Genomic DNA, 56,615 nt, shown 5'->3' with positions numbered 1-56,615 from the left:
CTGCCACGGGTCCTCCTGGGTCGCCTTCAGCGACAGGGAGACGCGCTCGCGGTCCATGTCAACGTCGAGAACCTCGACGGTGACCTCCTGGCCGACCTCGACGACCTCGGACGGGTGGTCGATGTGCTTCCAGGACAGCTCGGAGACGTGCACCAGGCCGTCGACGCCACCCAGGTCCACGAAGGCACCGAAGTTGACGATCGAGGAGACGACGCCGGAGCGCACCTGGCCCTTCTGCAGGGTGGTGAGGAAGGTCTGGCGGACCTCGCTCTGGGTCTGCTCCAGCCAGGCACGGCGGGACAGGACCACGTTGTTGCGGTTCTTGTCCAGCTCGATGATCTTGGCCTCGAGCTCCTTGCCCACGTAGGGCTGGAGGTCGCGGACGCGACGCATCTCGACCAGCGAGGCGGGGAGGAAGCCGCGGAGGCCGATGTCGAGGATGAGACCACCCTTGACGACCTCGATGACGGTACCGGTGACGATGCCGTCCTCTTCCTTGATCTTCTCGATCGTGCCCCAGGCACGCTCGTACTGAGCGCGCTTCTTGGACAGGATGAGACGACCCTCCTTGTCCTCCTTCTGGAGAACCAGGGCCTCGATGTTGTCACCGACGGCGACGACCTCGTGCGGGTCAACGTCGTGCTTGATCGAGAGCTCGCGGGACGGGATGACGCCCTCGGTCTTGTAACCGATGTCGAGGAGGACCTCGTCACGGTCGACCTTCACGATGACGCCCTCGACGATGTCGCCATCGTTGAAGTACTTGATGGTCTCGTCGATGGCGGCGAGGAAGGCCTCCGCGTCGCCGATGTCGTTGACCGCGACCTGCGGGGTGGTGCTGAGGGAGGAGTCGGTGGGGCTCGTCATTAGGAAAAGGGCTCCGGTACGGACATGAAAGTCGTAGGTAATGCCACGCGGAGGGCCCGTATCGCTCCCACCGAAAGCCGGACAGCCAAGAACACGGCGCACCGGGGGATCTCGTTCAACGAGAACCGGCGTCCGTCTTGCGACCGTGGGGTCTTCGACAGATGCGAGCGCGACCTGCTCCGTCCGAGGCGCGCAGGCCCGCAGCGCAACTTGTAGCATACGGGGACGGCCAGGCACGGTCAACGCCAAGAGAGGCAAGACGGTGGAGCCCGGTACGGATCAGGCCATATCCTCCGATTGCGCACCTCGCGGCGGCGCTCGAAGGGGCCCTTCCCCGGATGCCACCGCCAGGATCCGGTCCAGAATCGGGCCGGTTCGCGGCAGCGGCGCTTCCGCACTCCATACCCTACGCGATGGGCATTGTCACCGTGGCCACCACCCCCCAGTCAGACCTGCACGATCTTGACCCATCCGTGGAGGAGGGCGACGACGCGGTCCGGCGCGCGGCCGGCGTGGGGGAGAGCAGCCGGGCCAGTCGGCACTGGTGGGACCGCAACGCCGACGAGTACCAGGACGAGCACGGCGAGTTCCTCGGCGACGACCGCTTCACCTGGTGCCCCGAGGGCCTCGACGAGGCCGACGCCCACCTGCTCGGCGAGGTCGCGGGCAAGGACGTGCTGGAGATCGGCGCCGGCGCCGCCCAGTGCTCCCGCTGGCTGACCGCCCAGGGGGCCCGCCCGGTCGCACTGGACATCTCCTACCGGCAGCTCCAGCACTCCCGCCGGATCGACCTCGGCCGGGGCGTCGAGCCGGTCGCGGTGGTCCAGGCCGACGCCGCCGTGCTGCCCTTCGCCGACGCCTCCTTCGACCTCGCCTGCTCCGCCTACGGCGCCGTCCCGTTCAGCGCCGACACCGCCGAGCTGATGCGCGAGGTGCACCGGGTGCTGCGGCCCGGCGGGCGCTGGGTGTTCTCGGTGACCCACCCGATCCGCTGGGCCTTCCCCGACGAGCCCGGCGTCGAGGGCCTCACCGCGATGTCCTCCTACTTCGACCGCACCCCGTACGTCGAGCAGGACGAGAACGGCCGCGCCACCTACGTCGAGCACCACCGAACCCTGGGCGACCGGGTGCGCGAACTCGTCGGCGCCGGCTTCCGGTTGATCGACCTGGTCGAGCCGGAGTGGCCGGCCGGGCTGGAGCAGGAGTGGGGCGGCTGGTCCCCGCTGCGCGGGCGGCTGATCCCGGGCACCGCGATCTTCGTCTCCGAGCGGGGCTGAGCCTGTTGCACCCGGCCTGGCGCGACCTGCCCGTCCGCACCGCCCTGCCCGCCCTGCACGACGCGCTGGAGGAGCACGGCACCGCCGTCCTCGCCGCCCCGCCCGGCACCGGCAAGACCACGCTGGTGCCGCTCGCCCTGGCCGGGCTGCTCTCCGACGGCCCGGTGCGCCGGGTGCTGGTCGCCGAACCGCGCCGGCTCGCGGTCCGGGCGGCCGCCCGGCGGATGGCCTGGCTGCTCGGTGAAGCCGTCGGCGACCGGGTCGGCTACACCGTACGCGGCGAACGCAAGGCCGGGCCGACGACCGTGGTCGAGGTGGTGACCACCGGCGTGCTGCTGCAACGACTCCAGCGCGACCAGGAGCTGTCCGGCGTGGATGTCGTAGTCCTGGACGAGTGCCACGAACGGCACCTGGACGCCGACACCGCGCTCGCCTTCCTGCTGGACGTCCGGGCCGCGCTGCGGCCCGAACTGCGCCTGGTCTGCGCCTCGGCCACCTCCGACACCGCCGCCTGGGCCGAACTCCTCGGCGGCGCCCCGGTGGTGGAGGCGCACGGGGTCTCCCATCCGGTGGACGTGGTCTGGGCGCCGCCGTCGCGCGCCGTCCGGCCCGCCCACGGCACCCGGGTCGACCCGGCGCTGCTCGACCACGTCGCCGCGACGGTCCGCCGGGCGCTCGCCGAACGGGACGGGGACGTGCTCTGCTTCCTGCCCGGCGTCGGCGAGATCGCCCGGGTCGCCGGGCTGCTCGGCGGCGTGGCCACCGAGGTGCTCCAACTGCACGGCCGCGCCCCGCAGTCCGTCCAGGACGCCGCGCTCACCCCGTCCGAGCGGCGGCGGGTGGTACTGGCCACCGCCGTCGCCGAGTCCTCGCTCACCGTGCCCGGCGTCCGGGTCGTGGTGGACGCCGGGCTCGCCCGCGAACCCCGCACGGACCACGCCCGAGGCCTGGCCGGGCTCGTCACCGTCCGAGCCTCACTCGCCGCCGCCCGCCAGCGCGCCGGACGAGCGGGGCGTGAGGCCCCCGGCACCGTCTACCGGTGCTGGCACGAGGCTGAGGACGCCCGGGCCGCGCGCTTCCCCACCCCCGAGATCGCCCTCGCCGACCTCACCAGCTTTGCTCTCCAGGCCGCCTGCTGGGGCGACCCGGACGCCACTGGCCTCGCCCTGCCCGACCGTCCCCCGGCGGGGGCGATGGCCGCCGCCCGGCAGACCCTGCACGCCCTCGGCGCGGTCGACGCGGACGGGCGGGCGACGCCGCGCGGGGTCCGCCTCGCCCGCACCGGGCTCCACCCCCGGCTCGGCCGCGCACTGGTCGACGGCGCGGCGGCGGTCGGCGCCCGGCGAGCGGCCGAGGTGGTCGCCTTGCTCTCCGAGGAGCCGCCGCGTGCCCTCGGCGACGACCTCGGCGCGGTCTGGCGGGCGGTCCGAACCGGCAACGATCCCTACGCCGGGCGCTGGCGCGAGGAAGTCCGCCGCCTGCTTCGCGCCGCCCACGACGAACCAGCCACCCTGCTGCCCGACACGACCGCCGCCGGCCTCGTCGTCGCCCTCGCCTTCCCCGAACGAATCGCCCGCGCCCGGGTCGACCGCCCCGCCCCCGGCGAGCGCAGCCCCTACCTGATGGCCTCCGGGACGGCCGCCGAACTCGCCCCGGACACCCGGCTCGGCACCCTGTCCTGGCTCGCCGTCGCGGTCGCCGACCGCCCGGCCGGCTCGCACTCCGCCCGCATCCTGCACGCCGCAGCGCTGGATGAGGCCACCGCCCTACTCGCCGGCGGACCGCTGCTCGAAGCCCGCGAGGAGGTGCACTGGGACACCCGGCGAGGCGAGGTCGTCTCCCGCCAGGTCGAATCCCTCGGCGCGATCGAACTCGCCGAGAAGCCGCTCGACCGCCCCGACCCGACCCTGGTCCGCGCCGCCCTCCTCGAAGGCCTCGCCCGCGAAGGCGTGAGCACCCTGCTCGCCTGGCCCTCCCCCGGCCTACGCGAACGCCTGGCCTTCCTGCACACCGCCATCGGCGACCCCTGGCCCGACGTCTCCGATGCCTCACTCCTCGAACGCGCCGACGAGTGGCTGGAGCCCGAACTCTCCCGCGCCCGCCGCCGCACCGACCTCGCCCGCATCGACACCACGGCGGCCCTCCAGCGCCTACTGCCCTGGGCCGCCGGTGAAGCCGGGCGACTGGACGAACTCGCGCCCGAGCGCATCACCGTCCCGTCGGGCTCCAAGATCCGCGTCGACTACACCACCGAACGCCCAGTGCTGGCCGTCAAGTTGCAGGAACTCTTCGGCTGGGCCGCCGCCCCCGCCCTGGCCGGAGGCCGGGTCCCGCTCACCATCCACCTGCTCTCCCCCGCAGGCCGCCCCGCCGCCGTCACCGGAGACCTGGCGTCCTTCTGGCGCGACGGCTACCGCGCTGTCCGCGCCGACCTGCGAGGCCGCTACCCCCGCCACCCCTGGCCCGAGGACCCGACCACGGCAGAGCCGACCCGCCGCACCAACGCCCGCAAGTGACGCCCTAGTCGACGCAGTCGGCCAGGCGCCGCCGACACTCGTCGAGTGCCTGCGCCACGTCCACCTGATCGAGGAGCTCACCGGCCGCGATCAGGCGTGTCCAGAACTCCGCGGGCCGGCCGCGACCGGCCCGCGGACCGAACCGTGTCAGCGAGCGGAAGACGGACGCCAACTCGCCCTTGACGAAACCGCGATGAAGGCCGACAGCGTGGCCGCTCCCGAGGCTCCCCTGGGCGCGCCACGCGGCCCGCAGGTGCTCCGCGATCACCCGCTCCCGCTCGTCGAGCTGCTTCGTGACGTCGAACACCCCGAATATCTCCAGGACTTCGCCGTAGAGGTCTTCCTCGCCCGGTCGGAACTCGGCCTGCAGGCCCGGCTCGCTGCTCAACCGTCGCCGCAGCTCCGCCTCCTCGATCCCCAACGCCAGCCCAACGGCCAACGCGGCACCCTCCCACCGCTGCGGCACCCGCACGGCCAGCTCCCCGCAGACCACTGCGGGCGCCACCCCCGCCCGCAACCGCTCCCGGGCCTCCGCCACCAACGCCGACCCGTTGTCCACCGCAAACCCCTTCGCCGCCTGGTATCCGATCAGCCTTCCATCCCGAACCAGGCGAGTGTCGCGGGGGTGCTGCACCCCGGCCTCGCGCTGCCGGCGAGAGAGCCGGTCAACGCCGGGACCGACCTCTACGCTCGCGCCTACGCGGTCCGGGCCGTCCCGCTCGGGCTGGCCACCGCACTGCTCCTGCTGACCGGCGCGTCCCACGGTGCCGCCTGGCCGATGCTGGTGGTCGCGGGGCTGGCCCAGGTCGGCGACTCCGCGATCGGCGCCCGGTACCGCAACCGCGGCATGACCTTCGGCGCCGGCGCCTTCGCCGTCCTCCACCTCGCCACGGCCGTCTGGATCGCCCGATGAGGGGACTGTTCGGCGCACCGACCGCGACATACCCGCTGCACGGCACGGCTGGCGCAAGGCCGTCGCGAAGATCACCGATGCGGGAGGAGCTGCTGGCCTTCTACGAGTTCCCGGCCGAGCACTGGATCCACCTGCAGACCACGAACCCCATCGAGTCCACGTTCTCCACCGTCAAGCTCCGCACCAAGGTCACCCGCGGCGCCGGCAGCCCGGCGGCCGCGCTCGCGATGGTGTTCAAGCTCGTCGAGTCCGCCCAGGCCCGCCGGCGCGCGATCACCGGCACCCGCCTCGTCGCCCTCGTCCGCTCCGGCGCCAGGTTCGAGAACGGCGTCCTGGTCGAGCGCACGGAGACCGCCGCTGCCTGATCACGCTGCCCAGTTGTGTGGCCAACTGCGGCGGAGTCAGCCCAGCACGCCGGTCAGGGCGCGGACGAGTACGGCATCGAACCGGTCGCGGGGGTCGTCGGGCGGGGAGGTGGCGAGCAAGGCGGTGATGCGGGGGTGGCTTCCCCCGGCGGCAACGTGGCGGAGGTAAGCGGCGGATTGGCGCGTGGCACTGGTGTCCGCGGCAGCCATTTCGTTCTGGACGAACAGCGCGGTCAGGCCGCTGAGGAGGGCGAATGCCTCGAGTTTGCGCGCGGGGCCAGCCGGGTGGTCGGCGAGCACGTCGAGCACGTGCTCCAGGAGGTCGATCCCGTGGGGGCCGAGAGTGGGGCGGCTCATGACCATGGTCGGCAGCCACGGGTGGCGGCGCATGATCTGCCGGGCCTGGCAGGCAATGGCGAGCAGGTCGGCCTGCCAGTCGCCGGTGGGGGCGGGCAGGTTGTAGTCGCGCGCGGTGCTGTCGGTCATCAGGTCGAGCAGGTCGTCACGAGTGGCCACGTAGCGGTAGAGCGAGGCGGCGCCGGTGCCCAGGATGGATGCGAGGCGGCGCATCGAGACGGCCTCCAGGCCCTCGCGGTCGGCCAGTTCTACCGCGGCAGCGGTGATCTCGGCGCGGCTGCGCTCGGGCGGGCGTCCGACCGGTGCCTGCTCCGGCCGCATCCAGATCACCGGCTCCTGCTGTCCTGCCACTGCCACCTCCCGTGTTGCCACCAGCCTACCTATCGCATACGGTGTTCGCGAACGGTGTATGCGAATGGGAGGGATGCGATGACACGCTTCGCGCACAACGGCGAGATCCAGATCGCCTTCGAGGACCTGGGCGGCTCGGGCGGCGACCCGCTGCTGCTCATCATGGGACTGGGAACCACACGGTTCTGGTGGCCGGACGGCCTGGTGGCCGAACTGGTCGGCCGCGGCTTCCACGTCGTGGCCTACGACCAGCGTGACGCGGGCGAATCCACCCACCTGCCCAACCGGCGCGTCGGCCCGCCGATCAAGGCCCTGCTGCAGCGAGAAGCTCCCGCCTACAGCGTCGAGGACTTCACCGACGACGCGATCGCCGTCCTCAACGCCCTCGGCTGGAAAGGCGCCCACCTCTTCGGCCACTCGATGGGTGGGCTCATCGCGCAGCGCATCGCGATCCGCCACCCGCAGCGCGTGCTGAGCCTGACCACCTCCTCGGCCGTCCCCAGCGACGCGAAAGGCCTGAGCATCCTGCGCTACCTACGCCTGGCATGCCTGCCCCGATTCGCCCGGCTTCACCACCCCGAGACCCCTCAGGGCAACCTGGACCTGGCGGTGGCCATCGCCCGCATCCTGGCCATGCCCGGCCAGCACATCGACGAGCACGATGTGCGCGAGTTCGTAGACAAGGAGGCAGCGCACCAGGTCGCCAGCTTCCGCGACTCGAAGGCGCAGAGCCGCCAGATCGGCGCGAAGTGGCACGGCGGGCCGCTCGCCCAGATCACCGCACCGACCCTGGTGCTGCACGGCGAGCGCGACCCGCTTCTGCGAGCAGCGTCCGCGCGCGACATCGCCGCCGCGATCCCCGGCGCACGCCTGCACCTTGTGCCCGGCGTCGGTCACTTCCTCGCCCGCGATGTCTGGGCCACCTACGCCGACGAACTGCGCGCGCTCGCCAACCATGCCGACGAGCAACCGCAGATCAACGGGGTCACGCACAGGTAGCCGGAGACCGCTGCCCGACACACTCCGTCGCGACCAACTGGAACCGAACTACCCCGCCCCGTCGAGGAGATCCGAGGACGCCCGACCCACAACTCTTGACAATTGCTCAACATCGCTCTCGCGCAGTCCCTGCATTGCAGTAGCCCATGCATGTAGTTGGTCTGAAACGCCTGGAGCCCAACCGCCTCGGCCTCAGTGTCCGCATGAGTCTGAAACCAGTCCGGATGCTCGACCTGCGCCTTCCAGTCCACCTTCCCCCAGAGCCGCCTCAGTACACCGCTCGTGTTGAGCAGTTCGTCGGCTCTCTCCACCAGGTCCGGCGGCATACGGCGCTGACCGGTCTCATACCGAGTGATTCGTCCGACTGCAGTGCAGATGCCTGCATAGCGTGATTGCGCACTACCCTCGCGCTCCCTCATCCGCCCCCCGAGGAACTCCGCCATGCTCAAAACCCACCACCCCCGCACGTTCGCCGCCCTGCCCTCCAACCCGCGCCCGGATTCCGAGGCCGATACCGGCGCACGGCGCGATGTCGTGCGGGTCCCTCAGGTCGGCAGGGGTGCTCTCCAGGCCCTCGAAGATGTTCTCGAAGGTCCTGTTCTCGATCAGGTAGCTGCCCCACTCGCTGTCCTTGAAGGACAGCGTGATGCCCTCTCCCTCGACCGGTAGGGGGCGGAGGGCGGAGACGACGCTCCGGCATGCGGCCGGGAAGGCCGCAGCGGTCGGCAGGGGCTTCTCGTTGACCGCGCTCACGAGTCGGCCGATCGTCTCACGGGCGTGGTGGATGTTGAGGAATCGCATGGACGCACGCTCCTTCGCCGGAATGCTGGGGAACCACGCGCCCGGCCCCAATTGAGGTGGGGCCGGGCGCGCGACTACTTCAGGCGCTCAGGCCGGCCGTCAGTGGGTCCAGCCGCCCATCATCGAAGTGTTGTCCTCGCCCAGGAACGCCCGGACGTTGGCTGGGCCGCCGCCCCCGCCCTGGCCGGAGGCCGGGTCCCGCTCACCATCCACCTGCTCTCCCCCGCAGGCCGCCCCGCCGCCGTCACCGGAGACCTGGCGTCCTTCTGGCGCGACGGCTACCGCGCCGTCCGCGCCGACCTGCGAGGCCGCTACCCCCGCCACCCCTGGCCCGAGGACCCGACCACAGCGGAACCCACCCGCCGCACCAACGCCCGGAAGTAATGGACACCTTCCGTCCGGCGGATCACTACGCCGGGAAGTCGCCGGCCTGCACGCTGGAGAGGAAGGAGGCCCAGGCCGAGGCCGGGAAGACGAGCACCGGGCCGTGAGGGTCCTTGGAGTCACGTACGGGGACGAGGCCGGGGAATCCGGGGGCCACCTCGATGCAGTCGCCGCCGTCCGGGCCACTGTGGCTGCTCTTGCGCCAGCTGGCCGCGTCGAGCTCGTTCCTCATCATCTCTGAACCCTTCCAGCGCCTCGGCGATCAGCGCGAGCGATTCGGCCGCCGTGAGTGCATCGCCACGCAGCCGATCATAGCGCCGCCGGTGCCCTGAAACGATGGCTGGATCGTCGCTCGAACTACCCCGGTCAAGACTCTCCGAGTACACCAGGTGCTGCCCATCCGGCATCTCCAGAAGGACCATTGAGGTCTTGACGATCGTCGCCCGAGCCGCGAACGGCACCACCTGAATGACGATGTTCCCGCGCTGAGCAACGCGCAGCAGGTGCTGCATCTGCCGCACCATCACCCTCGGCCCGCCGACCACCGACCGGATGGCACTTTCGTCCAGGAGAACGACCAACTGCGGCCCACCATTGGCGAGGAACCGCTCCTGCCTCGCAAGCCTTGCCGCGACTCGCTCCTCGATCACTTCAGGGCGTTCATCAGTACCGCCCGCCTCGAACATCGCTCTCGCGTAGTCCCTGCATTGCAGCAGCCCATGCATGTAGTTGGTCTGAAACGCCTGGAGCCCAACCGCCTCGGCCTCCGTGTCCGCATGGGTCTGAAACCAATCCGGGTGCTCGACCTGCGCCTTCCAGTCCACCTTCCCCCAGAGCCGCTTCAGCGCACCGCCCGTGCTGAGCAGTTCATCGGCTCTCTCCACCAGGTCCGGCGGCATGCGGCGCTGACCGCTCTCGTACCGAGTGATGTTCGTCCGACTGCAGTGCAGAAGCTTGCCCAGCTCCTCCTGGGTGTAGTTGGCCAGCTCCCGGTAGAACCGCAGCTCCTCGCCGAACAACTCGGCCGAACTCGCCGTCAACCCCCGCTTGTGTCGCCGATGTGCCACAGTCGGCCCCCTCACGCACCACGCGCCCCCGGCAGCTGATTTCGGCCATCACCGTACCTCCGCAGCCTCAGTGATTGACACCAGAACGCAATCATTTGCCTGCACAGGGTGATTGCGCACTACTCTCGCGCTCCCCCTTCCGCCCCCTGAGGAACTCCCCCATGCTCAAAACCCACCGACCCCCAAACGTTCGCCGCGTACCTCCCACTCGCGCGCCCGACCCGCGCGGCGCCTGCTCATTCAGGTGAAGTTGCGAGCGCAGCGACCCAGGCCCTCCGACGCCCCGGGAAACCTCCTGCGTGACAGCCGCCCATTTGGAGCGGCCGCGCCCCACCACGGAGAACCCCATGCGCCTCGCCCCGCGCTCCGCCGCGCTCGCAGCCGCCGCCCTGTCCATCACCGCACTGGCCGGCCCGGCCCCTGCCGCCGCCACCCCCACCGTCCACGGCGCGCCGCAGGCCCTGGCCGGCCGGTACCTCAACCTGCACCAGTGCGTCTACAACAGCCCGCTCGGGGCGCCCACCTTCGACCTCATGACCACCCTGGTCCCGAGCCAGGACGGGCGGTTCAGCGCAGCGACGGACGTCTCCGACACCCCCGCTCCCGCCGCTGTGTGCGGCCCCGGGGACGGGAGGTACGAGCATGTCTACACGGCCGCCCAACCCTACGACCTGACGTCCGGCCGCTACCTGAACCTGCACCAGTGCATCTTCTGGAGCGACTTCGACCTCGACCACCTCACCACGGCGGTGGGGACCACCGATGTCAAGTTCGTCGCCGGCACCAACGTCTCCAACACCCGTGACACCACAGTCAGCTGCGGCGGCGGAGGCACCGACCACCCCATCCCCCTGCTGTCGAGCGTCACGCCCCTGGACCTGACCGCCGGGCGGTACCTGAACCTGCACCGGTGCATGTACTACTTCGACGGTTTCCGGGACCATCTCACGACCTTCGGCACGAGCGGGGACGGACGGTTCCAGGCCGGGACGAACATCTCCAACACCCCTGACACCAAGCCCTCCTGCGGCCCCGGCGACGGGCGGTACCAGCTCGTCCCGGTCCTCTCGGGCGTCAAGGCCCTCCTCATCAACTGAGGCCCGCCGCCCAACCGGCCCCGCACACCCCTGCGGTGCGGGGCCGGTCCCGTAGCCGGGGAGATCTACGGCGTGGCTTGCACCATCGAGGGGCCCGGACGCGAACCGCGTCCGGGCCCCTCGAAGCCTCCGCCGTCAGTGCGAGGAGCCCGGCGTGAACGTCGGGTCCGGACTACTCGGCGGGTGAGGGATGCCGACCTGGGTGGGGCTGCAGGTGATGAGCCTTCCCGCCGCGTCGTGAATGCAGGTGTGCTGCGGGTCGGGCTCCTGCGGCTCGGTCCGGCAGTTGGTGCACGGCACCGGCGCCATGTCGTGCGGATCCTGCCCGGCCGGGGCCGCCGGGGCCTTCGGCTTCGCGGCCGGCGCGGCGCCCTGCGACTTGGCGGCAGGGGCGTCCGAGGCCTTCGCCGCAGGCTTTCGGGGCGCGGCCGGGGCGCTGCTCTCCGGTTCGTCCGCCGCGGGCTCGACGGACGCCGGAGCCGGTTCCGCCGCCATGGACGGGCTCGGCGACGGAGACGCCTCGGTGGGCGTCGCAGTCGCAGTCGTGGTCGGCGTCGGCGCCGCGGTCGGCGAGGGCTCCGCCGTGGGACTCACCGTCGCGCTCGGCGTGGCCGTACCGACCGCGACCGGAGCCGTCGGCCCGTCCCCGCCGCCGGACAGCGCCCAGACCGACCCGCCCGCCAGCAGCAGCGCCGCCAGCGCGGCCGGGACCACCAACCGGGGCCGCGGGAACCTCCGCTGCTTCCCGCCCTCGTCCGTCTCCGTCATCGCCGCCCCCCCGCTCCTCGCCGCGCCCATTGCGCGACGGACCGGCAGATCGTAGCGACGGGCCCGGACACTCGCGTGTCCGGGCCCGTCGGTGGCAGTGCGGCGGTGCGTCAGTGCGCGGCGGCCTCCCAGTTGGCGCCGACGCCGACCGAGACGTCCAGCGGGGCGCGCAGCGGGTAGGCGCCGGCCATCTGCTCGCGGACGATGGCCTCGACCTGCTCGCGCTCGCCGGGGGCCAGCTCCAGGACGATTTCGTCGTGGACCTGGAGCAGCATCCGGCTGGTGAGGCGGGCGGCGCGCAGGGCCTCGTCCACCCGGAGCATGGCGATCTTGACGATGTCGGCGGCCGAGCCCTGGATCGGGGCGTTGAGGGCCATCCGCTCGGCCATCTCGCGGCGCTGGCGGTTGTCGCTGTTGAGGTCCGGCAGGTAGCGGCGGCGGCCGAGCAGGGTCTCGGTGTAGCCGGTCGCGCGGGCCTCGTCGACGACGCGGCGCAGGTAGTCGCGCACGCCGCCGAAGCGCTCGAAGTAGGTGTCCATCAGGCCCTGGGCCTCGGCGGGCTTGATGCCGAGCTGCTGCGAGAGCCCGTACGCGGACAGCCCGTACGCCAGGCCGTAGGACATCGCCTTGATCTTGCGGCGCATCTCGGCGTCGACCGCGCCGCCGGGGACCTCGAAGACCTGGGAGGCGACGGTGGTGTGGAGGTCCTCGCCGGAGGCGAAGGCCTCGATCAGCGCCTCGTCCTCGGACAGGTGCGCCATGATCCGCAGTTCGATCTGCGAGTAGTCGGCGGTGAGCAGCGACTCGTAGCCCTCGCCGACGATGAAGGCGCGGCGGATCGCGCGGCCCTCCTCGGTGCGGACCGGGATGTTCTGCAGGTTCGGGTCCTGCGAGGAGAGCCGGCCGGTGGCGGCGACCATCTGGTTGAAGGTGGTGTGGATCCGGCCCTTGGGCGAGACCGTCTTGAGCAGGCCCTCGACGGTGGTGCGCAGCTTGGCCTGGTCGCGGTGGCGCAGCAGGATGACCGGCAGCTCGTTGTCGGTCTGGGTGGCCAGCCAGGTGAGCGCGTCGGCGTCGGTGGTGTAGCCGGTCTTGATCTTCTTGGTCTTCGGGAGGGCGAGTTCGCCGAAGAGGATCTCCTGGAGCTGCTTGGGCGAGCCGAGGTTGAACTCGTGCCCGGCGGCGGCGTGCGCCTCCTCGACGCAGCGCTGGATCTCGGCGGCGAACTGCGACTCGAGCCGGGTGAGCCACTCGCGGTCGGCGGCGATGCCGTAGCGCTCCATGCGGGCGAGCAGGGCGGCGATGGGCAGTTCCATGTCGTGCATCAGCCCGGCGGCGCCGACCTCGGCGAGGCGGGTGTCGAAGAGCGCGGCGAGGTCGAGCACGGCGCGGGCCTGGAGCATGAGCGCCTGGGCGTGCGCGGTTTCGTCCTCCTCCGGTGCGTCGAAGGCGAGTTGGCCGCTCTCGGCGGCGGGGGCCGGGGTGAGCGAGCGGGCCAGGTACTCCTCGGCGAGCACCTCCAGGGTGAAGGTGCGGCGGCCGGGCTTCTCCAGGTAGGCGGCGAGGGCGGTGTCGGCGACGACGCCCTCGACGGTCCAGCCGCGCTCGGCGAAGGCGCGCATGACCTGCTTGGCGATGTGCAGGGCCTTGGGGGCGGCCGGGTCGGCGAGCCAGCCGGCGAAGGCCTGCTCGTCCTCCTCGGCGAGCAGCGCCGGGTCGAACCAGGCGGCCGTCTCCCCTGCGGCGAGGGCGACTTCGGTGACCTCGCCGGTGCCGAGCGCCCACTGGTAGACGGCGGCCAGGGCGACGGTGGTCTTGCCGTCACCGGCGTGCTCGCGCAGCCAGGCGGCCAGCGTGCCCGGGTCGGTGAGCAGTTCGCCGTCGACCTCGACGCCGGGGGCGAGTTCGGCGGCCGCCTCCTCGCCGGTGGTCGGGTCGATGCCGAAGACGCGGTCGCGGAAGTTGGCGTTGCGGAACTCCAGCGACTCCATCAGGGTGCCGACGGCGGTCTTGTCGAAGGCCTGGCGGGCCAGGTCGGCGACGCCCAGCGGGAGTTCGACGTCGCGGACCAGCTCCGTCAGCCCCCGGTTGCGCTTGACCGAGTCGAGGTTGTCGCGCAGCTTCTCGCCGATCTTGCCCTTCACCTCGTCGGCGCGGGAGACGAGTTCGTCGAAGGAGCCGAACTGGTTGACCCACTTGGCGGCGGTCTTCTCGCCGACGCCGGGGATGCCGGGCAGGTTGTCGGACGGGTCGCCGCGCAGGGCCGCGAGGTCGGGGTACTGGCGGGGGGTGACGCCGTACTTCTCGGTCACCTTCTCCGGGGTGAAGCGGGTGAGCTCGGAGACGCCCTTGGTCGGGTAGAGCACGGTGACGTGGTCGGTGACCAACTGGAGCGAGTCGCGGTCGCCGGTGACGATGTCGACGTCGTAGCCGGCCGCCTCGGCGGCGGTGGCCAGGGTGGCGATGATGTCGTCGGCCTCGAAGCCCTCGACCGTGAGCCGGGGGATGTTCATGGCGTCGAGCAGTTCGCCGATCAGGCCGATCTGGCTGCGGAACTCGTCCGGCGTCTTGGCGCGGTTGGCCTTGTAGTCGGGGAACTCGACGGAGCGGAAGGTCTGCCGGGAGAGGTCGAAGGCGACGGCGAGGTGGGTGGGGGCCTCGTCCCGGACGGTGTTGGCGAGCATCGAGGCGAAGCCGTAGACCGCGTTGGTGGGTTGTCCGGTGGAGGTGTTGAAGTTCTCCACGGGCAGGGCGTAGAAGGCCCGGTAAGCCATCGAGTGCCCGTCGAGCAGCATCAGCCGGGGTCGCGGGCCGGCCCCGCCGCCACCCGTCGCGCCCTTGTCCGTACTCTGCGTAGCCACGTCAACGTCCGTTCCTGCCGATTCCACTACCGGCCACCGATCCTATGGCCCGGCACCGACAAAAGGGGCACCGGCGAAACCCGCACCCAGGCGGCGGCGCGGGCACTACCAGCGAGTAGGACGGTCGTACCATCACAGGCAGCACGACCCGTGACCCCCGAGCGGCAGGAGTTCCCCCCATGACCGACGCGGCCCCCGACACCACCCCCGTCCTGAAGGTCCCGCAGGACGTACTGGACCACTTCGCCAAGCTCGGGGTGGACTCGGAGACCTTCTCCGGCGGCCGCCTCGGCGAGAAGCTCGGCATCCGGATCGTCGAGGCCTCCGGCGACCGCGTGGTCGGCACCATGCCGGTGGAGGGCAACCAGCAGCCGTACGGGCTGCTGCACGGCGGCGCGTCGGCGGCGCTGGCCGAGACGCTGGGCTCGATCGGCGCGATGCTGCACGCGGGCCCCGGCCGGTACGCGGTGGGCGTGGACCTCAACGCCACCCACCACCGTTCGGCCACCTCCGGTCTGGTCACCGGGGTGGCGACGGCGGTGTTCAAGGGCCGCACCGCCGCCACCTACGAGATCGCGATCACCGACGACACCGGCAAGCGGATCACCAGCTGCCGACTGACCTGCATGCTGCGCGACTTGTAATCCCTGAGCAGCAAGAACCTTACGGCCACGAATAGTTGCGGCCGGACAGCATCAAGTCCCTTTCCCGCCCCCTTGTTTGACTTTCCGCCGCCCTGGGCAGGCGTTGGGTCTGGACAAGGGGGCGGTGGCATGCCCGGGGGCGGTCGGCACGGCTCCGGAATCTGTGACGCTGCGTAACAATCAGGAAATCCAAGCAAACGGCGGTTCCGCGGCCTCCGGGCGCCCCTGACCCCCTTCGCCGCGCCCTCCTTGTCCGAAATCCGGACGCGTGCGACTGAAAGAAGCGCACCGAACATCGGCGTCCGATTATCGACGATGCCAGCCGCAACCCCCATTTCTGGCCCTTACATGCCTCTACCAGCGAGTAAGCGCCCGGAAGTTCCGGGTCGGTCGAGCCAAAACGACCACATGCTGAGACAATTACTCCGTGTGCTCATAACAAGAGAATCACAGCCTGCTCGCACCACTGCCCGAGCCGCCCAACGAGGCCTAGAGTCACGGCCAGTCACCGCGCCATCCGGAATGGACCGGCCCTCCGCGCACCCCGGCTCCCGCCACTCAGGCGCGGGCGCCTCCTGAACCGAAGGGGACCCTCGTGCGTCATCGTTCTGCAGTTGTCGTGAGCATTGCCGTGATCGGCGCCCTCAGCCTCAGCGCCTGTGGCTCCCGCGGGTCCAAGTCCGGCGACGGCGCCGGCAGCAAGGACAACAGCGCCTCCACCACCGTCGTCATCGGCGTCGACGCGCCGCTCACCGGCGACCTCTCCGCCCTCGGCCTCGGCATCCGCAACTCCGTGGACCTCGCCGTCAAGAAGGCCAACGAGACCAACGAGGTCCCCGGCGTCAAGTTCGAGATCAAGGCCCTCGACGACACCGGCAAGCCCGCCCCCGGCCAGCAGAACGCCACCCAGCTGGTCGCCGACGACAAGGTCCTCGGCGTCGTCGGCCCGCTCAACTCCAGCGTCGCGCAGTCCATGCAGCAGATCTTCGACGACAAGAACCTCGTCGAGATCTCCCCCGCCAACACCGGCGTCGCCCTCAGCCAGGGCGAGAAGTGGGCCAGCGGCGACAAGAAGCGCCCCTTCAAGTCCTACTTCCGCACCGCCACCACCGACGCCGTCCAGGGCCCCTTCGCCGCCCAGTTCCTCTACAACGACGCGAAGAAGACCAGCGTCTTCCTCATCGACGACCAGAAGACCTACGGCGCCGGCCTCGCCGCCACCTTCAAGGGCGAGTTCACCAAGCTCGGCGGAAAGCTCGCCGGCGAGGAGCACGTCAACCCCGACGACCGCGACTTCGCCGCCATCGTCACCAAGGTCAAGAGCTCCGGCGCCGACGCCGTCTACTACGGCGGCGAGTACCCCGCGGCCGGCCCGCTCTCCCTCCAGCTCAAGGAGGCCGGCGTCAACATCCCGCTGATGGGCGGCGACGGCATCCAGAGCGGCGACTTCATCAAGCTCAACCCCAAGAGCCAGGGCGACTTCGCCACCGCCGTCGGCCTGCCCGTCGAGTCCCTCGACACCGCCAAGAAGTACATCGCCGACTACAAGGCGGCCAACTACAAGGACGCCTACGAGACCTACGGCGGCTACTCCTACGACAGCGCCTGGGCCATCATCCAGGCCGTCAAGAACGTCGTGAAGGACAAGGGCAAGCTCCCCACCGGCGCCGACGCCCGCACCGCCGTCCGCGACGCCGTCCAGAACGTCTCCTTCGACGGCGTCACCGGCAAGGTCTCCTTCGACGAGTTCGGCGACACCACCAACAAGCAGCTCACCGTCTACACCGTCAAGGACGGCAAGTGGGCCGTGGAGAAGTCCGGCACCTTCAGCGGCTGACGGGCCCCTCAGGAACAGCTCCACCAGCGCGCGGGGGCGCCACGAGTGCCCCCGCGCGCCCCCACATCCACCACACCCACGCGGACACCCCCGAACGCACTACGGAGGCCCAGCGGTGCACGACCTACCGCAGCAGCTGGCCAACGGCCTGATCCTCGGCGCCCTCTACGGACTCGTCGCGATCGGCTACACGATGGTCTACGGCATCGTCCAGCTCATCAACTTCGCCCACGGCGAGATCGTCATGGTCGGCGGCTTCGGCGCCCTGACCGCCTACCTCGCCCTCCCCGGCGGCACCACCCTGTGGCTGGCCCTACCGCTGATGCTGATCGCCGGCATCCTGGTCTCCACCCTCACCGCCGTCGCCGCCGAGCGCTTCGCCTACCGGCCGCTGCGCAACGCCCCCCGGCTCGCCCCGCTCATCACCGCCATCGGGCTGTCCATCTTCCTGCAGCAGCTCGTCTTCTCCTTCTACCCCGACGCCAAGAAGGCCCGGGTCTTCCCCAAGATCCCCGGCGACCCCTTCAGCCTCGGCTCCGTCACCATCCAGCGCAGCGACCTCTTCCTGATCATCGCCGCCCCGCTGTGCATGCTCGCCCTCGGCTGGTTCGTCACCCGCACCCGCTCCGGCCGCGCCATGCAGGCCACCAGCCAGGACCCTGACACCGCCAAACTGATGGGCATCGACACCGACCGCATCATCGTGCTGGCCTTCGCCATCGGCGCCGCCTTCGCCGCCGTCGCGGCCGTCGCCTACGGACTGCGCAGCGGCCAGGTCGACTTCCGCATGGGCTTCATCCTCGGCCTCAAGGCCTTCACCGCCGCCGTCCTCGGCGGCATCGGCAACATCTACGGCGCCATGCTCGGCGGCATCGCCCTCGGCCTCGCCGAGGCCCTCGCCACCGGCTACATCCAGCACCTGCCCGGCATGGACCTCTTCGGAGGCGGCGCCTGGAAGGACGTCTGGGCCTTCGTACTCCTCATCCTCGTGCTCCTCGTCCGGCCCCAAGGCCTGCTCGGCGAGCGCGTCGCGGACAGGGCGTGACCACCATGACCACCACCAGCACCGAGACCACCCCGGTCATCCCCCTGCCGACCCGCGCCGCCGTCGCCCTCACCGGCCTCGGCGCCCTCGCCACCGCCGTCTCCGCCGCCATGTCCTGGACCTGGACCAGCGACTTCCCCGGCGACCTCACCTACTTCGGCTCCCCCGCCGGCCTGCAGTGGCTCGCGATCGTCGCCGGCGTCCTCACCCTGCTGCTGCTCCTCGCCGTCCAGGGCACCCCCGGCCTGCGCTGGGCCGCCCCCGCCCGCAGCAACAACGCCGTCCTCTACGCCGCCACCGGCGCCCTGGCCGTCGCCGCCTACTCCGTCGCCGCCATCTCGGTCGAACTCGGCGGCCTGGCCAACCTCGAACCCGGCGGCTGGGTCCTCGCCGCCGGCGGCCTGACCACCGTCCTCGGCGCCCTCGGCCTCCCGCTCGACCGCCGCACCCACGTCCCGCTGCGAATCCTCGACAAGCGGCTCTTCCTGCTCGTCCCCGCCGCCCCGATCGGCTGGTTCGCCGCCCACGCCATCCCCGACGACCAGCCGGTCGCCCCGGTGATGACCGCCCTGTCCGGCGCCCTCGCCATCGCCACCGGCGCCGTCCTGCTGCTCCAGCTCGGCCACCTCGCCAACAGCCGGCTGCGCCTGGGCAAGATCGACCGCCCGCTGGACACGCCGCGCCAACTCCCCTCCTGGGTCGAGGTCCTGATCATCGTGCTGGCCTTCGGACTCGGCCTGTACGCGATCACCTTCGGCATCGACACCGAGTACGGCGAACTCTTCACCGGCTACCTGCTGCTGGCCGGCTTCGTGGTCGCCGCGCTCGGCAGGTCCGGCCTGCTCGCCCGACTGCGCGCCCTGACCGTCAAGCACCGCCCGGTCACCACCGGCGCCGCCTTCGCCGCCGCGGCCAGCTTCCCCTTCACCCAGAGCAGTGACCAGTACACCTCAGTCGCCACCAACATCCTGATCTTCGCCACCGTCGCCCTCGGCCTCAACATCGTCGTCGGCCTGGCCGGCCTGCTCGACCTCGGGTACGTCGCCTTCCTCGGCGTCGGCGCCTACGCCGCCGCCCTGGTCTCCGGCTCCCCCGCCTCACCCATCCACGTCCAGTTCCCGTTCTGGGCCGCGATGCTCACCGGCGCCGTCGTCTCGATGATCTTCGGCGTGCTGATCGGCGCCCCCACCCTGCGGCTGCGCGGCGACTACCTCGCCATCGTCACCCTCGGCTTCGGCGAGATCTTCCGCATCACCATGCTCAACCTCAACGGCACCACCGGCCCCAAGATCACCAACGGCTCCAACGGCATCCCGCGCATCCCCGACCTGGAGATCCTCGGCTTCGACCTCGGCAAGACCCACACCGTCGCCGGCATCGAACTCGGCCGATTCTCCAACTACTACCTGCTGATGCTGCTCGTCACCGCCCTCGTCGTCCTGGTCTTCGCCCGGGTCGGCAACTCCCGCATCGGCCGCGCCTGGGTCGCCATCCGCGAGGACGAGACCGCCGCCGAGGCCATGGGCATCAACGGCTTCCGCCTCAAGCTGCTCGCCTTCGCCATGGGCGCCTGCCTGGCCGGCCTGGCCGGCACCGTCCAGGCCCACGTCAGCTACACCGTCACCCCCGACCAGTACACCTTCGCCGAAGCCCTGCCACCCAACTCCGCCTTCCTGCTCGCCGCCGTCATCCTCGGCGGCATGGGCACCATCAGCGGCCCGCTGGCCGGCGCCACCCTCCTCTTCCTCATCCCCAAGAAGCTCGAATTCCTCTCCGACTACCAGCTCCTCGCCTTCGGCGCCGCCCTCATCGTCCTGATGCGCGTGCGCCCCGAAGGCCTCATCCCCAACCGGCGCCAGCAGCTGGAATTCCACGAGGCCGCCATCCCGGCCCAGCCCACCGGCGAGCCGACCGCACTCACCAAGGCAGGGGCGTGACCCACGCGATGACCACTGCTGCTGCTCCCCTGGACGCGGCGCCCCAAGGCGTCAAGCCCCTGCTCGAAGTCACCGGCGTCACCATGCGCTTCGGCGGCCTCACCGCTGTCAACGACGTCTCCCTGACCGTCGGCGAGGGCGAGATCATCGGCCTGATCGGCCCCAACGGCGCTGGCAAGACCACCTTCTTCAACTGCCTCACCGGCCTGTACGTCCCCACCGAGGGCACCGTCCGCTACCGCGACACCCTGCTGCCGCCCAAGCCCCATCTGGTCACCCAGGCCGGCATCGCCCGCACCTTCCAGAACATCCGGCTCTTCGCCAACATGACCGTCCTGGAGAACGTCCTCGTCGGCCGCCACACCCGGACCAAGGAAGGCATCTTCTCCGCCATCCTGCGCGGCCCCGGCTACCACCGCGCCGAAGCCGAGAGCCGCGCCAAGGCCATGGAACTCCTCGCTTTCACCGGCCTCGCCGACAAGGCCGACCACCTCGCCCGCAACCTCCCCTACGGCGAGCAGCGCAAGCTGGAGATCGCCCGCGCCCTCGCCTCCGACCCCGGGCTGCTCCTGCTCGACGAGCCCACCGCGGGCATGAACCCGCAGGAGACCCGGGCCGCCGAGGAACTCGTCTTCGCCATCCGCGACAAGGGCATCTCGATCCTCGTCATCGAGCACGACATGCGCTTCATCTTCAACCTCTGCGACCGGACCGCCGTCCTGGTCCAGGGCCAGAAGATCGTCGAAGGCGACCGCGAGACCGTCCAGAACGACGAACGCGTCATCACCGCCTACCTCGGCGCCCCGCTCGAAGGCACCACCCCGGCCGCGCCGGAGACCGTTACGGAGACCGACCAGTGACCGCACTCCTCGAGGTCGAGGACCTCCGCGTCGCCTACGGCAAGATCGAGGCCGTCAAGGGCATCAGCTTCACCGTCAACCAGGGCGAGGTCACCACCCTGATCGGCACCAACGGCGCCGGCAAGACCACCACCCTGCGCACCCTCTCCGGCCTGCTCAAGCCCACCGCCGGCCGGATCACCTTCGACGGCCAGGACCTGAGTGCGGTGCCCGCGCACAAGATCGTCGCCCTGGGCCTGGCCCACTCCCCCGAGGGCCGGCACATCTTCCCCCGGATGACGATCGAGGAGAACCTCCTCCTCGGTGCCTTCCTGCGCACCGACACGGCCGGCATCACCGCCGACGTGGAACGGGCCTACGGGCTCTTCCCCATCCTCGGCGAGCGCCGCAAGCAGGCGGCCGGCACGCTGTCGGGCGGTGAGCAGCAGATGCTCGCCATGGGCCGGGCGCTGATGTCCCAGCCCAAGCTGCTGATGCTGGACGAGCCCTCGATGGGGCTGTCGCCGCTGATGATGCAGAAGATCATGTCCACCATCGTCGAGCTCAAGGCGAGCGGCACGACCATCCTGCTGGTCGAGCAGAACGCCCAGGCCGCCCTGTCGCTGTCCGACCGCGGCTACGTCATGGAGACCGGCCGCATCGTCCTCTCCGGCACCGGCACCGACCTGTTGCACGACGAGTCGGTCCGCAAGGCCTACCTCGGCGAGGACTGACCCTCTCAACGCCAGAAGGGCCCGGCAGACGCAGTCCGCCGGGCCCTTCCGCCATCCGTCCTACTCGGACTTGCCCTCTTCCGCCTTCTTGCGGTCCTGGGCCTCGCCCTCCTCGATGACCGCCTCGGCCACCGCCGCCATCGTCATCCGCCGGTCCATCGAGGTCTTCTGGATCCACCGGAACGCGGCCGGCTCGGTCAGCCCGAACTTCGTCTGCAGCACGCCCTTCGCCTGGTCCACCAGCTTCCGGGTCTCCAGCCGCTGGGTGAGATCCCCGATCTCCTTCTCCAGCGCCCGCATCTCGGTGTACCGCGACACCGCCATCTCAATGGCCGGAACGAGGTCCGACTTCGAGAACGGCTTCACGATGTACGCCATCGCACCCGCGTCCCGGGCCCGGTCCACCAGCTCCCGCTGCGAGAACGCGGTCAGCATCAGAACAGGAGCCAGGTGCTTCTCGTGGATCTGTTCAGCCGCGGAGAGCCCGTCCAGGACCGGCATCTTCACATCGAAGATCGCCAGATCCGGCTTCAGTTCCTCCACGAGCCGCACCGCCGTCGCCCCGTCCCCCGCTTCGCCGACGACGGTGTACCCCTCCTCTTCGAGCATCTCCTTCAGATCGAGGCGGATCAGCGCCTCGTCCTCGGCAATCACAATCCGGGTGATCTGGGGCGTATCGGTCTCAAGCGGCTGTGCCTGCTCGTCGGCGGTGCTCACGGGGCTCCTAGTTCCGGCGGGGTACTGCAGTAATTGAGGGTACCTAGCAGCGGCCGACCACACACAGCCGGTATGCTCTGTCAGGACTGGCCCCGCCGGGTTGGTGGAACGGCATACACGGATGTCTCAAACACATCTGCCCGAAAGGGCTTGCGGGTTCGAATCCCGCACCCGGCACCAGAATCTTCCTTGTATTCCCAGGTTGCAGGGAATTCACCTCATCTAGTGGACCACACCCAAAGCGTCCACCATCCGACTTGACTCGCCTCACTCTGGCGCACATGACGACTCTCTCCGTGCGCGAACAGGCTGTCCGTCTCCTCCGTCGAGGCATCAGCAATGCCGAGGTCGCCCGCCGCCTCCGCGTCCCGCAGGGCACGGTCTCCTGGTGGAAGCACCAGGACCTCGCCAAACGCAACGAGCTCCCCGGCCGTAAGCGCTCCGCGTGTATGCACTGCTACGACGACGAGCTGAACCGCCCCGCCTACGCCTACCTACTTGGCCTGTACCTCGGTGACGGCCACATCCTGCTGCCCAACGAGTACCGCAGGACCCAGAGCCTCCAGATCACCTGCGATGACAAGTGGCCGGGCATCATGGATTCCGTCGAACAGGCCATGCGCCAGGTCCTCCCCAACAACAAGCCTTGCCGGGTGCGGCGCACCGGATGCCACGACGTCAAGGTCTATTCGAACCATCTGACCTGCCACTTCCCCCAGCACGGCCCCGGCAAGAAGCACGAGCGCGCCATAGCCCTGGAGCCCTGGCAGCAGGAGATCGTCGATGCGCACCCGTGGGAGTTCCTGCGTGGCCTCATCCACTCCGACGGCTGCCGCATCACCAACTGGGCCACGAAGACCGTCGATGGTGTTGTCCGACGCTACGAGTACCCGCGTTACTTCTTTACCAACACGTCCACCGACATCACGCGCCTCTTCACCGCCGCCCTCGACGCCGTCGGCGTCCAGTGGAAGGCGTCGATCCCCCGTCCCACCGGCCAGGTCAATATCTCCATCGCCCGCAGGGACTCCGTGGCCCTCATGGACGCCCACATCGGCCCGAAGTACTAACGGCAGCACAGCGGTTCAGGTGTTCTCGGACTTCTCTTCCTCGTAGGCCGCGCCTGCGCCGGGGCGGTTCATGACCTGCTCGCGGAGGTCGCGCCAGAGTGCGGGCCTGTGGTCGCTCATCTCGGCAATTCCCTCCCGGGCAAGCAGTTGGGCGGCATCCCTCACACGAGGGATGCCGCCCGAGGCCCGGTCAGACGTCCAGCGTCCCCACGTGGTGGACGCGGACGAGGTTGGTGGAGCCTGCGAGGCCGGGCGGGGAGCCTGCCGTGATGACGACGATGTCGCCCTTCTGGCAGCGGCCCAGCGACAGCAGCGCCGCGTCGACCTGTTCGACCATCTGGTCCGTCGTCGGGGCGAACGGGCCGAGGAAGGTCTCGACGCCCCAGGTGAGGGCGAGTTGGCTCCGCACGGCCGGTTCGTAGGTGAAGGCGAGCACCGGGATCGGCGAGCGGTAGCGGGTCAGCCGACGGGCGGTGTCGCCGGACTGGGTGAACGCGATCAGGTACCTCGCGTGCAGGAAGTCGCCGATCTCGGCGGCCGCGCGGGCGACGGCGCCGCCCTGGGTCCGCGGCTTGCTGCCGGTGGTCAGCGGGGGGAGCCCTGCGGCCAGGATGTCGTTCTCGGCGGCCTCGATGATCCGGCTCATGGTCTTGACCGTCTCGACCGGGTACTTGCCGACCGAGGTCTCCCCGGAGAGCATCACGGCGTCCGTCCCGTCCAGGACGGCGTTGGCGACGTCGGAGGCCTCGGCGCGGGTGGGCCGGGAGGCGTTGATCATCGAGTCGAGCATCTGGGTCGCGACGATGACCGGCTTGGCGTTGCGTCTGGCGAGCTTGATGGCGCGCTTCTGGACGAGCGGGACCTGTTCGAGGGGCATCTCCACGCCCAGGTCCCCGCGGGCCACCATGATGCCGTCGAAGGCGTCCACGATGGAGTCCAGGTTCTCGACCGCCTGCGGCTTCTCGATCTTGGCGATGACCGGGACGTGCCGTCCCTCCTCGGCCATCACCCGGTGCACGTCCTCGATGTCGCGTCCGCTCCGCACGAAGGAGAGCGCGATCAGGTCGGCCCCGGTGCGCAGCGCCCATCGCAGGTCGGCGACGTCCTTGTCGCTGAGTGCGGGGACGGAGACGGCGACGCCGGGGAGGTTGAGGCCCTTGTGGTCGGAGACGAGCCCGCCCTCGATGACGAGGCATCGCACCCGGGGTCCGTCGACGGCGACGACCTCCAGGGTGACGCGTCCGTCGTCGACGAGGATGCGTTCGCCCCGGCTGACGTCGCCGGCGAGGCCGGCGTAGGTGGTGCCGCAGCTGTCCTTGTCCCCCACGACGCCCTTGTCGGTGGAGATGGTGAACTCGTCGCCGCGTTCGAGGAGTACCGGCCCTTGGGCGAAGGTGTCGAGCCGGATCTTCGGGCCTTGAAGGTCGACGAGGACGCCGACGCTCCGGCCGGTCTCGTCGGCGGCCTTGCGGACGCGGCGGTAGCGTTCCTCGTGTTCGGCGTGGGTGCCGTGGCTGAGGTTGAATCGGGCGACGTCCATCCCGGCGTCGACCAGGGACTTGATCCGGTCGTACGAGTCGGCGGCGGGCCCGAGGGTGCAGACGATTTTTGCTCGGCGCATACAGCTGAGGGTAGGCATTACCGGCGCGTAACCACGACGCGGGTCCGGACTGCTGGATGACCTTTGGGGTAAGGCGAGTTGAACAAACTGACACGTCCTCGGACCGGTGTGCGACGGCCGTACTGACACCCCCTCCGGGTCCTCCGCCGATGCGATTCCGTGAAACGGTGTTCACCCCTGGTTCACCGTCCCTTCCGTCCGCGCTCCCCGCCCGGCGGGACGCTCGTCACCCCCGGGTGACCACCCGGACGACGGAGCGGACGAGGGGGAGGCGCTCGGCATGAGACGCGCTCTGGGGGTGCTCGCGGCCTTGGTGCTGCTGGGCGGGGTGACGTACGCACTGATCCCGGACGACGGGACGGACCCGAAGAAGCTGGTCACGGTGACCGGGCTGATCGGTTCGGAGAAGCGCGCCTTCTTCGAAAGCCCGGAGGTGAAGGCCGAGTTGGCCAAGCAGGGCCTGGAAGTGCACACCGACTCGACCGGCTCCTGGACGATGAGCGAGCAGGCGAGGAACAGCTCCGGGCTGGACTTCGCGTTCCCGGCGAGCACCGCGCCGGCCCGCGAGATCCAGCGCAACTGGGGGCAGCAGGACTCCCCGCTGGTGCCGTTCTACTCGCCGCTGGTGGTGGTGGCGCACGCGCCGGTGGCGCAGATCCTCCAGGAGAACAAGCTGGCCGCCCAGGACGATCTGGGCGTCTGGACGTTCAAGATGGACGAGTACGTCAACGACCTGAAGGCGAACCGCAAGTGGCAGGACCTGGCGAAGACCGAGGGCCACGGCGAGCTCTCCGGCCCGATCTTCGTCACCACCACCGACCCGGAGAGCTCCTCCTCGGGTGCGCTGTACGTCGCGCTGCTGTCGTTCGTCCTGAACAACAACCTGGTGGTCTCCGACGACGCGGGCGTCGACGCCGCCCGGCCCGTCCTGCACCAGGCGACCGCGCTGCAGGGCGGCCAGAAGAGCAGCAGCGACGAGCCGTTCCGGGACTTCCTCGCGGGTGTCGGCAATCCGCTGATCTTCGGCTACGAGTCCCAGGTCGCCGCGATGGCGCTCCAGGGCCAGCCGACCGGGGACATGGTGGTGATGTACCCGGACACCACGGCCTACTCCGACCACACCGTCATCGCCCGCACCGAGAGCGGGCGGAAGCTGGCCGGCCTGCTCCAGAACGACGAGGTGCTGCGCGCCCTGGAGGTGAGGTTCGGCTTCCGCCCGCAGGCCAGTAGCGGCGCCTTCGCGGATCGGGTGAAGGACATCAGGCAGCCGGTCTTCGCCCAGGACCTGAACGCGGCGAAGGTGAAGCAGTCGCCCGTGCCGTCCCTGGACAACCTGCTCAAGCTGACCGCCGCGGCGAAGGGGAGTGCGAAGTGAACGTCCGGATGAAGCACCGCGGTTGGGCCGCGGCGGCGCTGGCGGCCGTGCTCGCGGCGGCCTCCGCCTGCACCTCCTCCAGCCCCGAGCCCGACCCGAACCCCAGCCCCACGCCCAACGGGACCGCCCGCCCCGGGGTGCTGCGCATCCTGGCGGGCAGTGAACTGCAGGACCTGACCCCGGTCCTGGACGAGGCCAGGAAGGCCACCGGGGTGACGGTGCAGTTCGCCTGGACCGGCACCCTGGACGGCGCGGACGCGGTCTCCTCGGGCCGGGCGGACGGCAAGTACGACGCCGTCTGGTTCCCGTCCAACCAGTACCTGCGCCTGGACCCGACCGGGAAGTCCAAGGTGCTCTCGGAGACCCCGGTGATGGTCTCCCCGGTGGCCGTCGGCGTGCGCTCCTCGGTGCTGAACGACCTCGGCTGGGGCGACGGTTCGAAGGTCACCTGGGCACAGATCGGCGACGCGGCCGCGGCCGGGAAGCTGTCGTACGGGATGTCCGACCCCTCGCGTTCCAACTCCGGCTTCTCCACCCTGGTCGCGGTGGCGGCCGCCTTCTCCGGCGCGGGGGCGGCGCTCACCGAGGAGGACGTGCAGAAGGCGACCCCGCAGCTTAAGCAGTTCTTCACCGGCCAGAAACTGACCTCCGGCTCCTCCGGCTGGCTGGCGCAGGCGTACACCAAGGCCGAGCCCGGCAAGGTCGGCGCGCTGGTCAACTACGAGTCGGTGCTGCTGTCGCTGAACAAGACGCTGCCGCCCGAGCAGCGGCTCACCGTGGTGCGCCCGCAGGACGGCGTGGTCTCGGCGGACTACCCGCTGTCGCTGCTGTCCTCGGCCGCGCAGAGCGAGCGCGATTCCTTCCAGAAGCTGACCTCCTACCTGCTGAAGCCGGAGGTGCAGCAGCGCATCTCCGAGGTGACGCTGCGCCGCCCGGTGACGGCGGGCACCGCCCCGGCGGCCGGGCTGCCCGCAGACCGCCGTCGCGAGCTGCCGTTCCCCGGCACCCGGGCGGTCGCGGACGGCCTGCTGGCCTCGTACCAGAACGAGCTGCGCCGCCCGTCGCGGACGGTGTACGTGCTGGACACCTCGGGTTCGATGGAGGGACCCCGGCTGACCTCGCTGAAGGCGGCGCTGAGCCGGCTGACCGGCACGGACGACACCCGCGGGGTGCGCCGCTTCCGGGACCGCGAGGAGGTGACACTGATCTCCTTCGCCTCCAGCGTGAAGTGGGCCAAGACGCACGCCGTCCCGGCCTCGGGCGGCCAGCCGGGCCCGCAGGCGGAGCTGGCGTCGATCAACGCGGACGTGCAGTCGCTGTCGGCGTCGGGCGGTACCGCGCTGTACGACTCGCTGGAGGAGGCGTACCGGGTGATCGAGCGTCAGCAGAAAGCGGCGAACGACGACCGGTTCACCTCGATCGTGCTGATGACCGACGGGGAGAGCAACGAGGGCGCCACGGACGGCGACTTCAGTCGCTTCCACGACGGGCTGCCGGCCGCGGAGAAGTCGATCCCGGTGTTCCCGATCAAGTTCGGCGAGGCGGCGGTCGGCCAGCTGCAGGGGGTCGCGGACATCAGCGGCGGCAAGCTGTTCGACGGCGGCGGCTCGCTGGACGGGGTGTTCGAGGAGATCCGTGGCTACCAGTGACGGGTTCGGCCGGCAGGCGCTGCGCTACCTGGAGTCGACCCGGAACCTGGTCGGCTGCGCGGGCGGGGCCGTCGGCCTGGGACTGCACTTCGCCGGGCTGGGCGGGGCGTGGTGGCCGGGCGTGGTGGCCGGGCTGTACGGGGTCGGCGCGCTGCTGACCCCGGGCCCGTCGGACCCGCCGCCCCCGCCGCCGCCACCCCCGCCGCCGCCGAGGCCCGAACTGGAGTCGCTCGCCGCCTACCTGGACGCGGTCCCGCTGCCCGCCTCCGCCGGGGTGGACGCCCTGCTGGCCGCGCTGCGCGGGGCCGGCCCCGGCCCGGTGGCGGAGCGGATCGTCCGGCACCGTCTGCCGGTCGCGGTGGACGGCTACCTGCGGGCGCGCACCTGGCTGCCCTGGGCGGGCCCGGATGCGCCGGACCCGGCGGCGGAGCTCGCGCGCGAGGTCAAGCAGCTCTCGTCCGAACTCGACTGAGACCGAGCCGGGTTCGGTTGGCCGGAAATCGACCATCCCGCCCCGATACCGCCCCCTTCTCCGCCCACCTCGGTCACGAACGAGTCGCCAAGATCTCACCTGTTGGAAACGTCGAAGGGCTATCCAGCGGCCCGGCCCGCACGGCAGACTTCTACGCGCGTTCCTCTACGCGCGTCCACCGCATCCGCGCACGCGCGCCACGCACGTCGCACGTAACCAAAGTTGACGGCCCATCGCCGTCGTCCCCACTCGGGAGAGTCGTTCATGTCCCTGAACCGCCGTGACTTCGTCACCCGGTCCGCAGCCACCGCCGCCGGCGCCGCCCTGGCCGGCGGAGCCGTCGTCGCCGCCGCCCCCGCCGCCGCGGCCGCCGAGCCGGACACGGCGGCCGCCAAGGGCAACAAGCACCAGCCCCGCCGCCAGGCCTTCACCGTCATGGGCACCACCGACCTGCACGGCCGGGTGCTCAACTGGGACTACTTCACCGACGCCGAGTACGTCGACAAGGCCCACAACGCGGTCGGCCTCGCCAAGATCTCCACCCTGGCCAACCAGGTGCGCGAGGAGAAGGGCTGGGACCGCTGCCTGCTGATCGACTCGGGTGACATCATCCAGGGCACCCAGCTGACCTACTACTACGCCCGGATCGAGCCGATCGCCACCGACGGCGACAACGTGCCGGACCACCCGATGGCCGTCGCCATGAACCTCATGGGCTACGACGCCGCCGCGCTCGGCAACCACGAGTTCAACTACGGCATCCCGACCGTGAAGGCCTTCGAGGACCAGCTGGAGTTCCCGCTGCTGGGCGCCAACGCGCTGCACGCGAAGAACGAGAAGCCGGCCTTCAAGCCGTACGTGATCAAGGAGGTGTGGCTGGACGAGGACACCCCGCTGAAGGTCGGCATCCTCGGCCTGACCAACCCGGGCATCGCGATCTGGGACAAGGCCAACGTCAGCGGCAAGATGGTCTTCCCGGGCATCGTGGAGACCGCCGCCAAGTACGTGCCCCGGATGAAGGCGGCCGGCGCGGACGTCATCGTCGTCTCCGCCCACTCCGGCATCGACGAGCCGACCACCTACGGCGACCAGCTGCCCTGGCCCGAGGACGCCTCCGGCGAGATGGCCGAGACGGTCCCGGACATCGACGCGGTGCTGGTGGGTCACACCCACAAGGAGGTCGCGCAGCGCCTCATCGTCAACAAGAAGACCGGCAAGACCGTCGTGCTCTCCGAGCCGCTGTGCTGGGGCCAGCGACTGAGCTGCTTCGACTTCGAGGTCGAGTTCGTCGACGGCCACTGGAAGGTCGCCTCGGTCTCCGCCCGGGTGCTGAACTCCAACACCGTGCCGGAGAACCCGGAGATCTCCAACGCCATCGTCGACCAGCACAAGAAGGTCGTGGCGTACGTCAACCAGAACATCGGCACCAGCAAGATCGAGCTGTCGATCGCCGAGGCCCGGTTCAAGGCCACCCCGATCATCGACCTGATCGGCAAGGTCCAGGCCGACGCCGTGAAGGCCGCGTTGGCGGGCGGGCAGTACGCCAACCTCCCGGTCCTGGCCCAGGCCGCCCCGTTCAACCGGACCGCGCTGATCCCGGCCGGCCAGGTCAAGCTGCGCGACGCCGCGGGCCTGTACATCTACGAGAACACCCTGGAGGCCCGCATCCTGACGGGCGCCCAGCTCAAGGACTACCTGGAGTTCTCGGCGAAGTTCTACTACCAGCTCGCCCCGGGCGCCCCGGTCGACAAGGACGCCATGACCGGCGCCGAGACCACCCCGGACTACAACTACGACTCGATCTACGGCCTGAGCTACGACATCGACATCGCGCAGCCCAAGGGCCAGCGGATCGTCAACCTCAGCTACCAGGGCAAGCCGATCGACCCGGCCGCGCAGTTCGTGCTCGCCGTCAACAACTACCGCGCCAACGGCGGCGGCAACTTCCCGCACGTCGCCAACGCCAAGGCGGTCTGGGCGAACTCCGACGAGATCCGCAACACGATGATCGCCTGGGTCAAGGCCAAGGGCGTCATCGACCCCGCCGACTTCTTCACTAACTCCTGGCGCCTGGTCCGCGCCGGCCAGCCGGTGTTCTAATCGCTCCTTTCCACGAAGGCCGTCTGCCCCCGCGCGGACGGCCTTCGTGCCGTTCTCGTTGGAAGGATGGAGCCATGAGCGAGTTCCAGATTCCCGAGGGCGACATCACCCTCTACTCGGATCTCTCCGACGGCGGCTACCACCAGCAGTGGCACGGCAAGTTCGGCGACCGCGTGCCGATCCCCGCCCCCTTCGACTTCGAGCTCGTCACCGACCGCCTCGTCCGCTACTCAGCCTGATCCACTCGCCCCGCGAGACGATCGGACATCCGGCGAAGACTTGAGGATATTCATCCGCTCTTCCGATCTCCCTACTGTTGAGCACGTCGAGAACGGCCCCACGGAGGGCCGGTGTTGAACCGGATGAGGGAGAGTTCGATGCGCGCGATCGTGCAGAAGGAGTTCGGCGGCCCCGAGGTCATGGAGCTGGCCGAGGTGGAGCGCCCCACGCCGCTGGGCGGCGAGGTGCTGGTGCGGGTGAAGGCCGCCGGGGTGAACCCGGTGGACGTGGCGGTGCGCGCGGGGGCGTTCCCGCTGCTGGGCGAGCCGCCGTTCACGGTGGGCTGGGACATCTCCGGCGTGGTCGAGGAGGCGCCGGCCGGCGGCCGGTTCCGGGTGGGCGACGAGGTGTACGGGATGCCGTTCTTCCCGCGCTCGGCCGGCGCCTACGCCGAGTACGTGGCCGTGCCGTCCCGCCAGCTGGCCCGCAAGCCCGCCACCCTGGACCACGCCCAGGCCGCCGCGCTGCCGCTGGCCGCGCTGACCGCCTGGCAGGGCCTGGTGGACGCGGCGGAGGTGGGCGAGGGCGACCGGGTGCTGATCCACCGCGCGGCCGGCGGCGTCGGCCACCTCGCCGTGCAGATCGCCAAGGCCCGTGGCGCGTACGTGATCGCCCTCGCCAGCGAGCCCAAGCACGCCTTCCTCAAGGAGATCGGCGCCGACGAGGTGATCGACTACCGGACCACCGACTACACCGAGGCGGTCCAGGACGTCGACGTCGTCTTCGACTCCTCCTCCGAGAACACCCGCGCCCTGAAGGTGCTCAAGCCGGGCGGCACCCTGGTCAGCATCATGGAGCACTGGGACCGCGAGCTCGCCGCCGCGATCGAGGCCGCAGGCCGCCGGTTCGCCGGCATCTTCGTGGAGCCCGACTACGCCTCGCTGGAGGCGATCGCCGCCCTGGTCGACGAGGGCCGGATCCGCCCACACATCGCCCGGGCGTTCCCGCTCGCGGAGGCCTCGAAGGCCCACGAGCTGGTCGCCTCCGGTACCGTCCAGGGCAAGGTCGTCCTCACCACGGACTGACCGTTGAGTGACGAGAACCCCGGGGGCGGACGATGGACATCCTGACCGAGGCACTGGGCTCGATGCGCACGGCGCACCCCGCGTCCGTGCGCACCGACGGCCGGGCGCCCTGGGCCCTGCGCCTGCCCCCGGTGGTCGGGGCCGGCTTCCACGTGGTGCTGTACGGCACCTGCTGGCTGGTCCCGGTGGACCCGGCCGTCGGCGGGGAGCCCGTCCCGCTCAGCCCCGGGGACGTGGTGTTCCTGCGGGACGGCCGCGGCCACGTCCTGGCCGACCACCCGGACACCCCGCCGGTGGACGCCGAGACCTGCCGGGTCGAGGGCGGTTCGCCGATCGGCACCCTGTCCTTGGGCGGCGACGGCGCCCGGACCAGCCTGCTGTGCGGCAACTACCACCTGGACCAGGGCCGCCCGCACCCGATGGTGCGCCAGCTGCCGGCCCTGATCCACCTGCCGACCTGGCACGGCCGCCACCCCGAACTGGCCGCCGCGGTCCAGCTGTTGGGTGCCGAGCTGGAGAACCCGCGGATCGGTTCGACCGGGATCGTCCCGGCGCTGATCGACTCGCTGCTGCTGTACATCCTGCGGGCCTGGTTCGAGGACCAGCCCGCCGCGACCGCCGCCGGCTGGGCCGCGGCGCTGCGGGACGCCGCCGTCGCGCCCGCACTGACGGCGATCCACGAGGCCCCGGCCGTCCCCTGGACGGTGGAGTCCCTCGCGGACCGGGCGGGCCTGTCCCGGGCCGCGTTCGCCCGCCGCTTCACCTCGATGGTGGGCGAGCCGCCGATGGCGTACCTGACCCGCTGGCGGATGACCACCGCCGCCCGGCTGCTGCGCGAGTCGGAGGCGCCGCTGACGGCGGTGGCCGCGCAGGCCGGGTACGGCTCGGAGTACGCCTTCGCGAAGGCCTTCAAGCGGGAGTTCGGCCAGGCTCCCGGCGGCTACCGCCGGGAGGCCCGCGCCGCGTGACCTCCCGGCGTTGGGTCTAGAACGGGAAGGGCGCCCGCCCGTGCTGCACCGAGATCCACTTCACCGTGGTGAAGGCGTCCACCGTGGACTCCCCGTTGAGCCGCCCGACCCCGGAGTTCTTCTCCCCGCCGAACGGCACCCCCGGCTCGTCCGCGATGGTCCCGCCGTTGACGTGGATCATGCCGGTGTCGATCCGCTGGGCGATCCGCACGCCGCGCTCGAGGTCCGCGGTGTGCACCGCGCCGCTGAGCCCGAAGGGCGTGTGGTTGGCCAGCCGGATCGCCTCGTCCTCGCCGTCGAAGGGCACCAACAGCACGACCGGGCCGAAGATCTCGCGCTGCAGGATGGGCGCGTCCTCGGCCAGGTCGGTGAGCACGGTCGGCGCCATCAGGCTGCCGGTGGTGGCGCCGCGCAGCAGCGCGGTGGCGCCGTCGGCGATGGCCTGGTCGACCTGGGCGCTGATCGCGTCGGCCTGGACGGAGTTGATCAGCGGGCCGATGTGGGTGGCCGGGTCCTTGGGGTCGCCGACGGTCAGCGAGGCGACCTTGGCGACGAACTTCTCGCTGAACTCGGCGAGCACGGCGCGGTCGACGAGCACCCGGTTGGCAGCCATGCAGACCTGGCCCTGGTGGACGAAGCGGCTGAACACGGCCGCGTCCACGGCGTAGTCGAGGTCGGCGTCGTCGAGCACGATCAGCGCGCTGTTGCCGCCGAGCTCCAGCACCGAGCGCTTGAAGTGCGCGGCGGCCACGGTGGCGACGTGCCGGCCGACCTGGTCGGAGCCGGTGAAGGAGATCACCTTGGGCACCGGGTGATCGATGAAGCTGTCGCCGATCTCCGCGATGTCGGTGATCACCACGTTCAGCAGGCCGGCCGGCAGGCCCGCGTCCTCGAAGATCCTGGCGATCAGGCTGCCGCCGACCACCGGGGTCTCCTGGTGCGGCTTGAGGACGACGCCGTTGCCGAGCGCGAGCGCCGGGGCGACGGCCTTGAGGGCGAGGAACAGCGGGAAGTTGAAGGGGCTGATCACGCCGACCACGCCGACCGGCAGCCGGTAGAGCCGGTTCTCCTTGCCCTGCGCGGGCGAAGGCAGCAGCCGGCCCTCCGCGGCCACCGACAGGTGCAGGCACTCGCGCAGCATGTCCTTGACGAGGGACAGCTCGAAGCCCGCCTTCAGCGCGGTGCCGCCGAGCTCGGCCGTGATCGCCCGGACGATCTCCCCCTCGCGCTCCTCCACCAGCCGCAGCGCGCGCTCGAAGACGAGCCGGCGCTGGTACGGGTTGGTGGCGGCCCAGCCGCGCTGGGCGCGCTCGGCGGCGCGGTAGGCCCGGTCGACCTCGGCGACGGTGGCGACGGTGATGGTGGCCAGTTTGTCGCCGGTGTAGGGGTCGACGTCGACGATGTCCCAGGAGCCGCTGCCGCTGCACCATTCGCCGTCGATGTACTGCAGCGCCAACTCGGAGAAGTACGACATCTGATCCCTCTCATGCCCGACCTGATGGGGCCTCATCGTACTGACGTATCACAGCTCTTGGCGTACGGAGTGCAAAAGGTCGCGGGTCTGTTCGGGGCCGAGGCTCTCGGCCAGCAGCCCCTCCATCGCCTGGCGGTACGAGGCCACCTCGGCGGGCTTGTCCACGTAGAGCGCGGTGGTGAACTGCTCCAGGTAGACCACGTCGGCGAGCTCGGTCTCGGCGAAGCCCAGCACGCTGAAGGCGCCGCCCTCGGCGGCCAGCCCGGCGGTGCCGAGCGGCAGCACCTGCAGCTGCACATGGGGCAGTTCGGCGACTTCCAGCAGCCGGTCGAGCTGGCCCCGCATCAGCCCGGGACCGCCCCAGGGGCGGCGCAGCGCCGCCTCGTCCAGGACGGCGAGCAGACGGGGCGCGTGCTCGGCGGTGAGCAGGTCCTGGCGCTTGAGCCGCACCTCGACCCGGCGCCCGATCTCCTCGTCCGAGACGCCGTGGCCCTGGCAGCCGGCGGTGATCACGGCGCGGGCGTAGTCGGCGGTCTGCAGCAGCCCGTGGACGAACTGGACCTCGTAGCTGCGGATTTCGGCGGCGGCTTCCTCCAGTCCCAGGTAGTTCTGGAACCAGGCGGGCAGCACGTCGCCGTACTCGTGCCACCAGGAGCTGGCGTTGGCGTCCCGGACCAGCCCGAGGACGGTCGCGCGTTCCTGCTCGGCCTCGACACCGTAGAGGGTCAGCAGGTCGGCGACGTCGCGCTCCTTGAAGCCGACCCGGCCGAGTTCCATCCGGCTGATCTTCGACTCGGAGGCGCGGATCGAGTAGCCGGCCTCCTCGCGACTGACGCCTCTGGCCTCGCGGAGCTTGCGCAGCTGGGTGCCGAGCAGCAGACGCCGAACGGTGGCGCCTCCGCCTGCCTGAGTCGTGCCCATCGAAGTCAACCTCCGCACTCGCGCAGCCCCCCGGCCGTCGGCGGCAGTCTGCCACCTGGCACCGACGAACAACAGCCCGTCCCGGGGCGCTTTCCGGCCGCTGTGCGAAGCCTGGGAGAACGCTGTGAACCAACCCTCGGTGCACGGACGAAAGGGCAGGTGGGAACGGTGGTAAGAACCGGGTGAGGGCTCGCGGGAAAGCGGGCGGGAAATTGCCCGGGAACGCCCGCGGTAAAGCGTGCGGGAACGCGACGGCGCCCGCCCTCCAACTGGTCGGGGAAGAGGGCAGGCGCCAGGAGACCGCGTTGGCCCGGCGACGCTGGCGGGGGCAGCGGGTTGAGCTCCCGGCGATGCGGCGCCGGGGGTTCAGGGGGCCGGTCGGACCGTCAGGACCGTCAGACCACCAGCGGGCGGTCCGTGGGTCGGATCGGGGCGGGAAGCGGGGTCTTGCCGCCCAGGTACTTGTCCACCGCGGCAGCGGCCGAGCGGCCCTCCGCGATGGCCCAGACGATCAGCGACTGGCCGCGGCCGGCGTCTCCGCAGACGTACACGCCATCGACATTGGTGGCGAACCGGCCGTCGCGGGCAATGTTACCGCGCGCGTCGAGGTCGACGCCGAGCTGCTCGACCAGACCGTTCTTCACGTCCGTCCCGGTGAAGCCCATGGCCAGGGTGACCAGCTGGGCGGGGAGGACCCGCTCGGTGCCCGGCACCGGCTCGAACCGGCCGTCCTTGAACTCGACCTCGACCAGGTGCAGTTCCTGGACGTTGCCGTCCTCGTCGCCGCTGAAGTGGGTGGTGTTCACGGAGTAGATCCGCTCGCCGCCCTCCTCGTGCGCGGAGGTGACCTTGTAGGTCATCGGCATGGTGGGCCACGGCTGGTGTCCGGGCCGCTCCTCGCCGGGCCGCGGCATGATCTCCAGCTGGGTCACCGACAGGGCGCCCTGCCGGTGGGCGGTGCCGACGCAGTCCGCGCCGGTGTCGCCGCCGCCGATCACGACCACGTGCTTGCCCTTGGCGCTGATCGGCGAGTCGACGAGGTCGCCCTCCTGCACCTTGTTGGCCAGCGGCAGGTACTCCATGGCCTGGTGGATGCCCTTGAGCTCGCGTCCGGGCACCGGCAGGTCGCGCGCCGTGGTGGCACCGGCGGCGACCACGACGGCGTCGAAGCGCTCGCGCAGCTGCTGCCCGGTGATGTCCTCGCCGACGTGCACGCCGGTGCGGAACCGGGTGCCCTCCGCCCGCATCTGCTCGATGCGGCGGTTGATGTGGCGCTTCTCCATCTTGAACTCGGGGATGCCGTAGCGCAGCAGGCCGCCGATGCGGTCGGCGCGCTCGTACACCACCACGGTGTGCCCGGCCCGGGTGAGCTGCTGGGCGACGGCCAGGCCGGCCGGGCCGGAGCCGACGACCGCGACCGTCTTGCCGGACAGGCGCTCCGGGACCTGCGGGGTGACCCCGCCGCGGTCCCAGGCCTTGTCGATGATGGTGACCTCGACGTTCTTGATGGTCACCGCGTCCTGGTTGATGCCGAGCACGCAGGCCGACTCGCAGGGCGCCGGGCACAGCCTCCCGGTGAACTCCGGGAAGTTGTTGGTGGCGTGCAGCCGCTCGATGGCGCCGGACCAGTCGTCCCGGTAGGCCAGGTCGTTCCACTCGGGGATGAGGTTCCCGAGCGGGCAGCCGTTGTGGCAGAACGGGATGCCGCAGTCCATGCAGCGGCCGGCCTGCTTGGTGATGATCGGCAGGAGGCTGCGCTCGACGTAGACCTCGTTCCAGTCCTTGATCCGGACGTCGACCGGGCGGCGCTCCGCCAGCTGCTTGGGCGTGGTCAGGAAGCCCTTGGGGTCAGCCATGTGCCGCCTCCATCATCTTGCGAGTGGTCTCGGCCTCGGAGAGGCCATCGCGCTCAGCGGCGTCCTTGGCCGCGAGCACGGCCTTGTAGTCGGTCGGCATGATCTTGGAGAAGCGGGAGACCCCGCTGCCCCAGTCGGCCAGGAGCTCGGCGGCGACGGTGGAGCCGGTCTCCTCGTAGTGCTGCTGCACGGTCTCGCGCAGCCACTCGCGGTCGTCGGCGGTGGGGGCCTCGATGCCCACCATGCCGTCGTTGACGTTGGCGGGGCGCAGGTCCAGGACGTACGCGATGCCGCCGGACATGCCCGCCGCGAGGTTGCGTCCGGTCTCGCCGAGGATGACGACCCGGCCGCCGGTCATGTACTCCAGGCCGTGGTCTCCCACGCCCTCGACGACCAGCGTGGCGCCGGAGTTGCGGACGGCGAAGCGCTCACCGGCCTTGCCGCGCAGGTGGATCCGGCCCGAGGTGGCGCCGTAGCCGATGGTGTTGCCGGCGATCACGTGGTTCTGCGCGTCGTTGCCGATGGCCGCGGCCTCGCGGGCGGGACGGACCACGAGGACGCCGCCGGAGAGGCCCTTGCCGACGTAGTCGTTGGCGTCGCCCTCCAGGCGCAGGGTGATGCCGCGCGGCACGAAGGCACCGAAGGACTGCCCGGCGGAGCCGGTGAAGGTGACGTCGATGGTCCCCTCCGGCAGGCCCTCGCCGCGGTACCGCTTGGTCACCTGGTGGCCGAGCATGGTGCCGACGGTGCGGTTGACGTTGCGGATCGGCAGCTGGATGCGGACGGTCTCGCCGCGCTCCAGGGCGTCCTCGGCCAGCTCGATCAGCTGGTTGTCCAGGGCCTTGTCCAGCGCGTGGTCCTGGGTGGTGGTGCGGTGCCGGGCGGCACCCTCGGGCAGCGCCGGCACGTGGAACAGCGGGGCCAGGTCGAGCCCGGCTGCCTTCCAGTGGTCGATCGCGGCCTGGGCGTTGATGTGCTCGGCGTGGCCGACGGCCTCCTCGATCGAGCGGAAGCCCAGCGAGGCCAGGATCTCCCGGACCTCCTCGGCGATGAACTCGAAGAAGTTGACCACGAATTCGGGCTTGCCGGAGAAGCGCTCGCGCAGCACCGGGTTCTGGGTGGCGACGCCGACCGGGCAGGTGTCCAGGTGGCAGACGCGCATCATGATGCAGCCGGAGACGACCAGCGGGGCGGTCGCGAAGCCGAACTCCTCGGCGCCGAGCAGCGCGGCGATCACCACGTCGCGGCCGGTCTTCAGCTGACCGTCGGTCTGGACGACGATGCGGTCGCGCAGTCCGTTCAGCAGCAGGGTCTGCTGGGTCTCGGCGAGGCCGAGCTCCCAGGGGCCGCCGGCGTGCTTCAGCGAGGTGAGCGGCGAGGCGCCGGTGCCGCCGTCGTGGCCGGAGACCAGGACCACGTCCGCGTGCGCCTTGGACACACCGGCCGCGACCGTGCCGACGCCGACCTCGGACACCAGCTTCACGTGGATGCGGGCCGCCGGGTTGGCGTTCTTGAGGTCGTGGATCAGCTGCGCCAGGTCCTCGATCGAGTAGATGTCGTGGTGCGGCGGCGGCGAGATCAGACCGACACCCGGGGTGGAGTGCCGGGTCCTGGCGACCCACGGGTAGACCTTGTGGCCGGGCAGCTGGCCGCCCTCGCCGGGCTTGGCGCCCTGGGCCATCTTGATCTGGATGTCGTCCGCGTTGACCAGGTACTCGGAGGTGACGCCGAAGCGGCCGGAGGCGACCTGCTTGATCGCCGAGCGGCGCTCGGGGTCATAGAGGCGGTCCGGGTCCTCGCCGCCCTCACCGGTGTTGGACTTGCCGCCGAGCCGGTTCATCGCGATGGCGAGGGTCTCGTGGGCCTCGCGGGAGATCGAGCCGTACGACATGGCGCCGGTGGAGAAGCGCTTGACGATCTCGGAGACCGGCTCGACCTCCTCGACCGGGATCGGCTCCCGGTCCAGGCCGTCCAGCCGGAACAGGCCGCGCAGCGTCATCAGGCGGGCGGACTGCTCGTTCACCCGGTCCGTGTACTGCTTGAAGATGTCGTACCGGCGGTTGCGGGTGGCGTGCTGCAGCCGGAAGACGGTGTCCGGGTCGAACAGGTGCGGCTCGCCCTCGCGGCGCCACTGGTACTCGCCGCCGATCTCCAGCGCGCGGTGCGCGGCCGGGATGCCGGAGGCCGGGTAGGCCTTGGCGTGCCGGGCGGCGGTCTCCTTGGCGATCTCGTCCAGGCCGATGCCGCCGAGCTTGGTGGTGGTGCCGGCGAAGTAGCCGTCGACCAGGTCCTGGGAGAGGCCGATGGCCTCGAAGACCTGGGCGCCGCGGTAGGAGGCGACGGTGGAGATGCCCATCTTGGACATCACCTTGAGCACGCCCTTGCCGAGCGCCTTGATCAGGTTCTTGATCGCCTTCTCGGCCTCGACGCCCTGGATGAAGACGTTCTGGGCGACGAGGTCCTCGACCGACTCCATGGCCAGGTACGGGTTGACCGCGCCGGCGCCGTAGCCGATCAGCAGTGCGACGTGGTGCACCTCGCGGACGTCACCGGCCTCGACCAGCAGCGACACCTGGGTGCGCTGCTTGGTGCGGATCAGGTGGTGGTGGATGGCGGAGGTGAGCAGCAGCGAGGGGATCGGGGCGTGCTCGGCGTCGGAGTGCCGGTCGGAGAGCACGATGATCCGGGCGCCGTCGGCGATCGCGGCGTCGGCCTCGGCGGCGATCTCGGCCAGCCGCGCGGCCAGGCCGTCGCCGCCGGTGGTGACCTTGTAGAGGCCGGACAGCGTGACGGCCTTGAGGCCGGGCTGGTCGCCGTCGGCGTTGATGTGGACCAGCTTGGCCAGCTCGTCGTTGTCGATCACCGGGAAGGTGATGCCGACCGAGCGGCAGGAGGCGGCTTCGGCGGCCAGCAGGTTGCCCTCGGGGCCGAGGTTGGACAGCAGCGAGGTGACGAGCTCCTCGCGGATGGCGTCCAGCGGCGGGTTGGTGACCTGCGCGAAGAGCTGCACGAAGTAGTCGAACAGCAGTCGCGGCTTCTCACTGAGCGCGGCGATCGGCGAGTCGGTGCCCATCGAGCCGAGCGCCTCGGCGCCGGTGCGGGCCATCGGCGCCAGGATGACGCGCAGCTCCTCCTCGGTGTAGCCGAAGGTCTGCTGGCGGCGGGTGACCGAGGCGTGGGTGTGCGCGATGTGCTCGCGCTCGGGCAGCTTGGCGAGCTGGATCTGCCCGGCGCTGACCCACTCCTGGTAGGGGTGCTCGGCGGCGAGGGCGGACTTGATCTCCTCGTCCTCGACGATGCGGCCCTCGACGGTGTCCACCAGGAACATCCGGCCGGGCTGCAGGCGGCCCTTCTTGGCCACCTTCTCCTGCTCGATGTCGAGCACGCCGACCTCGGAGGAGAGGACGACCAGGCCGTCCTCGGTGATCCAGTACCGGGCGGGGCGCAGGCCGTTGCGGTCGAGCACGGCGCCGATCTGGGTGCCGTCGGTGAAGGTGACGCAGGCCGGGCCGTCCCAGGGCTCCATCAGGTTGGAGTGGTACTGGTAGAACGCACGGCGGGCCGGGTCCATGGTGGCGTGGTTCTCCCACGCCTCCGGGATCATCATCAGCACCGAGTGCGGCAGCGAGCGGCCGCCGAGGTGGAGCAGCTCCAGGACCTCGTCGAAGGAGGCGGAGTCGGAGTGGTTCGGGGTGCAGACCGGGAAGATCCGCTCCAGCCCCTGCCCATTCTTGTTGGCGGGGATCAGGTCGGTGGCGAGCTGGGACTCACGGGCGCGCATCCAATTGCGGTTGCCCTTGACCGTGTTGATCTCGCCGTTGTGCGCGACGAAGCGGTACGGGTGGGCGAGCGGCCAGCTCGGGAAGGTGTTGGTGGAGAAGCGCGAGTGCACCAGGCCGATCGTGGACGCGTAGCTGCGGTCCGACAGGTCGGGGAAGAAGGGCTCCAGCTGGCCGGTGGTCAGCATGCCCTTGTAGACGAGGGTGCGGGCGGACAGCGACGGGAAGTAGACCCCGGCCTCGCGCTCGGCGCGCTTGCGGACCACGAAGGCGATCCGGTCCAGCTCGATGCCGGCCTTCTCGCCGTGCGAGATGAAGAGCTGGCGGAAGCGCGGCATCACGCTGCGCGCGGTGGCGCCGAGCAGGTCCGGGGTGACCGGGACGTCGCGCCAGCCGAGGACGGTCAGGCCCTCCTCGACGGCGATGGCCTCGATCTGCGCGGCGGCGGCCGCGGCGGCGTCGTCGGCGTCCGGCAGGAAGGCGATGCCGACGGCGTAGGAGCCGGCCGCCGGGAGGTCGAAGGAGACCTTGCCGCGCAGGAAGGCGTCCGGGATCTGGGTCAGGATGCCCGCACCGTCACCGGAGTCCGGCTCGGCGCCGGTGGCGCCGCGGTGCTCCAGGTTGCGCAGGACGGTCAGCGCCTGCTCGACGATGGTGTGGTCGGCGATGCCGGTCAGCGTGGCGACGAAACCGACGCCACAGGCATCGTGCTCGTTTCGCGGGTCGTACAGGCCCTGAGCAGCAGGTCGCGCATCCGGCACGAGCGCGTACGGCTGGCGGGCGGCGCCGGCCTGAGGCTCGTTGGCGGAGTGCATGGATGCAGACAGCATCGGCTCTCCCGTCGTCGTCTTTCGGCAAGTTGGTGCAAGTAGGGACGACGTTGGCCCTGATGCGATGGTGCGGGTTCGTGCAAGTTACATGATGCCCAGGATCCCGAGAAGCGGAATATCCCGTCCACATGGCGGACGGATGCGCAGGTCAGGGGCGTGGAAGAGAGGACGTGCCACAGCGCACGTCCTCTCGATTGTGCCCAACCACCCACGGCCCGAAACAGGGGCGAAACCGGATCGCCACACAAGCCGATCATGAGTGCCTGCGAATCCAACCCGGGAGCCCGGTCCGCGGATGCGAATCCGCGGCTCCGAGGCCCGGATGATGAGACTATGCCGGGCTCCGCGAGAGGCCCATGTGTGAAACGTCACGCATTGCCCGGCATAGTCATGCACGGCTCCTCGCCCGTTCTCCCCCGGGCTCCCCCTCCGGTTCGGGGCGGGGGTCATCCCACGTGCCCGCCGATCAGCCAGCCGAGCAGGTACGTCACCCCGGCCGCGGCGCCGCCGAGCACCAGCTGTCGCAGTCCGCTGAACCACCAGCTGCGCGCCGTCACCCTGGCCACCACCGCACCGCAGGCGAACAGGCCGATCGCGGCGAGCGCCAGCGCGGGCAGCAGCGTGGTCGCCCCCAGCAGGTACGGCAGCAGCGGCAGCAGCGCGCCGAGCGCGAAGCACAGGAACGACGAGCCGGCCGCGACCAGCGGCGAGGGCAGGTCGTGGGGGTCGATGCCCAGCTCCTCGCGGGCGTGGATCTCCAGCGCCAGCTCCGGGTCGCGGGACAGCTGCCGGGCCACCTCGTGGGCGAGCTCCGGGTCCACCCCGCGCGAGATGTACAGCTGCGCCAGCTCGGCCAGCTCTCCGTGCGGGTTGCGGCTCAGCTCCAGCCGCTCGGCCTCGATCTCGGCCTGCACCAGCTCCCGCTGCGAGGCCACCGAGGTGTACTCCCCCGCCGCCATCGAGCAGGCACCGGCCGCAAGGCCCGCCAGCCCGGTCAGGATCACCGTGCCGTTGGACGCCGCCCCGCCGACCACACCGGTCATCAGCGCGAAGTTGGACACCAGGCCGTCCACGGCACCGAACACCGCGGGCCGCAGCCAGCCGCCGTTGACGTCCCGGTGGTGGTCCGCCGCGGGTATCCGCGGGTGGTGGGCCGGCTCGGCTTCCAGGGTGGTCGCAGTCACGGTTCTTCCCCTCAGTCTTTGTTCGTCGCCTCGACCGTAGCCCGCGTGACCTGGGAACTTCCAGCAAAGTAAGGCTGTCCGAACAGCACTGAGGCCACCCTTCGCAAGCCTCGCGAAGGGTGGCCTCAGTCACGGGGAAGCCCCTGGTCAGATCGGGTTCTTGGCGTCCTCGCCGGTCTTCTCGGCGACCGCGGCGGCCGGTTCGGCGGCCGCGTTCTTGTCCAGCGGTCGGGACGGCTTCTTCTCAGCCGGCTTCACCTCGGCCGTCTTCTCGGCCGTCTTGCCGCCCGTCTTGCCCTCGGCCTCGTCCGCCGCCTCGTGCGCCGCCGGGTCGATGCTCGCCGGGTCCTCACGGCCCGGCCGCGTCCTGCCGACGATCACGAAGTACGCCACGGCGCCGATGAACACCACGATCGAGGTCCAGTCGTTCAGCCGCAGGCCGAAGTAGACGTGCGCCTCGTCGATCCGCAGCCACTCGGTCCAGAACCGGCCCACCGTGTACGCGGCCACGTACAGCGCGAACGCCCGGCCGTGGCCCAGCCTGAACCGGCGGTCCGCCCAGATCACGAGCAGCGCGACGGCCACGTCCCACAGCGACTCGTACAGGAAGGTCGGGTGGTAGACCCCGCTCACGGCCTCGCCGTCGGGCAGGGTCTTGTGGATCTCCAGGCCCCACGGCAGCGTGGTCGCCCGGCCGTACAGCTCCTGGTTGAAGTAGTTGCCCCAGCGGCCCAGCGCCTGCGCGAGGGCGATGCCCGGCGCGATGGCGTCGGCGTACGCGGGCAGCGGCACGCCCCGGCGGCGGCAGCCGATCCAGGCGCCGACCGCGCCCAGCGCGACCGCGCCCCAGATCCCGAGGCCGCCCTCCCAGATCTTGAGGGCGTTCCAGGGGTTCTTCCCCTCGGCGAAGTACAGCTGGTGGTCGGTGATCACGTGGTAGAGCCGGCCGCCGACCAGGCCGAACGGCACGGCCCAGACGGCGATGTCGCCGACGGTGTGCTTGGCACCGCCCCGGGCGACCCAGCGCTTGCTGCCGAGCCAGACGGCAACGACGACACCGAGGATGATGCAGAAGGCGTAGGCGCGCAGCGGGATCGGTCCGAGGTAGAGGACGCCCCGCGACGGGCTGGGAATGTAGGCGATATCCATGGCAGTTCCGACGCTACAGGGTCTGGCGCCCAGGTCGGACACCCCTGGGGTCACAGAAATCGAACAACGGACGCCGCCGCCGCCTCCGGACGGGGAGGGGGGCGGCGGCGCGGCCAAGGGGCCTGTCTTCGAACTCCCGCCTGCGGGACGACGCGAGTTCGAGGACAGGCCCAGGCTCAGCCCGCGGCGGGAGACGGGTTGTTGGCCTCCGAAGCAGCACTGGTCGGCGCCGGGGTCTGCCCGTGCGAGCCCGCCGTGCCCGGCTGCTTGCCCTGGTTCGCGGCGTCCACCCACTTCACCAGGTTCGCCGGGGTGATCTCCTCGTCGCCGTTCTTCGGGTAGATCGGCTGGCCGTTGAGCAGCACGGTCGGGGTGGATTTGTAGCTGGACTTGTCGAAGTCCTGCTGCACCGAGGACACCCAGCCGCCGTACTTGCCGTCGTTGACGCAGGCCTGGAACCCGGGCGTGTCCAGACCGCTGACCTGCTTGGAGAGGTTGAGCAGGACCGCCTTGTTGCCGAAGGCGTCGTTGGTCTCGTCCGGCTGGTTGCGGTACAGCACGTCGTGGAAGTCCCGGAAGTGCCCGGCGTCCTGGGCGCAGGCCAGCACGTTGGCGCCGGTCTTGGAGCCCTTGCCCGGTACGGCCCGGTCGATGAACGACACGATGTGGTAGTTGGTGTAGATCTTCCCGGCGTCCTCCAACTGGTCGACGGTCGCCGAGAACTCCCGCTCGAAGATGCCGCAGGCGGGGCAGCGCGGGTCCTCGTAGACGGTGAGGACGGAGGGCGCGTTGCCCGCGCCGACCGGGATGACCAGATTCTTGTCGCCGATGGTGCCGGCCGGGGCGGCGGTCGGGGTCTCGGGCTTGGAGCGCTCGTTCTGCACCACGACGCCGGTGATCACGGCGGCGGCGATCACCGCCAGCACGGCCCCGCCCACCATCAGCTTCTTCTTGCGTTTGGAGGAGGCCCGATCGGCCGCCCGCTGCGCCTGCATCCGCTCGCGGGCGGTGCGCTTGCCTTCTCGGTTCTTCTCGCTCATTGCCTTGACATCCACGGTCGGGGCCTTCGTCGGGTGCGGGGGTGGGGGTGGACGGGGCCGGACGGTCAGCTGGCCAGCCAGCCGTCGGCCGAGAACCGGGTGCGGGGCCGCCACAGCAGCCACCCGGCGAGCAGCAGGAACCCGGTGTCGCGGAGGATCTCCTGCAGGTACTCGGTCTGCGAGGCGTCGACGTGCCCGCCGCCGCCGAAGCAGCCGCAGTCGATCGAGATGCCGCGTGCCCAGGCCGAGGCGATCCCGGCGATGAAGGTGAGCAGCAGCAGCGCGGAGACCCCGGCGACCAGCCGGACGCCGAGGCCGACCACCAGCAGCAGGGCGAGCGCCAGCTCCAGGAAGGGCAGGCCGTAGCCGATCGGCTTGACCAGGCCCTCGGGCAGGATCTCGTAGGCGCGGACGGCCTGGGCGGCCTCCGCCGGGTCGGCGATCTTGGCCAGTCCGGCCCAGCCCCAGACCACGGCGAGGGCGAGCCGGACGACCAGACCGACCCACTCGCTCCAGACGGGCACCGGCCGCCGCGCCGCCGACGCGGGCGCCGCGTCGCCGGGCTGCGCTGCCAGACCGGCCATCAGGGAACCCCCCTTGGGAAACTCGTTCACATCCTGATGAACCGTAAGGGATGAAGGGCGGTTCCTCCGTTTTCGCGAATTAAGCCGTATGGGTGATATCTGATGACGGTCCGTCCGATTTCAGCGAACGTCCGTACGTCAGCGGCACCCCGGCATCCGCCCCGGGTCGAACATCTCGGGGCGCCCCTCGCGCCGGGTCCGGGCCGCCCGCTCGGCCGCGCCCCAGCGGGCCGCCTCGGCGCAGGCGACCGCGTCCCGCTCGGCCCGCTCGGCACCCCGCTTGGCCAGCGCCTGCCCCACTTCGGTGTGCGCGCCGACGGCGGCGCCCAGGGCCAGCGCGGCGGCCGCTGCCCGCAGCAGCACGGCCCGATGGAGACCCGCCACGGCTCACCCCTTCGCTCGCTCCCGGCAACCCCCGTGCACGTCGTCCGTGCATTCGTCCCTCCACTCAACGCCGGTCAACCCCGGCTGGTGCGTGTCGCCGCCGCTGTTCACTCGTTCGGGGCCGCCGCGCCGCTGACGGCGGGTGAGCCGGGCACGAAAGAACGGCCCGCCACCCCCGAGGGGTGGCGGGCCGTCACCGCACGTCCGCGTCAGTGCCTGCGCACGCCCGCCGCCAGCTCACCGGCCAGTGCCCGCACCGCGTCCAGCGCCGCCGCCTCGTCGTCGCCGGCGTCCAGGATCCGCTTGACGAAGGCCGACCCCACGATCACCCCGTCCGCGAACCGGGCGACCTCGGCCGCCTGCTCCGCGTTGGAGACCCCGAGCCCGACGCAGACCGGCAGGTCCGTGGTGGCCCGGGTGCGGGCGACCAGGTCCTCAGCCAGCGAACCGACCGCCGACCGGGTACCGGTCACACCCATCACCGCGGCCGCGTACACGAAGCCGCTGCCGGCCGCCGTGACCTCCGCCAGCCGGGCGTCCTTGCTGCTGGGGGCGACCACGAACACGGTGTCCAGCCCGTGCTCATCCGCCGCCTTGCGCCATTCCTCGGACTCCTCCACCGGCAGGTCCGGCAGGATGCAGCCCGCCCCGCCCGCCGCGGCCAGGTCGGCGGCGAAGCGCGCCACGCCGTAGCGGTCGACCGGGTTCCAGTACGTCATCACCAGCACCGCCGCCCCGGGGTGCGCGGTGGCGACCTCCTGGACGGTGCGCAGCACGTCCTTGATCCGCACGCCGCCGCGCAGCGCGATGTCGTCGGCGGTCTGGATGACCGCGCCGTCCAGGACCGGGTCGGAGTGCGGCAGGCCGACCTCGACCACGTCGCAGCCGCCCTCGATCAGCGCGTTGACCGCGCGGATGCCGCCGTCGACGGTCGGGAAGCCGGCCGGCAGGTAGCCGATCAGCGCGGCGCGGCCCTCGGCCCTGGCGGCCGCCAGACTGCCGCTGAGCTTGCTGGCACTGAGCTTCGAAGCCATGATCACTTACCCCCGTCAGCCGCGTCGCCGGCCGGCTCGTCGTACAGCCCGAAGTACTGGGCCGCGGTGTGCATGTCCTTGTCGCCGCGCCCGGAGAGCGAGACCAGGATGGTGGCCTCCGGTCCGAGCTCGCGGCCCAGCTCCAGGGCCCCGGCGAGCGCGTGGGCGCTCTCGATGGCCGGGATGATGCCCTCGGTGCGGGACAGCAGCCGCAGCGCCTGCATCGCGGCGTCGTCGGTGACCGGGCGGTACTCGGCCCGGCCGGTGTCCTTCAGCCAGGCGTGCTCCGGGCCGACGCCCGGGTAGTCGAGGCCGGCCGAGATGGAGTGCGACTCGATGGTCTGGCCGTCCTCGTCCTGCAGGACGTAGGTGCGGGAGCCGTGCAGCACGCCGGGGTCGCCCTTGGTGAGGGTGGCCGCGTGCCTGGGGGTGTCGGCGCCCTCGCCGGCCGCCTCGCAGCCGATCAGGCGCACGTCGGCGTCCGGGATGAACTCGTGGAAGATGCCCATCGCGTTGGAGCCGCCGCCGACGCAGGCGACGACCGCGTCGGGCAGCCGCCCGGTGCGGTCCAGCACCTGCTGGCGGGCCTCGACGCCGATGATCCGGTGGAAGTCGCGGACCATCATCGGGAAGGGGTGCGGCCCGGCGACGGTGCCGAACAGGTAGTGGGTGGAGTCGACGTTCGCGACCCAGTCGCGGAAGGCCTCGTTGATGGCGTCCTTGAGGGTGCGACTGCCGGACTTGACGGCCACCACCTCGGCGCCGAGCATCCGCATCCGGGCGACGTTGAGCGCCTGGCGCTGGGTGTCGACCTCGCCCATGTAGATGGTGCAGTCGAAGCCGAACAGCGCGCAGGCGGTGGCGGTGGCCACGCCGTGCTGGCCGGCGCCGGTCTCGGCGATGATCCGGGTCTTGCCCATCCGCTTGGTGAGCAGGGCCTGACCCAGCACGTTGTTGATCTTGTGCGAGCCGGTGTGGTTGAGGTCCTCGCGCTTGAGCAGGATGCGCGCGCCGCCCGCCTCGGCGGAGAAGCGGTGCACATCGGTCAGCGGGCTCGGGCGGCCGGTGTAGTCCTTCAGCAGCGCGTCGAGTTCGGCGGTGAAGGCCGGGTCGGCCTTGGCCTTCTCGTACTCCTCGGCGACCTGCTCGACCGCGGCGACCAGCGCCTCGGGGATGAAGCGGCCGCCGTACGCGCCGAAGTAGCCGCGAGCGTCCGGCACCTGGGCACCGGGCAGGTAGTCCTTCTCGGACATGGTGGATTCCCTCGGGGAGATGTGGATGACGGTGACGTCCGATCGGCTGGCTTCAGCCGAGCGTCACGCGCCATCGCCGCCCCGGCACCTGCCCCGGCTCGCAGCCGATCACGTACCGCACCCGACGCCCCAGCACCCGGCGCGCGGGCGCGCGGCAGCCGCGCGGGCGGCAGCCGGGGGCGAGTCGGGTGGCGATCTTCATCGGGGTGGTGTCAGTCCTTGTGCCGCACGGCGGGGTGGGCCCCGGCCGCGACCAGGTCGGCCACCGCGGCGCGCGGGTCCTTGCCGGTCACCAGGGACTCGCCGACCAGGACGGCGTCGGCACCCAGGTTGGCGTAGTTGATCACGTCCAGCGGGCCGCGCACACCGGACTCGGCGATCCTGACGATGCCGTCCGGGATGGCGTGCGCGACGTTCTCGAAGGTGTTGCGGTCCACCTCGAGGGTCTTGAGGTTGCGGGCGTTGACGCCGATGATCCGCGCCCCGGCGTCCACCGCGCGCCTGATCTCCTCCTCGTCGTGCACCTCGACCAGCGGCGTGAGGCCGATCGACTCGGCGCGCTCGATCAGCGACACCAGGGCCGGCTGGTCGAGGGCGGCGACGATCAGCAGGGCGAGGTCGGCGCCGTGCGCGCGGGCCTCCCACAGCTGGTAGGCGGTGACGATGAAGTCCTTGCGCAGCAGCGGGGTGTCCACCGCGGCGCGGACGGCGTCCAGGTCTGCCAGCGATCCGCCGAAGCGGCGCTGCTCGGTCAGCACGCTGATCGCGGCGGCACCGCCGGCCGCGTAGTCGCGCGCCAGGGCGGCCGGATCGGCGATCGCGGCCAGGGCGCCCTTGGACGGGCTGGAGCGCTTCACCTCACAGATCACCCGGACCCCGTCACCCTTGAGGGCGGCGACGCCGTCCTTGGCCTCCGGGGCCTTGGCCGCGAGCGCCTTCAGCTCGTCCAGGGAGACCCGGGCCTGCCGCTCGGCGAGGTCCTCACGGACCCCTTCGATGATCGAGTCGAGCACACTCACTCAGGAGCCCCCATCGTTTCTGCCAGTTGGCTCATCCGAGCCGGACGGGCTGGGGCCCGTCGACTCTTCGATGGTATCGGCACCCGGTGTGACCCGGCGCATCCGCCCGGAGCGCGTCTCGCGGAACGGGACGCTCCGTCCGGCGGCCGTCGGCTCCGGCTCCCACCGGGTCCAAGCCCCTGGTCAGACCAGCGGCGGTGCCAGCCCGGCTCCGACCGGCGAATTGCGCACCACCTCGAACACCAGCACCAGCAGGAGGATCAGGGCCCAGCGCCGGGCCCCGACCGAGACCCTCGGCGACGGCCCGCCGGTCAGCGCGGCCCAGCCCCAGCGCAGCCAGAGCACCGCCAGGACGCCGAACAGCAGCACCGCCGCAGCGTTGTCGTGCAGGGCGCCGGTGAGGTCCCCGTGGGTGAGCGCGTGGACGCAGCGCAGGCCACCGCAGCCGGGGCACCACCAGCCGGTGGCGACCAGGAAGGGGCAGTCGGGGTAGTGCCCGGGGGCGTTCGGGTCCACCACGGCGACGTACGCGGAGGGGACGGCCGTCGCCGCCAGCGCGGCCAGCGGCGGGCCCAGCCGGCGCAGTACGGGCGGCGGGGCGGAGGCGGTGGGGGCGGCGTTCACGCCCCGATTGTGCCCGCGCCGGGCCCGGACAGAACGAAACGGCGGGCGTGGCGCGCCCGCCGTTCGGTTGTGCGATAAGGAGTACCGGTCGTCAGGCGGCGACGGCGTCAGCACGGGCCTCGAGGGCCGCCTTGCGGGCCGCGGTCTGCTCCTCGACCGACTTGTACACGTTGCTGCTCGCCTGCTTGCCCATGCCGGCCATCGCCATGGCCTTGCCGACGATGCCGCCCGCCACGACGACCGCCAGACCGGCGCAGACCAGCAGCGGCGACGGCAGGATCATCGCGACACCCGCGATGCCGAAGCCGACGAAGGAGATGACGACGCCGGTCCAGGCGGCGGGGGTGTGGCCGTGTGCTGCTGCTGCCATCGATGGTGCTCCTAGGCTCTCGGGGCCCGGCCGGGCCTGCGGGGCCGCCGGCGGGTTGACGGGTTCCATTGTGCCGGGCCACACACGGGCGGCCCAAAGCGGGTGGCGGGTCTATCGCGTCACATGTGCTGTTCAGACAGCGGTGGGGTCCTCGCCGCGGTCCAGGGCCTTCCACAGGTCGCCCGGCGTGTCGGTCCTCGCCGGCGCCTTGCGGGTGGGCGCCTCGTAGCGGCTGCCCATGGCGGGCCAGCCGCGGCCGTAGCGCAGGGTGATCAGCCCGGCCATGGCCAGCAGCAGCCCGCCGACCACGGCGGCCCAGGGCCAGGCGGTGTGCGAGACCTCGGTGGCCGTCGAGCCGGCCAGCGCCAGCTTGCCGGAGGCGGCGGAGTCCAGGGCGGCGGAGTCCGAGGCCCCGGCCACCGAGGCGGCGGCCGCGCCGAGCCCGGCCAGCAGGGTCAGCGCGCCGACCGCGAGCCGGCCGACGCCGCGCACCGCGAACACCGCGACGGCCGCGGCCAGGCCCACCAGGGCCAGCCCGCCGGGCAGTTCGGAGATCTTGCCGCCGGTGACGGACACGTCCAGGGTGCCGGCCCGGCCCTCGGCCCAGACCCGCCCGGCCGCGGTCAGCACCAGCACGGCGCTCAGCACCGTCAGCAGCAGCATCACGCCGAGGGTGCGGCGGCCGGGGGCGGCGGGGGCAGGGGTCTGGTCTGCGGCGGTCACCCGTCCACTATCCCCCGCCCGACGCCCGGGTCCGTACCCGGGGTGGGGAAGTCGTCCGTCCGCAGCACCATCGTCCGGCCGCCCAGCGGCAGGAACAGGTCGTTGCCGAACGGCACCCGCTCGGCCTCCCGGTACACCCCGCCCGCATCCGGCGCGGTGTGCACGGTGCAGACCGCCGCCGCCGGGTCGACCACCACGTACAGCGGCACTGCGCTCTCCGCGCAGGCCCTCGTCCAGGCGTGGTCCCGGCCCGGGTGCGCCACCTCCAGCACCGCCTCGACATCGGCGGCGCGGTACCGGCCCCGAGGGCCGCGGCCGGCCCCGGGGTCGAGCACCGCGAGGTCCGGGGCGATCGGACCGGGCGCGGCCGGGAAGTCGATCACCACACCGGAGAGCACCCGGCCGGGGCCGACCAGCTGCTCCCCGAGCTGCACGGCGGCGCCGAACACGACCGCCCAGCGCAGCTCGTCGTACGGCACCTCGGGCATCCCGGCCGCCTCCTCACGCCTCAGGACAGTTCCGGCTTCCGCAGCGTATTGGCGGTGGCGACGGCCCGCAGCACGGCGGCCGCCTTGTTGCGGCACTCGGTGTCCTCGCCGTGCGGGTCGGAGTCGGCGACCACACCGGCGCCCGCCTGCACGTACGCGGTGCCGTCGCGCAGCACCGCGGTCCGGATCGCGATCGCGGTGTCCGAGTCCCCGGCGAAGTCCAGGTAGCCGACGCAGCCGCCGTACAGGCCGCGCCGGGTGGGCTCCAGCTCTTCGATGATCCGCATCGCCCGGGGCTTGGGCGCGCCGGAGAGGGTGCCGGCCGGGAAGCAGGCGGTCAGCACGTCGAAGGCGGTCCGCCCGGGGGCGACCCGGCCGGTGACGGTGGACACGATGTGCATCACGTGGCTGTAGCGCTCGATGTGCATGAAGTCGACCACCTCCACGCTGCCCGGCTCGCAGACCCGCCCGAGGTCGTTGCGGCCGAGGTCGACCAGCATCAGGTGCTCGGCCCGCTCCTTGGGGTCGGCCAGCAGCTCGGCGGCCAGCGCCGCGTCCTCGTGCGGGGTGGCGCCGCGGTGCCGGGTGCCGGCGATCGGGTGCAGCATCGCCTCGCCGTCGGTCACCTTGACCAGCGCCTCCGGGCTGGAGCCGACCACGTCGAAACCGCCCTCGGCACCGCCGTCCGGCCCGGGGAAGCGGAACAGGTACATGTACGGGCTGGGGTTGGTGGTGCGCAGCACGCGGTAGACGTCCAGCGCCGAGGCCGGGCACGGCGCCTCGAAGCGCTGCGAGGGCACGACCTGGAAGGCCTCGCCGGCCCGGATCCGCTCCTTGACCTCCTCCACGGCGGCCCGGTACGGCTCCCCGCCGAACGGCGAGCGCACCTCGCCGGGGCCGGCCGGGGTGAAGGTGGCCAGGCCCGGGTCGACCGGCTTGAGCAGGTCGGCCGCCATCGCGTCCAGCCGGGCCACCGCGTCCGCGTAGGCCTCGTCCACACCGCTGGCCAGGTCGTTGTGGTTGACGGCGTTGGCGATCAGCAGCACCGTGCCGTCCACGTGGTCCAGCACCGCGAGGTCGGTGGCCAGCAGCATGGTCAGCTCGGGCAGCTTGAGGTCGTCCGGGTTGAGGTCGGGCAGCTTCTCCAGCCGGCGGACGATGTCGTAGCCGAGGTAGCCGACCAGGCCGCCGGTCAGCGGGGGCAGGCCGTCGTCGACGTGCCGCGGGGTGTGCAGCGCCTCCAGGGCGGCGCGCAGCACCTGCAGCGGGTCGCCGGCGGTCGGGATGCCGACCGGCGGGGCGCCGAGCCAGCGGGCGTTGCCGTCCTCGTCGACGGTCAGCGCGGCGGCGCTGCGCACGCCGACGAAGGAGTAGCGGGACCAGCTGCGGCCCTGCTCGGCGGACTCCAGCAGGAAGGTGCCGGGCCGCTCCTCGGCGAGGCTGCGGTACAGGCCGATCGGGGTGAGGCCGTCCGCGAGGAGCCTGCGGGTGACCGGGATCACCCGGGTGTCGACGGCGAGCTTGCGGAAGGCTTCGAGGTCCATGCGGGGCGGCACCTTCTGGAGTTGTGGACGGGGGTCGGGGTCAGGAGAGCGAGAGCACGTCGGCGTCGAAGCAGGTGCGGTCGCCGGTGTGGCAGGCCGCGCCGGTCTGGTCGACCTTCACCAGCAGGGTGTCGCCGTCGCAGTCGAGCGCCACCGACTTGACCGCCTGCACGTGGCCGGAGGTACCGCCCTTGACCCAGTACTCGCGGCGGCTGCGGCTCCAGTAGGTGCAGCGGCCGGTGGTGAGGGTGCGGTGCAGTGCCTCGTCGTCCATCCAGCCGAGCATCAGCACCTCGCCGGTGTCGTACTGCTGCGCGATGGCCGGGAGCAGGCCGTCGCCGGTGCGCTTGAGACGAGCGGCGATCGCGGGGTCGAGGGCGGTGGAGCCGGGGGCGGCGGGTGCGGTGGACATGCGGCCATTGTGTCAGTCCGGACTCGGCGACCGGGCCGGGCGTCCGAGGAGCGGGCCGTACCGGACGAGTGGTTCGCGGACCGCCCCTTCGGGGCGATTTCGGTCAACCGCCTGCCGGGCGGGGCCCGGGTGGGCCATCCTCGTGGCCATGACCTCCGAGCAGCCGCCGCCCGCAGCCGCCGCCTCCCGTCCGCCCCGGGGCCTGGTGATCGCCGTCGTCGCCGTCCTGGCCGTGCTGCTCGCGGTGGTGGCCACCGTGCTGCTCTGGCCGGAGGACGGGAAGCCGGCCGCGGCGCCGCCCCCGCCCACCCCCACGGCCACCCCGACGCCGACCCCCACCCCCACGCCGACGCCCACCCCGACCAAGCCGCAACCGCCGTACGCCTTCTTCCCGGTGGGCACCTGCTTCGACCACCCCCAGCTGAGCCCGGTGATCACCAGGGCCGAGGAGCGGCCCTGCGCCGGCGACCACGACGGCGAGGTCATCGCCGACCTCAAACTCGCCGACGGACTGAGCGGCGAGATCCCGATCGCCCTCGCCATGCGGGACGGCTGCAAGGAGGCCGAGACCGCCGCCAAGGCCCGGCAGGCCGACGGAAAGACCTACTACCCGCGGCAGTTCGGCCCGGCCATGGTCAACTACCAGCAGGGCTGGCGGGACTACACCTGCACCCTGACGGCGAGCAACAAGCAGGGCGGCCCCAAGCTGACCGGCCGGCTCCACCCATAGGCTGGGTCCATGTCGAACCACGCCCTCGCCGAGCGCCACCGTCTCGCCCAACTCCTCACCGCCGCCGGGCCCGACGCCCCCACCCTGTGCGCCGGGTGGACCACCCGGGACCTCGCCGCCCACCTGGTGATCCGGGAGCGCCGCCCCGACGCGGCGGCGGGGATCCGGATCACCGCCCTGGCCGCCCGGACCCAGCGGGTGCAGGACGACTACGCCGCGCGGCCGTACGAAGAACTGATCCGTCTCTTCCGCTCCGGCCCGCCGGTCTACTCCCCCTTCGCCCTGCCCGGTGCGGACGAGGCCGCCAACACCGTCGAGTACTTCGTGCACGCCGAGGACGTCCTGCGCGCGGCCGAGGACTGGACCCCCCAGCCCGTCCCGCCCGGCCGCGCCGAGGCCCTGTGGCGCCGCCTCCCCATGATCGCCCGCTTCGAGGCCGGCCGCCGCTCCCCCGTCCGCCTGGTCCTCATCCGCCCTGACGGCCAGTCCCTCACCGTCGGCCCCGCCGGCGCCCCCACCGTCCACCTCACCGGCGACCCGGGCGAACTGGTCCTCTTCACCTACGGCCGCGGCGCCCGCACCACCCTCACCGTCGACGGCGCCCCGGACGCCATCGAGGCCCTGCGACACGTCCTGCCGCTGCCTGCGCGGTAGGACAGAAGGAATTCAGACACAAAAGACAGGAACCCCCGCAGCGCCCCTCCCCACCCCTTCCTCGACACGCCCAACCCACAGGTCAGCCCCGTCCCGGCTGCGGATGCCGGTCCCCGGGTGCAGACTCGCAGGTGGCCGGGGAGGGGCGTGTGCGCGCCCCACGGACCACCCCGGTCACTCTCCGTCGAAGGGGCACCACTTCATGCTCACCACCGACTTCCCCATCGGCTCGCCCTGCTGGATCGACCTGGGCAGCCCGAACATCCCGGCCACCGCCGGGTTCTACGGCAAGGTCTTCGGCTGGACCTTCCAGGAGGTCCCCGAGGCCGGCGGCTACGGCTTCCTGCAACTGAACGGCAAGACCGTCGGCGCCATCGGCAACCTCGACCAGGGTGCGCGGTCCGCCTGGACGACGTACTTCCTGACCGCCGACGCGGACGCCACCGTCAAGGCGGCCGCGCAGGCCGGCGCCACCGTCCGCGTCCCGCCGACGGACGTGATGCAGGAAGGCCGGTTCGCGGCGCTCACCGACCCGCAGGGCGCCGAGTTCGCCGTCTGGCAGGCGGGCGACACACGGGGCCTGGATGTCGTCTCCGAGGACAACGCGCTGTGCTGGTCCGAGCTGCACACCCAGGACCAGGACGGCGGCTCCACCTTCTACAAGTCCCTGTTCGGCTGGCGGGTGGAGAACTTCGAGCCGTCCCCGGGGATGAGCTACCAGGTGATCTCCACTGCCGAGGGCGACCAGCGGCAGACCGGCTTCGGCGGCATCGCCCCGGTGATGCGCGAAGGCCAGCCCTCCGCCTGGACGCCGTACTTCGCCGCCAACGACGTGGACGCGCTGGTCGCCAAGGCGACGGCAGCGGGCGGCTCGGTGCTGATGCCGGCCGCGGACATGGACAACGTCGGCCGGATCGCCTGGCTGGCGGACCCGAACGGCGCGCCCTTCGCCCTCATCAAGGGCGAGCCGCAGGAGTCCTGAGCACACGGGAGGGCCCGCCGAACCGGACAGCGGGCCCTCCCGTGACGAACGGGTCAGCGGACCGGGTGCCCGGCCTCCCGCAGCGCGTTCTTGACCTCGCTGATCCGCAGGTCCCCGAAGTGGAACACGCTGGCCGCCAGCACCGCGTCCGCGCCCGCCTCGACGGCCGGCGCGAAGTCGCCGAGCTTGCCCGCCCCGCCGGAGGCGATCACCGGCACCGAGACGGCCTTGCGCACGGCGCGGATCATCTCCAGGTCGTAGCCGTCCTTGGTGCCGTCCGCGTCCATCGAGTTGAGCAGGATCTCGCCGGCCCCCAACTCGGCCGCGCGGCCCGCCCATTCGACCGCGTCCAGGCCGGTGCCCTGGCGCCCGCCGTGCGTGGTGACCTCGAAGCCGGACGCCGTCTCGGTGCCTTCGGGGCAGCGCCGGGCGTCCACCGAGAGCACCAGCACCTGCCGCCCGAAACGCTGGGCGATCTCGCGGACCAGCTCCGGCCGGGCGATGGCCGCGGTGTTGACGCCGACCTTGTCGGCGCCGGCCCGCAGCAGCTTGTCGACGTCCTCGACGGCCCGGATGCCGCCGCCGACGGTGAGCGGGATGAACACCTGTTCGGCGGTGCGGCGGACCACGTCGTAGGTGGTCTCCC

The 56,615-nt window shown here is 71.4% G+C and carries 52 protein-coding genes, 1 tRNA gene and 2 pseudogenes (2 of these 55 only partly in view); 26 read left to right on the top strand and 29 right to left on the bottom strand.

Going from position 1 to position 56,615, the window contains the following annotated elements:
- Positions 1–867 carry the 5' portion of a 30S ribosomal protein S1 gene (gene rpsA / locus ACWC9T_RS04705; RefSeq protein WP_153460312.1) on the bottom strand. The gene continues 624 nt to the left of window position 1, outside the view, so 867 of the gene's 1,491 nt are visible here — the first part of the coding sequence; it begins with the start codon at positions 865–867; the stop codon falls past the left edge of the window.
- A gap of 413 nt (positions 868–1,280) precedes the next feature.
- Here rpsA and ACWC9T_RS04700 point away from each other — a divergent pair, with 413 nt between their 5' ends.
- Both ACWC9T_RS04700 and hrpB read left to right on the top strand, forming a co-directional pair.
- On the top strand, positions 1,281–2,144 hold the full coding sequence (locus ACWC9T_RS04700) for a class I SAM-dependent methyltransferase (RefSeq protein WP_449819589.1): 864 nt from the start codon (positions 1,281–1,283) through the stop codon (positions 2,142–2,144).
- A gap of 5 nt (positions 2,145–2,149) precedes the next feature.
- Positions 2,150–4,660, top strand: coding sequence for an ATP-dependent helicase HrpB (gene hrpB / locus ACWC9T_RS04695; protein ID WP_449819588.1), 2,511 nt, complete (start codon positions 2,150–2,152; stop codon positions 4,658–4,660).
- A gap of 4 nt (positions 4,661–4,664) precedes the next feature.
- Here hrpB and ACWC9T_RS04690 read toward each other — a convergent pair whose 3' ends face one another.
- Complete coding sequence (locus tag ACWC9T_RS04690) at positions 4,665–5,219, bottom strand: hypothetical protein (RefSeq protein WP_449819587.1); 555 nt, start codon at positions 5,217–5,219, stop codon at positions 4,665–4,667.
- Between the two features lie 66 nt (positions 5,220–5,285).
- Between ACWC9T_RS04690 and ACWC9T_RS04685 the strand changes: the two genes are divergently transcribed.
- The gene (locus ACWC9T_RS04685) at positions 5,286–5,573 is read left to right on the top strand and encodes a DUF4267 domain-containing protein (RefSeq protein ID WP_449819586.1); all 288 of its coding nucleotides are present in this window, start codon (positions 5,286–5,288) and stop codon (positions 5,571–5,573) included.
- Between the two features lie 55 nt (positions 5,574–5,628).
- Positions 5,629–5,938, top strand: a pseudogene (locus ACWC9T_RS04680) (transposase); the annotation flags it as partial.
- Between the two features lie 36 nt (positions 5,939–5,974).
- Here the strand turns inward: ACWC9T_RS04680 and ACWC9T_RS04675 are convergent.
- A complete protein-coding gene (locus ACWC9T_RS04675; RefSeq protein ID WP_449819585.1) occupies positions 5,975–6,646 on the bottom strand; it encodes a TetR/AcrR family transcriptional regulator in 672 nt (223 codons plus the stop codon).
- A 78-nt stretch (positions 6,647–6,724) separates the two neighbouring features.
- Between ACWC9T_RS04675 and ACWC9T_RS04670 the strand changes: the two genes are divergently transcribed.
- Positions 6,725–7,645, top strand: coding sequence for an alpha/beta fold hydrolase (locus ACWC9T_RS04670; RefSeq protein ID WP_449819584.1), 921 nt, complete (start codon positions 6,725–6,727; stop codon positions 7,643–7,645).
- Between the two features lie 399 nt (positions 7,646–8,044).
- Here the strand turns inward: ACWC9T_RS04670 and ACWC9T_RS04665 are convergent, their stop codons facing one another.
- Complete coding sequence (locus ACWC9T_RS04665) at positions 8,045–8,446, bottom strand: hypothetical protein (RefSeq protein ID WP_449819583.1); 402 nt, start codon at positions 8,444–8,446, stop codon at positions 8,045–8,047.
- A 159-nt stretch (positions 8,447–8,605) separates the two neighbouring features.
- Here ACWC9T_RS04665 and ACWC9T_RS04660 point away from each other — a divergent pair.
- A pseudogene (locus ACWC9T_RS04660) lies at positions 8,606–8,830 on the top strand (ATP-dependent helicase C-terminal domain-containing protein); the annotation flags it as partial.
- Between the two features lie 25 nt (positions 8,831–8,855).
- Here ACWC9T_RS04660 and ACWC9T_RS04655 read toward each other — a convergent pair.
- Together ACWC9T_RS04655 and ACWC9T_RS04650 are read right to left on the bottom strand one after the other, a co-directional pair.
- Positions 8,856–8,987 (bottom strand): DUF397 domain-containing protein, encoded by a 132-nt coding sequence (locus ACWC9T_RS04655; protein WP_449819582.1) that lies wholly within the window; start codon positions 8,985–8,987, stop codon positions 8,856–8,858.
- Complete coding sequence (locus ACWC9T_RS04650) at positions 8,950–9,870, bottom strand: helix-turn-helix domain-containing protein (RefSeq protein ID WP_449819581.1); 921 nt, start codon at positions 9,868–9,870, stop codon at positions 8,950–8,952. The genes ACWC9T_RS04655 and ACWC9T_RS04650 overlap by 38 nt, the downstream gene beginning before the upstream one ends.
- A 374-nt stretch (positions 9,871–10,244) precedes the next feature.
- Here ACWC9T_RS04650 and ACWC9T_RS04645 point away from each other — a divergent pair, with 374 nt between their 5' ends.
- Both ACWC9T_RS04645 and ACWC9T_RS04640 read left to right on the top strand, forming a co-directional pair.
- Positions 10,245–10,994: a hypothetical protein gene (locus tag ACWC9T_RS04645; RefSeq protein ID WP_449819580.1), complete on the top strand. Its 750-nt coding sequence runs from the start codon at positions 10,245–10,247 to the stop codon at positions 10,992–10,994.
- Between the two features lie 286 nt (positions 10,995–11,280).
- The gene (locus tag ACWC9T_RS04640) at positions 11,281–11,817 is read left to right on the top strand and encodes a hypothetical protein (RefSeq protein WP_449819579.1); all 537 of its coding nucleotides are present in this window, start codon (positions 11,281–11,283) and stop codon (positions 11,815–11,817) included.
- Between the two features lie 55 nt (positions 11,818–11,872).
- Here ACWC9T_RS04640 and polA read toward each other — a convergent pair whose 3' ends face one another.
- Positions 11,873–14,557 (bottom strand): DNA polymerase I, encoded by a 2,685-nt coding sequence (gene polA, locus ACWC9T_RS04635; RefSeq protein WP_449819646.1) that lies wholly within the window; start codon positions 14,555–14,557, stop codon positions 11,873–11,875.
- Positions 14,558–14,802: 245 nt separating this feature from the next.
- Here polA and ACWC9T_RS04630 point away from each other — a divergent pair, with 245 nt between their 5' ends.
- The 6 genes from ACWC9T_RS04630 (at position 14,803) to ACWC9T_RS04605 (ending at position 21,659) form a co-directional block, all read left to right on the top strand.
- The gene (locus tag ACWC9T_RS04630; protein WP_449819578.1) at positions 14,803–15,267 is read left to right on the top strand and encodes a PaaI family thioesterase; all 465 of its coding nucleotides are present in this window, start codon (positions 14,803–14,805) and stop codon (positions 15,265–15,267) included.
- A gap of 595 nt (positions 15,268–15,862) precedes the next feature.
- A complete protein-coding gene (locus tag ACWC9T_RS04625) occupies positions 15,863–17,104 on the top strand; it encodes a branched-chain amino acid ABC transporter substrate-binding protein (protein WP_449819577.1) in 1,242 nt (413 codons plus the stop codon).
- A gap of 115 nt (positions 17,105–17,219) precedes the next feature.
- The gene (locus ACWC9T_RS04620) at positions 17,220–18,149 is read left to right on the top strand and encodes a branched-chain amino acid ABC transporter permease (RefSeq protein ID WP_396253515.1); all 930 of its coding nucleotides are present in this window, start codon (positions 17,220–17,222) and stop codon (positions 18,147–18,149) included.
- Positions 18,150–18,154: 5 nt separating this feature from the next.
- Positions 18,155–20,086, top strand: a complete 1,932-nt coding sequence (locus ACWC9T_RS04615) for a branched-chain amino acid ABC transporter permease (protein WP_449819645.1) — start codon at positions 18,155–18,157, stop codon at positions 20,084–20,086.
- An 8-nt stretch (positions 20,087–20,094) separates the two neighbouring features.
- Positions 20,095–20,946: an ABC transporter ATP-binding protein gene (locus tag ACWC9T_RS04610; RefSeq protein ID WP_449819644.1), complete on the top strand. Its 852-nt coding sequence runs from the start codon at positions 20,095–20,097 to the stop codon at positions 20,944–20,946.
- On the top strand, positions 20,943–21,659 hold the full coding sequence (locus ACWC9T_RS04605; RefSeq protein WP_449819576.1) for an ABC transporter ATP-binding protein: 717 nt from the start codon (positions 20,943–20,945) through the stop codon (positions 21,657–21,659). Before ACWC9T_RS04610 ends, ACWC9T_RS04605 begins: the two co-directional genes overlap by 4 nt.
- Positions 21,660–21,719: 60 nt before the next feature.
- On the opposite strand, the gene ACWC9T_RS04600 is transcribed toward ACWC9T_RS04605, so the two are convergent.
- On the bottom strand, positions 21,720–22,376 hold the full coding sequence (locus tag ACWC9T_RS04600) for an ANTAR domain-containing response regulator (protein WP_449819575.1): 657 nt from the start codon (positions 22,374–22,376) through the stop codon (positions 21,720–21,722).
- A gap of 94 nt (positions 22,377–22,470) precedes the next feature.
- On the opposite strand from ACWC9T_RS04600, the gene ACWC9T_RS04595 reads away from it, so the two are divergent.
- Both ACWC9T_RS04595 and ACWC9T_RS04590 read left to right on the top strand, forming a co-directional pair.
- Positions 22,471–22,556: transfer RNA gene (locus tag ACWC9T_RS04595), tRNA-Leu, on the top strand.
- A gap of 101 nt (positions 22,557–22,657) precedes the next feature.
- The gene (locus ACWC9T_RS04590; RefSeq protein ID WP_449819574.1) at positions 22,658–23,446 is read left to right on the top strand and encodes a helix-turn-helix domain-containing protein; all 789 of its coding nucleotides are present in this window, start codon (positions 22,658–22,660) and stop codon (positions 23,444–23,446) included.
- Between the two features lie 190 nt (positions 23,447–23,636).
- Here the strand turns inward: ACWC9T_RS04590 and pyk are convergent, their stop codons facing one another.
- Entirely contained in the window at positions 23,637–25,067 is a 1,431-nt protein-coding gene (gene pyk / locus ACWC9T_RS04585) for a pyruvate kinase (protein WP_449819573.1), read from the bottom strand.
- A gap of 280 nt (positions 25,068–25,347) precedes the next feature.
- On the opposite strand from pyk, the gene ACWC9T_RS04580 reads away from it, so the two are divergent.
- The 7 genes from ACWC9T_RS04580 to ACWC9T_RS04550 all read left to right on the top strand — a co-directional run bounded on the left by ACWC9T_RS04580 (position 25,348) and on the right by ACWC9T_RS04550 (position 32,935).
- Positions 25,348–26,442 (top strand): substrate-binding domain-containing protein, encoded by a 1,095-nt coding sequence (locus ACWC9T_RS04580; RefSeq protein WP_449819572.1) that lies wholly within the window; start codon positions 25,348–25,350, stop codon positions 26,440–26,442.
- Positions 26,439–28,091, top strand: coding sequence for an extracellular solute-binding protein (locus ACWC9T_RS04575; RefSeq protein ID WP_449819571.1), 1,653 nt, complete (start codon positions 26,439–26,441; stop codon positions 28,089–28,091). Before ACWC9T_RS04580 ends, ACWC9T_RS04575 begins: the two co-directional genes overlap by 4 nt.
- Complete coding sequence (locus ACWC9T_RS04570) at positions 28,078–28,563, top strand: hypothetical protein (protein ID WP_449819570.1); 486 nt, start codon at positions 28,078–28,080, stop codon at positions 28,561–28,563. The genes ACWC9T_RS04575 and ACWC9T_RS04570 overlap by 14 nt, the downstream gene beginning before the upstream one ends.
- A gap of 264 nt (positions 28,564–28,827) precedes the next feature.
- Positions 28,828–30,663 carry a bifunctional metallophosphatase/5'-nucleotidase gene (locus tag ACWC9T_RS04565; protein ID WP_449819569.1) on the top strand — a complete coding sequence of 612 codons (1,836 nt, stop codon included), beginning with the start codon at positions 28,828–28,830 and terminating at the stop codon, positions 30,661–30,663.
- A 74-nt stretch (positions 30,664–30,737) separates the two neighbouring features.
- Entirely contained in the window at positions 30,738–30,902 is a 165-nt protein-coding gene (locus ACWC9T_RS04560) for a hypothetical protein (protein ID WP_449819568.1), read from the top strand.
- Positions 30,903–31,040: 138 nt separating this feature from the next.
- Positions 31,041–31,967: an NADP-dependent oxidoreductase gene (locus ACWC9T_RS04555; protein ID WP_449819567.1), complete on the top strand. Its 927-nt coding sequence runs from the start codon at positions 31,041–31,043 to the stop codon at positions 31,965–31,967.
- Between the two features lie 32 nt (positions 31,968–31,999).
- Positions 32,000–32,935 (top strand): AraC family transcriptional regulator, encoded by a 936-nt coding sequence (locus tag ACWC9T_RS04550; protein ID WP_449819566.1) that lies wholly within the window; start codon positions 32,000–32,002, stop codon positions 32,933–32,935.
- Between the two features lie 16 nt (positions 32,936–32,951).
- On the opposite strand, the gene ACWC9T_RS04545 is transcribed toward ACWC9T_RS04550, so the two are convergent.
- The 19 genes from ACWC9T_RS04545 to hisI all read right to left on the bottom strand — a co-directional run bounded on the left by ACWC9T_RS04545 (position 32,952) and on the right by hisI (position 53,603).
- Positions 32,952–34,409, bottom strand: coding sequence for an aldehyde dehydrogenase family protein (locus ACWC9T_RS04545; RefSeq protein ID WP_449819565.1), 1,458 nt, complete (start codon positions 34,407–34,409; stop codon positions 32,952–32,954).
- Positions 34,410–34,457: 48 nt separating this feature from the next.
- Positions 34,458–35,330, bottom strand: a complete 873-nt coding sequence (locus ACWC9T_RS04540) for a helix-turn-helix domain-containing protein (RefSeq protein ID WP_449819564.1) — start codon at positions 35,328–35,330, stop codon at positions 34,458–34,460.
- A 395-nt stretch (positions 35,331–35,725) separates the two neighbouring features.
- The gene (locus ACWC9T_RS04535) at positions 35,726–37,186 is read right to left on the bottom strand and encodes a glutamate synthase subunit beta (protein WP_449819563.1); all 1,461 of its coding nucleotides are present in this window, start codon (positions 37,184–37,186) and stop codon (positions 35,726–35,728) included.
- Positions 37,179–41,780, bottom strand: a complete 4,602-nt coding sequence (gltB, locus tag ACWC9T_RS04530) for a glutamate synthase large subunit (RefSeq protein WP_449819643.1) — start codon at positions 41,778–41,780, stop codon at positions 37,179–37,181. Before gltB ends, ACWC9T_RS04535 begins: the two co-directional genes overlap by 8 nt.
- A gap of 461 nt (positions 41,781–42,241) precedes the next feature.
- Entirely contained in the window at positions 42,242–42,964 is a 723-nt protein-coding gene (locus tag ACWC9T_RS04525; RefSeq protein ID WP_449819642.1) for a VIT1/CCC1 transporter family protein, read from the bottom strand.
- Positions 42,965–43,126: 162 nt separating this feature from the next.
- Positions 43,127–44,128, bottom strand: coding sequence for a prolipoprotein diacylglyceryl transferase (gene lgt / locus ACWC9T_RS04520; protein WP_449819562.1), 1,002 nt, complete (start codon positions 44,126–44,128; stop codon positions 43,127–43,129).
- A 176-nt stretch (positions 44,129–44,304) separates the two neighbouring features.
- Entirely contained in the window at positions 44,305–45,168 is an 864-nt protein-coding gene (locus ACWC9T_RS04515) for a DsbA family protein (RefSeq protein WP_449819561.1), read from the bottom strand.
- Positions 45,169–45,233: 65 nt separating this feature from the next.
- Complete coding sequence (locus tag ACWC9T_RS04510) at positions 45,234–45,752, bottom strand: MauE/DoxX family redox-associated membrane protein (RefSeq protein WP_449819560.1); 519 nt, start codon at positions 45,750–45,752, stop codon at positions 45,234–45,236.
- Positions 45,753–45,890: 138 nt separating this feature from the next.
- Positions 45,891–46,136 carry a hypothetical protein gene (locus tag ACWC9T_RS04505; RefSeq protein ID WP_449819559.1) on the bottom strand — a complete coding sequence of 82 codons (246 nt, stop codon included), beginning with the start codon at positions 46,134–46,136 and terminating at the stop codon, positions 45,891–45,893.
- A 209-nt stretch (positions 46,137–46,345) separates the two neighbouring features.
- Positions 46,346–47,170: a tryptophan synthase subunit alpha gene (gene trpA / locus ACWC9T_RS04500; protein ID WP_449819558.1), complete on the bottom strand. Its 825-nt coding sequence runs from the start codon at positions 47,168–47,170 to the stop codon at positions 46,346–46,348.
- A 2-nt stretch (positions 47,171–47,172) separates the two neighbouring features.
- Complete coding sequence (gene trpB / locus ACWC9T_RS04495; protein ID WP_449819557.1) at positions 47,173–48,423, bottom strand: tryptophan synthase subunit beta; 1,251 nt, start codon at positions 48,421–48,423, stop codon at positions 47,173–47,175.
- A 52-nt stretch (positions 48,424–48,475) separates the two neighbouring features.
- Complete coding sequence (gene trpM / locus ACWC9T_RS04490; protein WP_355673186.1) at positions 48,476–48,625, bottom strand: tryptophan biosynthesis modulator TrpM; 150 nt, start codon at positions 48,623–48,625, stop codon at positions 48,476–48,478.
- A 10-nt stretch (positions 48,626–48,635) separates the two neighbouring features.
- Positions 48,636–49,442, bottom strand: a complete 807-nt coding sequence (trpC, locus tag ACWC9T_RS04485; RefSeq protein ID WP_355673185.1) for an indole-3-glycerol phosphate synthase TrpC — start codon at positions 49,440–49,442, stop codon at positions 48,636–48,638.
- 183 nt (positions 49,443–49,625) lie between these two features.
- Complete coding sequence (locus ACWC9T_RS04480) at positions 49,626–50,066, bottom strand: DUF2752 domain-containing protein (protein WP_449819556.1); 441 nt, start codon at positions 50,064–50,066, stop codon at positions 49,626–49,628.
- 91 nt (positions 50,067–50,157) lie between these two features.
- Positions 50,158–50,436: an HGxxPAAW family protein gene (locus tag ACWC9T_RS04475; protein WP_449819555.1), complete on the bottom strand. Its 279-nt coding sequence runs from the start codon at positions 50,434–50,436 to the stop codon at positions 50,158–50,160.
- 132 nt (positions 50,437–50,568) lie between these two features.
- Positions 50,569–51,159 carry a TIGR02234 family membrane protein gene (locus tag ACWC9T_RS04470; protein WP_449819554.1) on the bottom strand — a complete coding sequence of 197 codons (591 nt, stop codon included), beginning with the start codon at positions 51,157–51,159 and terminating at the stop codon, positions 50,569–50,571.
- Positions 51,156–51,647, bottom strand: a complete 492-nt coding sequence (locus ACWC9T_RS04465; protein ID WP_449819553.1) for a Uma2 family endonuclease — start codon at positions 51,645–51,647, stop codon at positions 51,156–51,158. The genes ACWC9T_RS04470 and ACWC9T_RS04465 overlap by 4 nt, the downstream gene beginning before the upstream one ends.
- 20 nt (positions 51,648–51,667) lie before the next feature.
- Positions 51,668–53,191, bottom strand: coding sequence for an anthranilate synthase component I (locus tag ACWC9T_RS04460; protein WP_449819552.1), 1,524 nt, complete (start codon positions 53,189–53,191; stop codon positions 51,668–51,670).
- A 40-nt stretch (positions 53,192–53,231) separates the two neighbouring features.
- Entirely contained in the window at positions 53,232–53,603 is a 372-nt protein-coding gene (gene hisI, locus ACWC9T_RS04455; protein ID WP_449819551.1) for a phosphoribosyl-AMP cyclohydrolase, read from the bottom strand.
- Positions 53,604–53,751: 148 nt separating this feature from the next.
- Here hisI and ACWC9T_RS04450 point away from each other — a divergent pair, with 148 nt between their 5' ends.
- The 3 genes from ACWC9T_RS04450 to ACWC9T_RS04440 all read left to right on the top strand — a co-directional run bounded on the left by ACWC9T_RS04450 (position 53,752) and on the right by ACWC9T_RS04440 (position 55,969).
- Entirely contained in the window at positions 53,752–54,333 is a 582-nt protein-coding gene (locus ACWC9T_RS04450; protein WP_449819550.1) for a hypothetical protein, read from the top strand.
- Between the two features lie 9 nt (positions 54,334–54,342).
- Positions 54,343–54,987, top strand: a complete 645-nt coding sequence (locus ACWC9T_RS04445; protein WP_449819549.1) for a TIGR03085 family metal-binding protein — start codon at positions 54,343–54,345, stop codon at positions 54,985–54,987.
- 202 nt (positions 54,988–55,189) lie between these two features.
- Positions 55,190–55,969, top strand: a complete 780-nt coding sequence (locus ACWC9T_RS04440) for a VOC family protein (RefSeq protein WP_449819548.1) — start codon at positions 55,190–55,192, stop codon at positions 55,967–55,969.
- 53 nt (positions 55,970–56,022) lie between these two features.
- Here the strand turns inward: ACWC9T_RS04440 and hisF are convergent, their stop codons facing one another.
- Positions 56,023–56,615: the 3' portion of an imidazole glycerol phosphate synthase subunit HisF gene (gene hisF, locus ACWC9T_RS04435; RefSeq protein WP_449819547.1), read on the bottom strand. The gene runs 178 nt beyond the window's last position; 593 of the gene's 771 nt are visible here — the last part of the coding sequence; the start codon falls outside the window, past its right edge — the gene reads right to left on this strand; its stop codon occupies positions 56,023–56,025.

This window comes from Kitasatospora sp. NPDC001159 (assembly GCF_053598235.1).
This window is presented reverse-complemented; position numbering and strand designations above follow the sequence as displayed.

Bases quoted from the DNA above. Each gene is read 5' to 3' on its own strand.
- ACWC9T_RS04565 (WP_449819569.1), top strand. From the start codon at position 28,828: ATGTCCCTGAACCGCCGTGACTTCGTCACCCGGTCCGCAGCCACCGCC.
- ACWC9T_RS04510 (WP_449819560.1), bottom strand. From the start codon at position 45,752: ATGGCCGGTCTGGCAGCGCAGCCCGGCGACGCGGCGCCCGCGTCGGCG.
- ACWC9T_RS04560 (WP_449819568.1), top strand. From the start codon at position 30,738: ATGAGCGAGTTCCAGATTCCCGAGGGCGACATCACCCTCTACTCGGAT.
- pyk (WP_449819573.1), bottom strand. From the start codon at position 25,067: ATGCGCCGAGCAAAAATCGTCTGCACCCTCGGGCCCGCCGCCGACTCG.
- ACWC9T_RS04645 (WP_449819580.1), top strand. From the start codon at position 10,245: ATGCGCCTCGCCCCGCGCTCCGCCGCGCTCGCAGCCGCCGCCCTGTCC.
- ACWC9T_RS04450 (WP_449819550.1), top strand. From the start codon at position 53,752: ATGACCTCCGAGCAGCCGCCGCCCGCAGCCGCCGCCTCCCGTCCGCCC.
- ACWC9T_RS04580 (WP_449819572.1), top strand. From the start codon at position 25,348: ATGAGACGCGCTCTGGGGGTGCTCGCGGCCTTGGTGCTGCTGGGCGGG.
- ACWC9T_RS04515 (WP_449819561.1), bottom strand. From the start codon at position 45,168: ATGAGCGAGAAGAACCGAGAAGGCAAGCGCACCGCCCGCGAGCGGATG.
- ACWC9T_RS04545 (WP_449819565.1), bottom strand. From the start codon at position 34,409: ATGTCGTACTTCTCCGAGTTGGCGCTGCAGTACATCGACGGCGAATGG.
- ACWC9T_RS04460 (WP_449819552.1), bottom strand. From the start codon at position 53,191: ATGGACCTCGAAGCCTTCCGCAAGCTCGCCGTCGACACCCGGGTGATC.
- ACWC9T_RS04630 (WP_449819578.1), top strand. From the start codon at position 14,803: ATGACCGACGCGGCCCCCGACACCACCCCCGTCCTGAAGGTCCCGCAG.
- ACWC9T_RS04665 (WP_449819583.1), bottom strand. From the start codon at position 8,446: ATGCGATTCCTCAACATCCACCACGCCCGTGAGACGATCGGCCGACTC.
- trpB (WP_449819557.1), bottom strand. From the start codon at position 48,423: ATGTCCGAGAAGGACTACCTGCCCGGTGCCCAGGTGCCGGACGCTCGC.
- ACWC9T_RS04465 (WP_449819553.1), bottom strand. From the start codon at position 51,647: ATGCCCGAGGTGCCGTACGACGAGCTGCGCTGGGCGGTCGTGTTCGGC.
- hisI (WP_449819551.1), bottom strand. From the start codon at position 53,603: ATGTCCACCGCACCCGCCGCCCCCGGCTCCACCGCCCTCGACCCCGCG.
- trpM (WP_355673186.1), bottom strand. From the start codon at position 48,625: ATGAAGATCGCCACCCGACTCGCCCCCGGCTGCCGCCCGCGCGGCTGC.
- ACWC9T_RS04550 (WP_449819566.1), top strand. From the start codon at position 32,000: ATGGACATCCTGACCGAGGCACTGGGCTCGATGCGCACGGCGCACCCC.
- gltB (WP_449819643.1), bottom strand. From the start codon at position 41,780: ATGCACTCCGCCAACGAGCCTCAGGCCGGCGCCGCCCGCCAGCCGTAC.
- trpA (WP_449819558.1), bottom strand. From the start codon at position 47,170: ATGGCTTCGAAGCTCAGTGCCAGCAAGCTCAGCGGCAGTCTGGCGGCC.
- ACWC9T_RS04445 (WP_449819549.1), top strand. From the start codon at position 54,343: ATGTCGAACCACGCCCTCGCCGAGCGCCACCGTCTCGCCCAACTCCTC.
- ACWC9T_RS04590 (WP_449819574.1), top strand. From the start codon at position 22,658: ATGACGACTCTCTCCGTGCGCGAACAGGCTGTCCGTCTCCTCCGTCGA.
- ACWC9T_RS04670 (WP_449819584.1), top strand. From the start codon at position 6,725: ATGACACGCTTCGCGCACAACGGCGAGATCCAGATCGCCTTCGAGGAC.
- ACWC9T_RS04440 (WP_449819548.1), top strand. From the start codon at position 55,190: ATGCTCACCACCGACTTCCCCATCGGCTCGCCCTGCTGGATCGACCTG.
- ACWC9T_RS04535 (WP_449819563.1), bottom strand. From the start codon at position 37,186: ATGGCTGACCCCAAGGGCTTCCTGACCACGCCCAAGCAGCTGGCGGAG.
- ACWC9T_RS04700 (WP_449819589.1), top strand. From the start codon at position 1,281: ATGGGCATTGTCACCGTGGCCACCACCCCCCAGTCAGACCTGCACGAT.
- ACWC9T_RS04555 (WP_449819567.1), top strand. From the start codon at position 31,041: ATGCGCGCGATCGTGCAGAAGGAGTTCGGCGGCCCCGAGGTCATGGAG.
- ACWC9T_RS04610 (WP_449819644.1), top strand. From the start codon at position 20,095: ATGACCACTGCTGCTGCTCCCCTGGACGCGGCGCCCCAAGGCGTCAAG.
- polA (WP_449819646.1), bottom strand. From the start codon at position 14,557: ATGCTGCTCGACGGGCACTCGATGGCTTACCGGGCCTTCTACGCCCTG.
- ACWC9T_RS04615 (WP_449819645.1), top strand. From the start codon at position 18,155: ATGACCACCACCAGCACCGAGACCACCCCGGTCATCCCCCTGCCGACC.
- ACWC9T_RS04540 (WP_449819564.1), bottom strand. From the start codon at position 35,330: ATGGGCACGACTCAGGCAGGCGGAGGCGCCACCGTTCGGCGTCTGCTG.
- ACWC9T_RS04475 (WP_449819555.1), bottom strand. From the start codon at position 50,436: ATGGCAGCAGCAGCACACGGCCACACCCCCGCCGCCTGGACCGGCGTC.
- lgt (WP_449819562.1), bottom strand. From the start codon at position 44,128: ATGGATATCGCCTACATTCCCAGCCCGTCGCGGGGCGTCCTCTACCTC.